Here is a 43,375-nt window from a genome sequence, read left to right on the forward strand (position 1 = left end):
ACCTCCCGAATTGATTTCTAAGAAGATTATCGCACGGATGACCTATGAACAGAATGTGGGTTTTATTTGACGCTTACGAAATACTGTAGTGACGAAGAGTCGCAGTGTTCATATTTACCCCTTCTTTCTTCATTTAGAGCCTGATAGAGATCATGGGAATCTCATACCGGTCTCTTTTGGAAAAATATTACCATTAATCGGTAATTAATTCAATATTTCGCCATATTCTGTATTCATTGAATATTCCTCATTAAGGAGGACGATTAAATACCTATTTTTTATGAGGTCAATTCGTAAAAAGATCTTTTTCTGGGGATTTAGTAATAATGTTGAGATTCTTTACGTATAAACCGGCTGCAAAGGGCCAGGAGGTATTTTTAGAGGTACGATTATTTTGAAACTTTTGGACTACTGCCGTGATCCGTAGCGAAAAGAATGACTACATGATGCCATCCTCTCAAGACCGGACTTGCTGTATAAAAGATAAAGTGATTGTAGTATAACGCCTTGATAAAACAAGGTAACGTTGTTCAAGTCTCGTCTTATAGTTAGATCTGCTGATCACTTTATATTCACTTGAAACATATTCGGCAGATGGGAATAGAGCGTGTTCAAAACCCTATTTTTCACAAAAAATAAAAATACACCTTTAGCAGAATATGGTAAAACGGAAGTATCAACACAACCAAAAATACCAATTTGCAATGGAAACCTCTGCAAATCCATGAGGAGAATAGTTTAATTTGAATTTGAATTATCCATATATGACGGATAACAGCAGTGAGAATAAACAGACAAACTGGAAAATGCCCTCCACCAATTCGGTGAAGGGATGAAGAAGAGTGGTTGATAGCCGATTTTCCTGCTGACACCGAAGCAATGAAGAGGGCAATAATATATCAGTGTTGATAAAGGGACATTCAATCAACAGAACGGCAGGCAGAACAATTCATCTAGGCAAATAAACTAATGAAATTGCCATCGGGGTCTTGAACGATCGCGTACCGTTGTCCCCAAACGGCAGCCCAGGGCTTGCGGTGTCCAATATATCAGTGGTCCATTATTTTTTTATACAAAATCAACTTCTTCGCCGCTTTTACACAGAAAAGCGAGTTCAATACGATGCCCTGCCGGCTCGCTTCCAGCCGCCATAAACTTCTTTAGCGAGTTCCTGTGTATCAAAGGCCAGCCGGACACCGTTTTGATCAACCTCAACGTGTATTTCCTTATCGGCATCCTCCGCGATGTCAAAGCCCAAAATGCGGTAAAAATCTAAAGCTCTTTTCATATCTTTTACAACGATTCCTACCATGTCTAATTTAATTCCCATACCTTCCATCTCCTATCATTGAAAATTTAAGAAGTCCATAACAAAAAACATCATAGTATTACGATTGTTTCCCCGCGACAAACGAACTCCCCATAAACTTCGGTATTCCAGGAGTGTATGGCATGCCGCTGAAAGAAGTTTAATCATAAATTTTCTAAAAAACCTGTAAAGACGAGCCGCATGATATTGGTTAGCACGCGCGCGCAAGCAAAATTTTTGTGAGAAAACATCGTATTTTTTATTCTGAAATAGTAAACAATAATAAAAATCTGTTTTACGATTGAGAATGACAATTTAGTTTCCGTTGTTCTTTGATAAAATATATTATAATTTTTTCACAAAAGGAGAATGATTATGAGCAAGGTAGCTATAGTTACTGGTTCTGCAGGCGGATTAGGAAGAGGTATAGCAGAGAGACTATGCAAGGATGGCTTTAGTGTTGTATTACATGATATAAATGAAGCATTACTAAATGAAACTGTTTCAGAATTCAAAGAAAAAAACTTTAATGTTTTCGGTGTTAAGGGGGATGTATCAAAACGTGAGGACCAATTCAATTTAGTTAAAGAGGCAGTAGATAAATTTGGTCATTTAGATGTTTTTGTTAATAATGCAGGTGTTGAGGCAGTTTCCCCATTCTTGGAAATTACAGAAGAACAGCTAAATAAATTATTCAAAATTAACGTTAATGGTGTTGTTTTTGGCACTCAAGCAGCCGCTGACCAATTTATTAAGCAAGAAACTAAAGGAAAAATCATTAATGCATGTAGTATAGCAGGCCACGAATCATATGAAATGCTTGGTACATATTCTGCGACTAAACATGCTGTTAAATCTTTCACACATTCAGCTGCTAAAGAATTAGCTAAATATAAAATTAGAGTAAATGCATATTGTCCTGGTGTTGCGAAAACAAAAATGTGGGATAGAATCGATGAGGAAATGGTTAAATATAACGATGATTTAAAACCAGGGGAAGCTTTTGAAAAATTCTCTTCTGAAATTGCTCTTAAAAGATATCAAACACCTGAAGATGTTGCTAATTTAGTATCATTCTTAGCTTCAGATGATTCAGATTATATTACTGGCCAAACTATAATAACTGATGGTGGTCTTGTTTATAGATAAATTAGATTATACTAAGGTCCAGCCAAGAAAAGAATCCATTTTGAAAAAAGATTGATCAAAGTGGATTCTTTTCTTTTTGAATGAACTTTTGTTTTATAAAAAAGTTTGATCACTTTCAAGGTGCCTAAAGTTGATTTTCGACTATAAATTTGTTTCTGATAGTGGGAGCCATGAATATTCATAAACGCTTTATTGTACAGTTTTTTTATCCAACTGATCCTTGTCTTCATCCTATTTTTCTTTATTTTATTGTCGTATGGTCAGCACAAATAAATACTCCCTGTCCGTTTATCACTAGCTCGTTTTATAGAATCTTTTATTTTTGGCCAGCGATGTTATGGGTTGTCGAAGCCGGTTATCCTTAAAAGGATAAAACAGCAGATATCTATATTCATCTGTAACTAAAAAATACCACAATCAGCACTTGACGTTTGCTGCGTGATTTGTATAGAATAAAGAGTACTTAAAACGGAAGGGTGAAAAGAGCACATGATTTTATAATCCTATTTCAAGAAAAAACATTGTTATGAACTATCTGCCGGATCTGTATGAATTGCGGATTCTGATTTGGGCATAAATGGTTTATAACGGTGCTTTTCTGAATAGGATTAGCCATGTGCTTTTATAGTTAAAAAGGGCGGAGTTTCTTTTTTGCTATATGGTGCCATTGCCTCCTATTCAGAGATGGATGGGAGGTTTTTTGTTTTTAGCTAAAAACTTTTCCATGCCAAGATGTTTGGAAAAAAATATATAGAAAAAGGAGTTCGGCATGCGTGGCAAGTAAGTATGAATTTTTATCAGAAGATCCAAATGTGAAAGTAATGCCTATTATGCTTTCATTAATCATTGGTGCCTTTTTTGCCATTTTAAATGAAACGCTATTAAATATTGCACTCACCACTTTAATGGATGAGTTTGGTGTATCCTTGCCGACAGTGCAGTGGATGGCGACCGGATTTATGTTGGTGATGGGAATTGTCATTCCTGTATCAGCTTTGTTGATGCAATGGTTTACGACGCGGCAAATGTTTTTGGGAACAATGATTGTATTCACAATTGGGACGGTCGTTTGTGCCGCCGCGCCTACTTTTAGTATTCTGTTGGTTGGCCGGTTATTTCAGGCCGTTGGGACCGGGCTTTTGACACCGATCATTTTTAATACATTTCTATTGCTGTATCCGCCTCACAGGCGTGGAGCGGTGATGGGAATTGTCGGCCTGGTGATCATGTTTGCGCCGGCGATTGGGCCTACGTTATCCGGGATTATTGTAGAATATTTGGGTTGGCGCTATTTATTTATTGCGGTCATTCCATTTTCTGTGTTTTCCATTGCGTTTGCTTATAAGTATTTAATGAACGTTTCGGAAGTTACAAAACCGAAAGTGGATGTATTGTCTATTGTGTATTCAACAGTCGGCGTGAGCGGTATTGTATTTGGTTTCAGCTCGGCAGGCGAGAGTGATGCCGGATTCCTTGCCCCGATTGTTTATCTGCCGATTGTTGTTGGGGCGGCAGCATTAATCTTGTTTTCTTTCCGGCAGTTGAAGCTTGATGAACCGCTGCTTGATCTGAGAGTATTTCGGTTTCCCATGTACACACTCGGGGTCATCCTGTTTTTGATTATTCTTATGGCGATGTTTTCTTCAGAAATTATATTGCCTATCTTTATGCAGGGGCCGTTGGCGTTGACGGCGGCGACCGCGGGTTTGGTTTTATTGCCGGGCAGTCTGTTAAGCGGGCTTTTGTCACCGGCCATGGGGCATCTATTTGATAAAATGGGACCGCGCAATCTGCTTATTCCCGGTACCATTTTATTATGTGCGACGATGTATATATTAAGTAAAATGGATCTGCAGACACCGATCTGGTTAATCGTTGTTTGTTATATGCTGCTCATGGTTTCGATATCAGCCATCATGATGCCTGCCGAAACAAATGGCCTTAACCAATTGCCAAAAAGATTGTACCCCCATGGGACGGCGATCATGACCACCTTGCAGCCGATTGCAGGTGCGATAGGTGTATCGGTATTTATTAGTCTCATGAATGCCAGGCAAGCTCATTTTCTGGAAAAAGCAGAGAACCCAACCCATCCGGCCACGATCAAAGCATCATTGGTGGCAGGTATTGAATTTGTCTATCTCATCGCTCTTGGCCTGTCGATTATCGCTTTGATCATGTCATTTTTTGTATACAAGGCAACCCCCAAAGAGGTGAAGGCTCTTGTATCGGAGGATTCGGAGTAGAGGGAGGAACTTGCAAACGGGCTGCTGAAATGAAAATCAAAAATGTAAACTGAACATTGAAGGGGGCGTCTTTGGGCGCCTCTTTTTGTAAAAAGCATAAAAATATGCGGGAGTGTCGATGTAAACGAAGGCCTGGGTTGAGGTAACAAAATGTGGATCGCGATATTTGTAAATAAGAGCGATGTTTAAAACAAAGTCCGGCGTTTACAGCAAAGATGCGAAGTTTCACCCTTTGGATATGCATGTCCGAAGGGTCTTTTTGTGGTAGAACCGATAGTTAGGATTTGGATTTTAAGTTAAAAACAAAAAATTGAATAGAAAAGCTCATTAAGAACCAGGCACTTGCGGAAACTTTCATCATAATATAGGTGATATACCGTTTTGCGGTTGTTGAGGAGGATATCATGAAACCTTTGCTTCCTATTGAAAAATATTATGGTCATTTAGAACTGGTTTATCCATTTTATGGGGCTATGCCTACAGGGGTTAGTGTGTCAGAAACCGGTCGTATTTTTATTTGCTTTCCGAAATGGGGAGACGACGTTGCATTTACGGTGGCGGAAATAGTTGGGGGTAAATTGCTGCCTTACCCCAGTTTAGAAACCAATGTGGTGGACCCGGGAAATATGACAATGTCTTTCATCAGTGTTCAAAGTATTGTGGCTGATGGAAGGGGAACGCTTTGGGTATTGGATACAGCGGCACCCAATTTTTCTGAACCGATTAAAGGGGGAGCAAAATTAGTCGCTGTTGATTTAAAAACCGATACAATCAGAAAAGTATATACCTTTCCAGAAGATGTGGTCCTTCCAACAACGTATCTGAATGATGTCCGTTTTGACTTTCGTGTTGGAAAAGCAGGTTATGCCTATATTACGGATTCTTCTTCCAAAGGACCAGGAGCTATTATCGTCGTGGATTTAGAAAGTGGCACCGCGTTTAGACGGTTAAATGGAGCAAAACCAACTTCACCCGATCCTTATTTTTTACCGAAAGTAGAAGGTGCCATATTGATGAATCGAAACAAGGATGGCTCAACTTCTCCCTATAGAGGGGCGTCTGATGGTATTGCGATTTCCCCCGATGGAAAGATTTTATTTTTTTGTCCACTCACCAGCCGTCATCTGTTCTCGATTTCAACAGCAGCCCTGCGGGACAGAACGATACCGGATATAGATTTACTTTATCATGTGGCGTATTGGGGAGAAAAAGGTGCGTCTGATGGAATGATCACCGATGCAAAAGGAAACGTTTATGCCGGAGATTATGAAAACAACAGCATTCGAAAAATATTGCCGAATGGCATCATGGAAACCATCGCACATGATCCGAGAATTTTATGGCCGGATACTTTTTCAATTGGTCCCGATCGATACTTATATGTCATTGTAAACCAATTACATCGGCAGGCAAGATTTCATTATGGAAAAGACCTGAGACAAAAACCTTATAGTCTACTGCGTATGAAAATCGATGAATTACCTGCTCCTACTTTTTCGTAATAATAACCGATCATTTTATTACAAAGTATTACCTTTTGTTGGGATCCGGAGCAAAAACAATGATGACTGTTCTTCGGATTGTTTTTAACCATATCGCATTATGTTGGAGTGGATTGCGCTTTCTCACGTTCATTTAACAAAGATGTATCATAGTCGACGGTTTTACCAATGGTACCGGCTTGCCGCAATAAAAGTCCATTAACATTAATGATTAGGCCGAATACCCTAAAAATAAAAAGAGGTGGTAAGATGGATTCAAAGCCTTCCTATGGAACAGAAATAAAATGCGAAGAGGTTTCAATTGCCTTTCCACCCCAACACCAGGCCAGACAGCCGGGATTGGAATATTTAATGATTCCCCGACCGATCTATGACAATCCTCACTATATTGGAACGGGAAAAATGAAGGACCGGGTGGCCATCATCAGCGGTGGCGACAGCGGGATTGGCAGAGCGGTGGCGGTAGCTTTTGCGAAGGAAGGAGCGGATTTGGTACTTGCCTATTTTGACGAGCATGCAGATGCGATGGAAACAAAGCAGGCCATTGAGCAATTGGGCCAACGATGTCTTTTGGTTCCGGGCGATTTGCGCAGTAAAGCTCACTGTAAGGATGTGATCTCCCGTACGCTCGATACGTTTGGTAAAATAGATGTTCTTGTCAATAATTTAGCAGTTCAATTTATTCAAAATCGTTTTTTGGATATAAGCGACGAACAGTGGCATACAACATTTGACACAAATATCCATCCTTTTTTTTATATGACAAAGGCGGCGCTGCCTCATATGACTGCAGGAGGCAGTATCATTAATACAGCTTCTATTAATGCCTATGTTGGCCGGAAGGATTTGATCGATTATACGGCGACGAAAGGAGCGATTGTGAGCTTTACACGGGCCCTTGCAAACAACATCGTCGACCAGGGAATTCGGGTGAACGCTGTTGCTCCCGGCCCGATTTGGACGCCGCTGATTCCTGCGACCTTTTCACCTGAAATGGTTAAAACATTTGGGAACGAAGTGCCAATGAAACGGGCCGGCCAGCCATACGAACTGGCCCCTGTCTATGTGTTGCTTGCTTCAAGTGACGGTTCTTATATCACGGGACAGACCATTCATGTTAACGGTGGAGGTTTTGTTGCTTCTTGAGACTCTGCGGCTAAAGCCGCAAGCCCTGCACTTGTGGTATGACGGGCGGGATTCTTGCCATGGCTCAGTGTTCGCCATTCATCTCTGCTTTGAACAGGCTGCAAGATGAGGTATCTCATTATCCCTTCCACGACAAATCATCCATGGCAAACATGCGACATATATCCACGGAAGGATCGGCTTGGTCCAGCCCAACGATAATATAGAGCAAAAAGATTCGTGGGCCGCGATAATGCTATTTTTGGTATCAGTCTTTTCTATAGAAATAGGAGGATTTTACCAATAACCCGGAACAAAAGATCATATTCCATGTTGGGGGAGGCGTCAATATCCATTGAGATATTGGCGTTTTTTATTCTGATATCACTTTGTTAAATTTTATTTAATATATTATTAAAATACTTCAAATATACTTAACAAACCTGTCAGGTTATAATTTTTTATATCATTATTTCATACATACAGGAGGTTTCAATGAACAACAAGGAAGCGGTCATAAACAAACGATCTCATAAAAGATTTCCTTTTTATCGATTTAAAGGAACGCATTATGAAATTGGCCTGCAGCATGGTGAAGCATGCAGGGATTTGATTGAACGTCATCTAGAACTCGCGCTTGAAAGGCTGCAAAAGCAACATGATATATCTTTACCGGACATTTTGGAAGAAACGCTTCAATATAGAAAGTTTGTGCAGGAATATTCTCCTTTCCTGGATGATGAAATTGCCGGGATCGCCAAAGGAGCCAATATTTCCCTTGAAGAAGCCTATCTACTCCAAGTAAGGGCGGAAATTAATCGCTATTTTAAAGCGGAGAATGAGTGTACGACGTTTGCGGTGGCCCCCGAGTCAACAAAGGACGGATCGACGATCATTGGCCAAAATGCGGATCTTCCGGCATTTTATTCCTCGGTGGCGATTGTAAATGAAGTTGAACCGGAAGGAGGGAAAGCGACGCTCATGCTGACGCCCGCGGGTCAGGTATCCTATATTGGCATTAATCATGCGGGGATGGGTGTGTTTGCCAATTTCCTGGAATGCGAGGGATGGAGAAAAGGGTATCCGCGTTATATGTTTTCGAGACTGGCTTTGACGCATGCTTCCGTGGAAGAAGCCGTTCAAACCATTCGAAATCTTCCGCGTGCTTCCTCCCGCAATTTAATCATGTCCGATCAAAACGGGGTGATCTCCAACCTGGAAACAACGGTTACGAAAGACGCTCTTCTGAAGCCGGAAAACGGAATGCTGGCTCATGCCAATCATTATCTATCAGACAAATTAAGCAACGAAGAGCGGTCGAAAGGATTTCTTTTGAATAACTCCAAAATCAGGCAACAGCGGATGGAGGAATTATTAAAAGAGAAGCAAGGCGAGATTACCGTGGAGGCCATGAAAGAGATCCTGCGGGACCGGGAAAATTATCCGAACTGTTTATGCCAAGTTCCCGGGGATGAGAGCATGCAGGCACCTGGGGACAGCGGCGGTGATATCGTTACGTTTGCATCGGTCATCGCGGAACCTGAAATGGGCAGAATGTGGATTGCCATGGGACCGCCGAATGAATATGAGTATCATCTTTATTCATTTACACGTTAATCAAGGATAAACAATTTGAGGGTGGTGATGTTTACAGCTTCAGGCTAATACACTGCCGCCCATTCGAGAAAAAATGTATTCGTTTGCAGCCAGACTAAAAAAGGGGATGAAATCATGAGAGTTGGAAAATTGTTATGGGTAATATGTATTTTATCAATATTTGCCTTTGTAGCCGGATGTAAATCGGATGATACAAAATCAACGGCCGGCTCCGATAAAGGTGGAGAATTGATTGTAGCATACCCGAGTCAGCCGCCATCATTGGATACGCATACCAATACGACGACTGCTACATCAAATATAGCCAAAAATATTTTTGAGACTTTAGTTACGATGGATGCCAATTACGGAGTGCAGCCAATGCTTGCGGACTCCTGGGAATTAAAAGAGGATGGCCGCGTGATAGAGTTTAAACTGCGAGAGGGCGTCAAATTTCATAACGGTGAGCCGATGACGGCAAATGACGTCGTTGTTTCCATGAACCGGTGGCTGGAAAACTCGAGTTCCGCAGCAGAAACGTTTGAGGAAGCGTCTTTTTCCGAGATTGATGATCATACGGTTAAACTGGAAATGTCCAAGCCGACTTCAACCGCTTTGGTTGTGCTGGCTTATTCCGGAGGTGAGTTGGCAAGCATCATGCCGGCTTCTGTCATTGAAAACATGGAGGGAGACAAGTTAACGGAATATATCGGTACCGGTCCTTTCAAATTTGAATCCTGGGAGCAGGATCAACAAATTCATTTGACAAAATATGAAGAATATGCGAGCCGCGAAGAACCGGCAGATGGCCTGGCCGGGAAAAAAGAAGCGCTTGTGGATGATTTGTATTTTAAATTTGTGGCTGATTCTTCCACTCGGCTTGCCGGGATCCAGTCCGGAGAATATGATGTGGCCCACACCATCCCATATGACAGTACCGATCAACTGAAAAATAATCCAAACGTCAAATTATACTCTTCGCCGAATACGATCCTGAATATTTATTTCAACAAAAAGAAAGGATTATTTTCAAATCAGTCCGCAAGGGATGCGCTTGCAACAGGCATTGATAAAGAAGCCATTTTAAAAGCATCTTTTGGCGACCCGGAAAATTATGAAAAAACCCACCATATGATGATGTACCATCAGGAAGGCCAGTGGAACAGTGATATCGGGAAAGATGAATATAACATACATGATGTCAATAAAGCGAAAGAACTGTTTAAAGAAGCAGGCTATAACGGGGAAACACTTACGATCATGGCTACCAGGGATTATGAATATGTGTACAGCTCTGCGGTTGTTTTGCAGGAACAATTAAAGCAAATGGGAATAAATGCAGAAATAGAAGTATACGATTGGCCAACATTTGTAGATAAACGCGAAGATCCGGACAATTATGATATTACGGTCATTCCCAATACCGCGAAGCCGGAACCATCTTCTCTGGCATTTATGAGGTCCGATTTTACCGGTTGGACAGACAGTGATGAATTGGAGACGTTATTGGAGGACTTCCGCAGGGCGCCTTCGTTGGAAGAAGCACAAAAGAAATATAACGATTTACAAGCCTGGTTTATTGATTATAAGCCGGTTGTTAAGATCGGTGATGTCAATTCCATTTATGCGTCAAGGGATAATATATCGGAAATCGCATATGTAGATGGCGCCATTTATTGGAATGTCAAGAAATCTAATTAATGGTTTTTAAAAAAACTATATAATCAAAGAGGGCCCCGATTGCCGCCGATGAATATGTGGAAAAGATCGGGGTAACTTTTTGAAAGTTTGGGGGGACAGACTTTGTGGTCATATATATTCAAACGAATTTTATCTCTCATACCAATCCTTTTCATCGTGTCCCTAGTGATATTTTTTATTATTCATTTAACACCTGGTGATCCCGTTTCCTATATGCTGGGCGATGAAGCAACAGAAGAACAGATTGAAAACGCCCGCGAAGAGCTCGGTTTAAATCTGCCTTTATATCAACAATATTTTCATTGGATTATCAATGTCCTGAAGGGGGACTTTGGTGTCTCATTTCATATGAACACGACCGTTTTGGATGCCATCATGAGTCATGTCGGCCCTACATTGTCCCTTGCTGTTTTTGCCCAGATTATTGCCTTATTCATAGCAATCCCGCTAGGAATCATTGCTGCAATTAAAAGGGGAACGGCTGTAGATCAGGCGGTGATGGGATTGTCGTTATTGGGAATGGCCGTTCCCAGTTTTCTTTTGGCGCTATTTCTGGTGTTGTTGATTGGCGTTCATTTGCAATGGCTGCCAGTTGCGGGATATCAACCATTGGCCAGCGGGCTTTGGAATCATTTGCAGTATTTAATCCTGCCAGCTATTTCTTTGGGTTCCATTCAAGCCGCCCTTATTGCCAGAATGACGCGCTCCTCCATGCTGGAGGTATTGAATAATAACTATATTCATATGGCCCGTTCAAAAGGGGTCAGTGAAAGAAAAGTGATATACAGTCATGCACTTCACAATGCGTTTCTCCCTATATTAACGGTCATTGGACAGACATTTGGCGCATTGGTGACCGGAGCAGTAATTACAGAAACCATTTTTAACATACCCGGATTGGGGCAACTGATCATTAACTCAGTGGAAAGAAGAGATTATACGGTCATACAAGGAATCGTTCTTTTTGTTACTTTCATATACGTTATGCTTAATCTGTTAATAGATTTGCTGTATGGTGTCGTGGATCCGCGAGTCCGTCTGGACGAAAAATAATACTTCTTATTATTTCTTTATGTAACAGGGGGCATAAATTTTGAAAGGATCAGAGGCAAAAGAAATTTTAATTGAAACAAGAAAAAAGTTGATCAATGAACAACGGTCTCTTTTAAAAAGGCGCTTTTTTTCAAACAGCTCAATGATGATAGGGTTAATAATCTTAACTTTTTTAATCATTTTATGTTTGGCAGGCCCTGCTATTACCAACTATACGCCCTTTGAAATGGACGTGGATAAAAGATTAAAAGGCCCGGATTCATCCTATCTGCTCGGGACTGATAATTACGGAAGAGATTTAATGACGAGGATCATTTATGGTGCACGTGTTTCAATGGGAGTAGGTTTTATCGTTGCTTCCATTACCTCTATTCTGGGAATCATCATGGGGTTATATGCCAGCTATTACAAGGCATTGGATCATATTCTCATGAGAATAAGCGACGGGTTGATCGCCATCCCGGGGATTTTATTCGCTATTGCATTAATGGCGGCTCTAGGACCTCGAACAGAAAATGTTGTGATCGCCTTGAGTATTGTATTTACACCTTATGTAGCGCGTGTAGTCCGATCAGCGGCTTTAGTTGTGAAAGAGCAAACGTATATAGAGGCAATGAAAGCCCAAGGTGCCAGCTCCACACGTATCATTTGGCTGCATATGGCACCCAATGTATTATCCCCGCTCATTGTGCAGGCCACATTCATTTTTGCAGATACCATTATTACGGAGGCGGGCCTAAGCTTTCTGGGGGCCGGAGTTCCAACACCGAATCCAAGCTGGGGAAACATTTTGTATGATGGCAAACTGGTCATATTCAATGCATGGTGGATGACAGTTTTTCCAGGGATGATGATTATCTTGTCTGTTATCGGACTGAATCTTTTAGGCGATGGGATAAGAGATATCATGGACCCGCATTATAAAAAAATCAGCTTTAAAAAGGCATATAAATTAAAGCTTCAAAGGGGGGAGAAGGATGACTGAAACTCTTTTAAAGCTGGACAATTTAAAAACCCATTTTTATACAGAAAGAGGCATGGTAACTGCGGTTGATGGTATTTCTTTTCAAGTGGACAAAGGAGAAATCATCGGGCTTGTTGGAGAATCCGGCTGCGGAAAAAGCGTGACGATCCAATCCATTCTCAGATTGTTTGATGAAAGAACTGTTGCCTATGAAGGGGCAGTGAATTATAAAGGGAAAAACCTTTTGACATATGACAAAAGAGAAATGCAGCATATCCGGGGCAATGAAATTTCAATGATTTTTCAGGATCCGTTAAGTTCTTTAAATCCTGTTCAAACGATCGGACGGCAAATCTCGGAGCCAATCAGGATTCATCAAAAATTGTCCAAAAAGGCTGCGAAAGAGGAAGCCGTCAAGTTGTTACGGCTGGTGGGAATCCCAAATCCCGAGGCAAGAGTCGATGAGTACCCGCATCAGCTTTCCGGGGGAATGCGCCAAAGAGCGATGATTGCCGTTGCCCTGGCTTGCAAGCCTTCATTATTGCTGGCTGATGAACCGACTACGGCATTGGACGTGACGATTCAATCCCAAATTTTGAATTTAATGAAGGATTTGAATGAAGAACTGGATATGGGTGTGATTTTTATTACCCATGACCTCGGTGTGGTCGCGGAACTGTGTTCGAGGGTCATTGTCATGTATTTGGGTGAGATCGTAGAAGAAGCCAGCATCCGGGAGTTGTTTACCCGGCCTTTGCACCCTTATACGCAGGGTTTGATCAAATCCATTCCAGCAATGGACGGTGACCGTTCCGAAGAGTTATATGTCATTAAAGGTACCGTTCCGTCGTTGACTCAAGTTCCAAAGGGGTGCCGCTTTGCCAACCGGTGCTTGTATGCAAATGAACAATGTTTTGCAGCTCCTCCGCCAACATATGTTGAAACCGATTCTCAGAAAGTGAAATGCTGGCGCTATAAGGAAATCCAGGAAAGCAAGGAGGCAGATCCTCGTGAAATTGCAGGCGCGAAATGAAAGTAAAAAGAATAAACTGCTGGAAGTGAAACATTTAAAAAAACACTTTCCTGTCAAACGGGGATTGTTACACATTGGAAAGAAACCATTATCGGTCAAAGCCGTGAATCACGTTACTTTTCATATTTATGAAGGGGAAACCTACGGGCTTGTTGGTGAATCGGGATGTGGAAAAAGCACGGTTGGACGGTCATTGCTGAGATTGATCGAGCCGAGCGGCGGGCAGGTCCTTTATGAGGGGCAGGATATTTTGACTGCCTCCAAAAAGCATATGCAACATATCCGCCAAGAAGTGCAAATGGTATTTCAAGACCCGTATTCCTCGCTGAATCCCCGGAAAAGGATTGGAAAAATTATCGAAGAGCCATTAATTATTCATAAACTGGGGGCCGCGGATGAGCGCTCCGACATTGTGATGGAAACCCTGAGCAAGGTAGGCCTGCAATTGGAGCATTATTACCGGTATCCGCATGAGTTTTCAGGGGGACAAAGGCAAAGAATCGGGCTTGCCAGGGCACTGGTGTTAAATCCGAAACTCCTGATTATGGATGAGCCTGTTTCAGCTCTTGACGTATCGATTCAATCACAAGTCATTAACTTGCTGAAAAAATTACAACAAGACATGTCATTGGGCTATTTGTTTATCTCTCACGACATGAGCGTGGTTCGCTATATGGCCGATCGAATCGGTGTGATGTATTTGGGTGAATTGGTAGAGGAGGCGCCTACAGATGAACTATTTGCCAGTCCGATGCACCCGTATACGAAAGCTCTGCTCTCGGCAGTCCCTGCCCCAAATATTGGCCGAAAAAAAGAACAAATCATACTGAAGGGAGAATTGCCCTCCCCGATGAATCCGCCGACAGGCTGCAAATTTCATACGAGATGTCCCTTTGCGGAAAAAGAGTGTAAACAAACCGTTCCCAATAAGCAAAAAATATCCGATAATCATTATGTTGCCTGTCATTTATATCAACCATAGTGCCGGAAGAGAAACCGCTTCGTCATAAAGGCGGCGAGGACTGAAAGTATTCAATGAGTTTTTTGACAATCACGAGTTCTTTGGATTCATTGCTGCACATGAGCCATGTGTTGATGGTCATGGGAGTCCCATCTTTATACATGATGTTTTGCTGAAAAAATTCATCTTGATCATTCAGGAATATACTTGGAATGATCGCGTAGCCGTATCCAACCTTGGCCAAAGCTTTAACCGTTTCATAGTCATCGATTTCCGTATGGATCAGTGGAGGGGCATCAAAATGCTCAAACCACCATGCCTCAATTCTCTTGTTAAAATTGGATGGGTACTTATAGTGGATCCGGGGAACTTGCGGCAAATCTTTGAACTCGATTTTGTCTTTGGAGATCATGCAAATATTCTCGGTCTCAATCAGATATTTGTACCCTGGCCAGTTGAATTCACCGCGCACGATACCAAGGTGGATTTTTTCAGTCGCAAGCAACTGAAAGATTTCCTTGGTTAATCCTGCATTCAGGTGGATTTTTACCTGGGGGTACATATTAAGAAAATATTTCAAAATTTCAGGAAGGCGATACCTTGCATAAATCGTTGAAGCGCCGATTCTCAATGTTGCATTGATATCCAGGAGGTAGTCCTTCAACATTTGTAATTCTGTTATTTTTTTATTGGCATATTGGACCAAGTGTTCACCTTCCGGCGTGAAATATATTTGTTTGCCATTTTTTCTTAAAAGGGGAACCCCAAACTCCTGCTCCAATTGTTGAATTCGATACGTCAGGGCAGGCGGTGTAATAAACAATCTTTTGGCAGCCCGCCCCAGGTTCATCTCTTCTGATACATATTTTAATAAATAGTAATCTTTTTCATCCATGCATATCACTCTTTTTTGTCGGGAACCAAATATTTCGGTTCACTTCTATTTATAGAATACTTTATCATTTCGCTTTCTCATTTCAAAGTCCCAGCCCCCGTATTACCGTGATGTATCCGAAAGCAAAAAGCTGCATACTGGCTTTATTTTGTTGAGCCAAGGCCAAAGTGTTCGAAAACCGTTGCCCAGCACCGGAAATCATCACAACAAATACGATTAACATAAAAAGCTGTGAAAACCAGTAGAAAAAAATGCCAAGATAATGACCGCAAAAATATATAAAAACGTCTTTTGAATCAAACCGCCCCAGTGTAGCGGAACGTTTAAAACGGCTTCAAGAAAAGGGGATCATTGAAGGTTTTTATGCCAGGGTTCCTCCTGCAGCAGTGGGAAGAAAGTTATTGGTGATGATTGAATTATGTGACATACGGTCATCCCTGAATGAAATTGAACGAGTCATTGCCAGCGTGCCAGATGTGATCGAGTGTCATCGGGCGACAGGGCATGTCCATTACTATATAAAAGCCGCTTTAAATGGAATGGATGAACTGACGCGATTAATTGAAAGTTTAGTCCCATATGGCAATACCAGAACCTCTATCCTTTTGAGCACGCCCGTAGAAAGACGCGTTATATTACCCAGTGAAGAGTATGATGATTCAACTATGGAATAAAAGTGAAAAGGGCTGTAAAAAGTCAATTTAGAGTGACTTTTTACAGCCCCTTCTTTGTTTACCATTCGGGCATTATGGCTCATGACGAGGATTTGTTTGATTGTTGTGACTTGATCTATGGTCAAAGGGGAGGAACCGTTTTAGCTATGGTACTGTTTTATACACCTAAGGGTGGCGAGGAAATACCGGTAGGAACACTTTATTAAAATCGATTAACGAATATAAAAAGCATGTCAGTTGCAGTATTTAAACATGAAAAAACAAAGGAGTGAAATTAAATGCCGAAGGAGTCGCAGCCGATGGATGGAGGAAAATGCTGTTCATAAGGAGATTTTTTAAGAAAAAACGGGCTGGAACAAGAGTATTGAACTTCTGAATTGGAGTTCTTTTTTTAACGAAATTAAAAATTATAACATATTTATGTAATATAGCAAGATTTAAGATAAAAAAGGAACAATAGAAACTAAGCATAAAAGAAAATATATAAATAATTAGACAAATGAAATAATTTATATATAATTTGTATTAAAGGCAGGTGTGAATAAAGTATGAGTACCATGGAACTAATTACGAAAATTCAAGGGAAGGAATTTACGCAGTTTGGGAAAAAGATTCTTGTGACACAAATGAAGTTTTCATTATTGGAATCATTGTTTGAGGTAGATGAAGAGGTTCAGAGAAAAATTGATCCGGGTCGCAGGACTAAAATCAGAAATTTTATCCTTGATTCCCTGAATAGTGGACAGCCTTTTCACTTTTCACCTTTCGTGTTTTCAGCCAGAAAGGGAATCAATACAGTAGAAGACGGTTTTGAGTTTGTACCCGGATGCAAAATTTACATACTTGACGGGCAGCACAGAATTTCAGCTATTTCAAGTGCGCTTGGTGTTCTGAAAACCGAAAAAGAAGGAAAAGAGGAAATGGGGCAATACGAAGAAGCGGAAAAAGTTCGAAAAAAGATTGATTTCCTCAGGGGATACCCGATTTCTATGCAGATATACCTGGATTTGGGGAAAGAAGAGGAGAAACAGATGTTTACTGATCTAAATACAGAAAGAAGAGAAGCTCACGTCGGGCTGATTATGCAATATGATTACCGGGACAAATATACGGAGTGGACCCGGCAAGTAGCTGGTCGGCTGATAGAAGAGATGGAAATTGAACAAAAACGGTCTCGGCTGACGAACCAAAATTCGGCCATTACGTCTTTAACGATCATGAAAAGGTGTCTCATTGCCCTATTTGAAGGCATTTTATCAGTTAAAAAAGGCGATCCGTATCCTCGAGGATGCGATCCGAATAAAGTCCCGGATATTGCAGAATCGTTCTTTCGTACATGGATCCAGCTTTTTCCGAAGAAGATGGCGGACAGAAACAAATATGTTTCCGGGCTATCCGGCATTCAAATCGCATTGGCCTATACCGTCTTTATTCTTGTCAGAAAATATTCCATTCCCCATCAAGAGGCAATCAAAATGCTTTTAATATTAAAGAAATACTGCAGTTGGGAGCACACGGACCCGTTATTTTTGCATATGTACAACCCCGAGACCGGCAAAATCACGAACCATTCGTCCGTGACAGCCATACAAAAAAGCGCAAAGGCTTTTTTTCTTAAAATTTCCAGTGAGAGGGACAAGGAAAGATGATTACGGACATTGTTTTTAGCAAGCAGCAATCGATTCATTCTTACTCTATTGAAACTCTTGAGAAGATGTTTATGGAAGGAAAATTGAAGTTAAGGGAGATCAACATACCTCAAGTCAGGCAGATTCGCAATTATATATTGGACAATGCACTGGAAGAGCGCATTTATTTTCCACCGATTGTTGCCTATAAAAAAGAAGGCGTTCAGTCAGACACATTGTATATCATTGACGGAAATCAAAGAATGATGGCATTTACGCAGTTGTATGAATTTGCTTTTAAAAAGCTGGGAAGCGATGATCCAAAAGATGCGGAAAAAGCGAGGAAAGTACTTGATTTTATATGTGATACGGAAATTGCTGTGCAAGTGTTCGAAGGATTATCGGAAAAAGAAGCAAACCAGATGTATGTTGATTTTAATACAAAAGGGAAAAAAGTGGCATTATCGAAGCGAATTGCGTTTGATTCCAGGAGTGACATTAATCAAATTACGAATAAGGTGCTACAGGGCAATACAATGCTTCGGTCAGCAGGAATCGAGATGGAAAAAAGGGCAATTATCCGGCCGGCGAATAAAAATTTTCTATCCTTGTCCCAACTGAGGCAGGTTGTCACTGTATTTTTGACGGGAAAAATGACAGTTGATCAAAACAAAAACATCGAGCTGTCATTGGACGTGGATCAGTATTTGGAGCTGATACGTACGTGGTTCAATGAGTTGTTTGCATTATATTCTGCCAAATCCATCGGTGATTATGAAAAATCGATGCTGGCAAGTTTTCCGCTGGTAATGGCGGTCGTTTTGTATGCGCTTTCGGATATGGAGAATATGAGCTTCGAAGAAAGAAAGGCAACCATCATTTCCAGAATGAAAGGTTTGAAGGGGGTGGATTGGAGTAGAGACAATCCGGTATGGACGAATTTTGAAGGCTCTATAAGAGGAGCGTTCAAGTATTTTTACCTTGATAACAATAAAAAGAATATCGAAAAAATGGCGAAATGGTTGGAGCAGCAAGGGAGGTGATGCTGATGTGATCATACGTACATAAGGAAACCCTTGGATCATAATGTCACTGCAGACCTAATCCAAGGGTTTTACGGCTGGAGTATACCAACCTAAGGTTAGTATACTCCTTTTTTAGTTATGGGATAAGATTTAATAAAAAAGGAGGAGATAGCTTTGAAAAGAGTACACGAATATATTGTTCATAAGGAAACAATGGCTATTCTAAATCAATATGATGAGCATGGAAAGCTGTGTTCATTGGTGATGGAAGAGGGAGAAATTTACCAAGTGTGTACAAGCCCGCTTACAGTGATCAAACAAAGCATCCAGTATTACGGGGGCAGTCTGAATGGGGCGATTCTCGGAGCCAAAGAAGCATTGGGGAGGATCAGCATGCCGCCGGTGATGATCAATGCCAGTCAAGGGATTTGCTGGTTTCCAAGCAAATCGATCACTCACGAGGATTGCATCTGGTTTGCAGTTGACCACATTAAAGACTATGAACCTCTTGCTGGCAAAACATTACAAGTCCACTTTCACAATGGAGATTCTATCATCATCGAGAGTACATACGATCGATTTGAAAAGAAAGTGAACAGGGCGTATAAATTGAAAAACATTATGGAAAGGAGAACAACTGGCAAAGGGTTATGGCTGTATATCCCCAAAAACGAATTTAACATCATAAGAGATGCAGCAAGGAAGCACTACAAATTAGTCAAACGGAAAAATGATTAGGAATCAAGGGGACAAGAGCCGGAAGGCTGTTGTCCCTTTGAGGTTAAAAATATACTTTTATCCGTGGGAATGAAAGTTTCAAAATTTTACTGCTGAAATCACGGGGCCTACATTATCAATCTCTCAAGCTTTCTTCATAGAATATGGTTTCCAGATTACGAAGGGGCTATAGCAAAATACCAATCGTGTTATTCCTCAAAACTCTTTTTCATACGAACAGGGCAGATCCCCTTCGAACCAAGCCCTGCCAAGATGAATAATTTGATGATGGATGTGTTATTTTTTGTATAATGCAGAAAGACCACTTTGATTAGAATGGAGTGCTTTTGTATGGTCGATGAACCGGAAATGATCTTGAAAGAGATCTTGCAGCTCGTTTATGAAAAAGGACAGGAAGAAGGTGTTTCACTTCACCAGCTGCTGCAAGATGCAAGTGAATTGCTGTGTCAGTCTCAAGACTGTTCACTTTGTTCCTATGAAACCAATAGTTTATAATATCGACATACATTTAAATCAACAGCAAAAGCCAAAGTCATGAAAAGGGAAAGGCGTGAGCAAATGAAAATCATCGTTGTAGGTGCAGGTATTGTGGGAGCAAGCACGGCCTATCATTTAGCGAGGGAAGGCGTGGAAGTTGTGGTGGTGGATCAGCAGCATGAAGGCCAGGCGACTGCAGCGGGGGCCGGGATCATCTGCCCCTGGATATCAAGCGGAGAGGAAGAGCATCCGGATTGGTATGCGCTTGCCAAAGCGGGGGCCTGTTATTATCCTTCACTTATATCCATGCTGGAACAAGACGGTGAAACGAACGTCAGCTATCGTTTAGTGGGAGCCATGGCCGTGAACAGCGATGAAGAAGAACTGGATGCCATCGAGCAAAAGGTAAGAGAACGGCAATCGGAAACACCGGAAGTGGGTGAAATCCGCCGTTTGTCCGCTGATGAAGCACAAGCTCTTTTTCCGCCTTTAAAAAGCGGCCTCGGAGCTGTTTATGTTTCCGGATCAGCACGGGTAGACGGGAAATTATTAAGAGATGCCATGAAAAGAGGGGCCGAAAGGCACGGTGTCCTGTACAAGGCAGGGGAAGCCGGCCTTGAAGTAAAAGATGGAAAAGTTGCCGGTGTGCGTGTAAATGATCAATTGATTTCCGCCGATGCGGTTGTTGTAACAGCAGGAGCGTGGATTTCCAAGTTGCTGGAGCCTTTGGGGATTGATCTATCCGTTGAACCGCAGCGGGGACAAATCATCCATTTGGAAGTTCCAGGTCAAGACACTTCTGATTGGCCTGTCATTCTCCCGCAAAATGATCACTATCTTGTTTCGTTCGATGATTCCAGGGTGGTCGTCGGAGCCACAAGGGAAACCGGATCGGGCTTTGACTATCGCTTGACAGCAGCGGGTGTAAAAGAAGTACTAGATGAGGCATTGTCAGTTGCCCCCGGGCTTTCAAACAGTACTTTAAAAGAAGTCAGGATCGGGTTTAGGCCATTTGCCAAGGACTTGCTGCCTTTGATCGGATGCGTTCCTTCTATTGAAGGGCTGGTTATCGCCAACGGTTTGGGCGCTTCGGGATTAACAATGGGTCCGTATGTCGGCTCGGCAGCGGCTAATCTTGTATTGGGCAAAGAATTGGACATGGATCTTACTCCCTTTGATCCGTTGAGAAAAGCCACAGTTTAAAATGGATGCATAAAAAACAGCAGTTATCTCTATTGGGGCAACTGCTGTTTTTGAGTACCTTGCAGTATGACAAAAAGTGTATGTATTTTAGCTTCCCGCTTTTTTAAAATTATTCCTGATAAACTCTTTTTCTTCATTTTCAGACATAATGCCATATGCTTTGCCAATCGTACCCCCTTGATAAACCCAGAAATAGTTATGGTCTTCGTCAGCTTGCGAGAAGTCCCCTTTCTTCCATCTTTCCAGTATTGCAAGCAGCTCTTCTTTTCTTTCAAAATTGCTTTTTGAAACGACTTCATATACATCGTTGATCGTTTCAGGGATCATGGGAATGGCTCCCCATTTTTCCTCGGCTCTCACTTTCTGGTGGGTCATTTTGTGCATCACATCAATCACTTCATCTTGCGTTGCATTTTCATCAAGATCCACCTTATAGCTGATTCCATCGATTTCCTGGGTTTGTTCCATAAATTCTTCTGTTGTCACGCCTGCCGCTTTAGCTTTTTCCTTCATCTCAAGGTTTTCATTTTCATGTTTATTCACTAAATACTGGTATCCTCCATATAAAGAAAGCAGCAATACACTGGCAGAAACAGCAACAATGATCAATACCTTTTTCAAAATGAATTCCTCCCGATTCAAATCTATCATTTTAAAGATGCCTCATATTTGAATGAAATCGGCTTTGAATTCTTATTAAAACATTAACATCTTTTTGAATATTTTCATAGTAATCATTTATATTTTATAGCTGGTTAAAAACACTTTTCCTTTACGAGACTCCATAGCATCAATGGCCTCTTTAATATTCGATATGTCATGTTGCGAATGTACTTTTGCCAATCGTATTTTCCGATCGTTTAAAAGCTTGATCAACAAATCAAAGGTTTGCTGCCATTTTTCTGTGGACACATTTTTATTCCAGTTTCTTAAATGAAACATATTTGCCTTCACTTTGGCCTCATTGACGATTTTTTGCCAGTTGACTTGAATCCCGGATAAAAGGCCAATCGTTAAAAATTGACCATTTGGACGAACGCAACATGCCAGTTCCGTTCCGGCCGGGCCACCGATGGAATCGATCGCAGCATCTGCACCCATCCCATTTGTCAATTCCAGCACTGTTTCACGCAGCGGGTCTTTAGAAGTATCGAAGACATGGGACGCCCCCAGTTCGATTAAATCTTCTGTATGTTGATGGTTTCTCGTAATCGCAATCAATTGGAAACCCAATATGTTTGATAGCTGGGCAAAAATACGGCCAATTGCAGAACCGCAGGCATTTACAAGTAAAATATCATCCGGTTTGAGATGTAAAATCTCGGTGCAAGTCACCCAGGTTGTGACAGGATTGATATACAGCTGTGAGGCCGTAAAATCATCGATTGAGCCAGGGACTGGAACTACAAATTCCACAGATGTCTTGACGAACTCCTGCCATGTACCCTCTCCCCTTAAAGGCAGCACGCGCTTGCCAATGAGATCTTGGGAAACGAATGGGCCGACATCTTCTACAATGCCAACTCCCTCGTAGCCGGGTATATCCGGCAGCGAAATCCGATGGGCATATGCCCCTCTAATCGGGATTAAGTCAGAAGGATTGATGGGCCGCACCAGCATGCGAACCAGTACTTCATGATCTTTGGGCGGTTCAACGGTTTTATATTCAATTTTTAACACGTCTTTCGGGCTGCCGAATTCATCGTATTTGATACACTTTGCATTCACTGTTATTTTTCTCCTTCATGCAAAAAGAATTGATTTGATTATATCATGATGATCAAAACTATTTCTTGCAGGATTCCACTATTAAAAAATGAATAGGGAATTACGGGAGGATAACCGGTTAGTAGAAAGAAGGGAGTGAGTATTCTGAAGTTATTTTTTATACACAGTGTATAAAAACGAAAATTTCTTTCATACTTTCAGATAATTACCAATTCCGCAATTTTATCTTATGATTTAAGTTACATTAGAACAAAAAGGGGGTAAAAGTGTGTTAGCAAGTATTGCAGACCGTTTTTCAAAAGTTGTACAACGGTATTTGCCGGATGCATTTGTAATCGCAGTCCTCATGACTGTACTCGTTTTTGCCATGGCCTTGGCAATGAATCCAACGGAACCCGGCATGATTTTTTCGGCCTGGGGAGATGGGTTTTGGACTTATTTGGCATTTACCATGCAAATGGTACTCCTGTTAATGACAGGAATGACGCTGGCATCCGTTCCTTTTGTTAATAGAGGGCTTGCTAGTCTGGCAAGATTGGCAAACAAACCTTGGAAAGCTTATTTATTGACTTTTCTTGTTTCTGCCGGTGCCTACTACATTAATTGGGGTTTGGCCGTTGTAGTTGGAGCCATCATTGCGAGGGAAATCGGAAAAAGAAATGAAAATGCCCATTTTCCGCTGCTGGTAGCTTGTGCCTATTCGGCAACTGTTCTTTTTCCCGGGGGAATCTCCAGTTCAATTGGATTGACCATTGCAACAGAAGGCCATTTTTTGGAAGAAGTGATGGGGGTAGTTCCAACTTCAGAGACGCTGTTTCATCCATCTACCATTATTATCTTTTTATCTCTGGTTTTGACAATGTCGCTTTTTATCATTTTAATGTCTCCGAAGAAAAATATTATCAGCTATCAATTGAAGGACGGGGCGGAGCAATCATATGCACGGAATGAAACTGACACAAGTAAATTAACGCCAGCCCTGAAGCTGGAATACACTCCTGTTTTGGGAATACTGATTGGAACAATTGGTATTATCTATACAATCATTTCATTTGCAGGCGGACGAGACTTAGACTTGGATATTATTAATCTTTTCTTTTTATCACTGGGCTTATTATTTCACCGTTCATTGGGTCAATATGCAAAAGCCTTTATTGATGTTTCAAAATCGATTTCTCCCATTGTCCTGCAATTCCCTTTCTATGCAGGCATTATTGCGGTGTTGACAAGCTCCGGATTGGGCCAATTAATCATTGATGGAATGATTTCTGTTGCCACGCCGGAGACGTTCAATGTTTTCACTTACTGGGTGGCCGGTTTTGTAAACATATTTGCACCGTCCGGCGGCGGACAATGGGCATTGCAAGGTCCTTTACAGATCCCTGCAGCAATTAAACTTGGTGTAGACCCTTCCAAAACAGCGATGGCGGTTGCATGGGGAGACGGCTGGACAAACTTGATTCAGCCATTTTGGGCATTGCCGATCTTATCTGTCGTCGGCCTCCATATTCGCGATATTATGGGCTATTGTATCTTGTTAAGCACCTTAGTGGGTGTCGTGACGAGTATTTTGATTTACTTTTTATATTAAAAAATTCATTGACATTGGGCAGTCCGGTTTCTATTCAAACTTAAGAACCAAGTAATATGTAAGTATCTAAAATGGGAGGTTCAGCCAAAGGCTGAACCTTTCTTATGAAGTACCTTGATACTAATTTTTAGAAACCAGTCCATTTTATACGAAGAATAAGCAGAAGAAATTCTCGAGTTTGGTGCGAATACTCACGAGAAAAAGGAAATACTATCAAAATTGTCCGTAATAGTCACGAGAAAAAGGAAATACTATCAAAATTGTCCGAAATACTCTCGAGAAAAAGCAGATACTATCGAAATTTACAGGAATACTATCAAGAATAAGGAGACACTCTCGAGTTGAATACTATCAAAAAATAAGAAAATACTCTCGAGTTTGGTACGAATACTATCGAGAATAAAATACACTCAATTTTGCAGCACTACTACCAACTTTTACGTGATACTCCTACGACCACTTCCTTAATTTTTCCAATGATAATTCATATTTTCGATTTCGGAATGTTCCATTAAATGGAAAACCCAGCGAACCAAGCAGCCTTGTAGCGGCGGAAACGGAATCAAATTGAAGAAAATTACGGAATTGGCGATTCGTAATGGTATCCCCAACCAAAAGGTAATAATCAATTAACGCCTGAACGTGTGCCATTTTATCAGCACGTCCGCATTTCCGGCATTTCCATGTTCCAAACGCCCTTACCATAGACAAGCAGTTGCAATGATCGCAATAAACACCTGAATGGATGTCGCTTTTTTTTACCTGATACTCACGCAAAATATCAGGTTTTAAAGGGGTATCAAGCTTAAGGAGGAGGCGGGTAATGTTTTGAAGGTCGGCATTCGATATGAGAGGTTTTTGATTATTTTTCCAAAACAATTCAGACTTTTGACGAATGGCCGAGGGGCGAATGATTTTTTGGCCCGCAATGTGTTCATATCTGGAATCAAATTTAATGATGGATGAAGGGTTCGTTACGACTACAAATGAGGAGCTCGGAAGGGGGATGCGGATGTGATTTTGAATGAAATTAGTCAAATGATATTGCTGGTTTTCCACTTGCACGACGGGATTGGGGTAGGATTCGGTCCGTCCCTCATATGTCTGTAGCATCTGCTGCTCTTCGAAAATTAAGGTGCCGGAGTGATTCTTTGCCTCATAAATGATGAAATAACGGTTCGATAACAAGAGCAAATCGATCTGGAAAAAAGCGTTATTAGAAAGGGGAAGCCGAAGGTCATGGAAAATATAGTGTCCTTTCTGCGGTAACTGCGCTATATAATAGTCCAGCGACAATTCCCCGTAGTAACCTGCCCTCCTAAATCTTAGCTCTTCCCCAATCTTGCTTCTGCCGGGATGATTCGGGTGGAGCCTCCTTAAAAGTGCCGCCAATATAAGGATTTTCAAAGGAATCGTTCTACATTTTTTGATCATAAATCCACCTCATTTCGATTGATATAACGTTTAATTCGACAATATTTCTTAAATTCCTTCATCTGCTGATAAAAATACTATCCACTTTGGAGGAAATACTCCCGCCTTTAGAAGGAATACTCTCTTCATTATAAAAATACTCCCATCTTTGGAGGAATACTCCCGACTTAAAAAAAATACTCCCACCTTTGGGAGGAATACTCTCTAAATTTAAAAATTACTCTCGACTATGGGAGGAATACTCTCTACTTTCAAAAGATACTCCCGACTTTTGACGAAATACTTACGAAAAAATAAAAACACTCCCGACTTTTAATGAAATACTCTCAAAAAATAAAAATACTTTTACTCTAGAGAATAAGACAAATTCTTATCTGCTTTTTATACAGCAAGTATAAAAAGATTTCGTACATTATGATGAATTGGATAATGAAATCGCTAACATCTTATTGTTAATATATAACTATGTCTAAAGGGTGCTTGATCCCAATCATTTATCAATGCGCTGTCGTTGGATGACAAAGGACAAAGAAACTGAAAAAAGGATGTATGTACGAATGGGTCAATTTATGGATAGTTTCACATCGACATTTAGCGGCTTTATGCAGGCTGCTTTTGTTACTCTGCAAATCACTGTCGTTTCATTACTACTGGCGAGCGTGATTGGATTATTTGTAGCGCTTATGAAAATATCGAATAAGAAGTTTTTGGCGTGGCTTGCCAATATTTACATCGGTATTATTCGTGGAACACCGCTGATCGTTCAAATCATGTGGCTATATTTCGGGATTACGCAAATTGTGGTTTTATCAGCGTTTTGGGCAGGAGCCATTGCACTGGCGATTCACAGCGGGGCATACATTGCCGAGATCTTCAGAGGGGCCATCCAGTCTATTGACAAGGGACAAATGGAAGCAGCGGAATCGCTTGGCATGACGAAAAAGCAAGCAATGAGAAGAATTATTTTTCCTCAAGCGTTCAAACGATCCATTCCTTCGTTGGGGAACCAATTTATTATCGGTTTAAAAGACTCTTCGCTTGTCGCTTTCATCGGGATTACAGAGATCTTCAACCTTTCTATGAGCCAGGCCGCCACCACTTTCAGACAATTGGAATTTTATACCATTGCAGGAATTTATTATTTAATTTTAATCGTTATTTTTACACTGATTACCAACAAAATTGAAAAACACCTGGACACGGGGAGAGTATAAGATGATTAAAGTGAAAAATTTGCATAAGTACTTCAAGGATTTACACGTCCTCAAAGGGATCGATCTTGAAATTAATAACAAGGAAGTCGTTGTGATTCTCGGGGCAAGCGGATCGGGAAAAAGTACGCTCCTGCGGTGCTTGAATTATCTGGAAGTCAAAGACGAGGGTGAAATTTGGTTTGAGGACATCAAAGTCGACCCTGCCAATATCAAGTTAAATAAAATAAGGGAAGACATCGGGATGGTTTTTCAACATTTTAATCTCTTTCCCCATAAAACGGTGATTGAAAACATCATTGAAGCACCGGTCGTTGTCCGTAAAATGGACAAGGAAAAAGCTGCTGAGCAGGGGATGGCGCTGTTGAAAAAAGTCGGTTTGGAGGACAAGGCTCATGTGTATCCCGAGAAGCTGTCCGGGGGACAGAAACAAAGGGTGGCGATTGCGCGGTCACTGGCCATGAATCCCCGGGTGCTGCTTTTTGACGAACCAACGTCGGCACTCGATCCCGAATTGGTTGGAGAAGTATTAAACGTCATGAAAGAATTGGCGCAAGAGGGGATGACGATGGTCGTTGTCACGCATGAAATGGGCTTTGCGCGTGAAGTTGCAGATCGAATCGTGTTTTTGGATCAGGGAGTGATCGCAGAGGAAAGCACTCCCGAAGAATTTTTTACAAATCCAAAAAGCGAGAAAGCCAGGCAGTTTTTAGGAAAAGTTTTATAACATACATTTTAGGGGGTAACAGATGTGAAAAAGTCAATTTTAATAATGATGATGGGGATTCTTTTGGCAGGATTAGCTGCCTGCGGTTCAAAGGAAAGCGGCGAAAAAGCAGCTAGCGGCGCCGAAAATGGGAAAAAAGAGGATTTTGTTTTTGCATCAAGCGGACTTTATCCGCCTTTTAACTACACGGACAATAATAAGTTGGTAGGTTTTGACGTTGAAATTGGTACAGCGATTGCCGAAGAAATGGGCATGAATCCCAAGCCTGTAACCAATCCTTGGCAAACCATCATCGCCGCATTGCAGGCAGACAAATTTGACGCGATTATCGGAAGCATGGCGATTACAGATGAAAGATTAAAAGAAGTTCATTTTACAGACCCTTACTATGAGTCAGGTGCCCAAATTTTTGTCAGTGAAGACAATGATTCCATTAAAAGTGCGGACGATTTAAAAGATAAAACGATTGGCGTGGTCGTTTCCAGTACTTTTGAAGAAAATGCAAAAGAATATACAGACGATGTAAAAACGTACGACAGTGACGTTACCGCGCTGCAAGATTTGCTGGTAAAGGGGCGTCTCGATGCTGTTATCACGGATCAACTTGTTGGAATGTACGCCGTCAATCAAAACAACTTGAAAATCAAACAAGTGGGCGAACCGATTTATTTGGATCAAATGGGAATTGCCATTAAAAAAGATGATGAAGGATTATTGAAAAAAGTAAATGAAGCGTTAAAAACGATTAAGGAAAATGGAACATACGGCAAAATTAGTGAAAAATACTTCGGTGAAGATATTTCCAAGGAATAGCAAAAAGGACAATACGTACCTGTCATGACGGTATGTATTGTCCTTTTCTTTTTAATGTCTTATAAATATTTTGAAATGTCTGAAATGACATAGTGTTTTTAAAAATAACATGCGTTCCTTAAATTTCCATTATTGTTTGTCCTTATCCAATATGTTCACCAGTTTATATGCCATGACACCGAGCTGCAATTTCATCAGATCCTCCGTCGATTTGATATCAAGCCCTGTTCTGATTTCAATTTGATTCAGCCTGTATCTTAACGTATGGCGGTGAATATACAGTTCTTCTGCCGCTTTTTGGATGCTTTGGTTATTTTTAAAATAACTGTCCAGTGTCCCGATTAAATCGATTTCTTTGTCTTTTTCACTGAGTAATCCGCTGATATGATCTTCATAAATGGACGTTAAATTGATCCCGTTTCTCCTCATTTCCAAAAGCAAATCATACATTCCCAAATCGTTATAATGAACAATATGGGCTTCCGTACTGATTAAGTCACTTAATTTTACGGCATATTGTGCTTCCCGTGCGCTTTTTCCCAAATCATCCACGCGATTGTAGTCCTTGCCAATCCCGATGACCAATTCAATGTTTGGAAAATAGTAAGTCCAATTTTTTATTAAGTCGTTGGCCAGGGAAACACAATGTTTATATTTATTTTCTTTCGTTTCACCCGTTACATTCGTTAAAAAGATGATCGAATGTAATTTTGTCTGGATCATGTATTGCTTCTTTTTCTGAATAAGGATTTGTTCAGTTAAATGGTAAAGCCTGTCCGTTATGTTGTCATCAATGTTTTCCGGATGCTTGAATGCCAGGTGAAAAACGGACTGCTGCAACGAAAGATCATAATTCAGCTTTAATCCATGGTCAATCATGTCTCTTTCATTGATATAATTTTGGCTGAAAATGTCATCCAAAAAATTGCTTTGAATGCGCAATTGTGTTTCTTCGATCGCTTGCTTTTTCAAAAATTCCATTGCATAGATCGGTGCGGCTTGCTCAATCGCTATATCATCAAGCTCCTGCCAGTGATCTTCCGGTTTCATCATGACGATCCAGCCGTAGCACGATTGTTTGGCGATAATTGGGTAAATTGTGAAAATATGGTTTTCAAACGTCACGTTTACGGTTGCTTCTTTTTCCAAACTGGCCAATAAATGTTTCGAAATATCAATCTGTCGGCCATTCACGGAACAAGTCGTTTTGCCGGTTGTGAAATTCCCCGTTTTATTTGCGTAAATTACGTCGTAAAACTCATTGTATATGACAAGGTTGGCCGCTGTTAATTGGGCCAGCCGCTGTGTGACATCGGTTAAACTTCGATCATTTAAGATCAAATTCGTTAATTCCCGGTGAATATTTTCCGATTGCTCGAGCAGGTACATTTGGTTGTTGACGATCTGTTCCAAAATGGCTTTTGTGATTTCCGAGAAGTTGATATCCGTCGGAATTTCAATCAGCGGCAAATCATTTTTGTTGGCCAGCTCAATAAAACTGGCTGGTATTTCCTTCATGTAAAAGCTTGTATAGATGGCGATTCCCGACAGTAATTTTGATTTGAACAGCCTGTGGAATGCCTCCATGCGCTCCTCGTTTTCTGCTAATCCGAAGCCCGTCGTAATTAAAAATTCCCCGTGCTGGAGCCTGCCGATATCCTCCAATACTTCAACGATGGTGACCCATTTAATGTTGTTTTCAATCCCTTTATGCCCTGCTACTAATCTTGTCTTTTTCATGATGGGCAGCTGCAGTGCTTTATGAATGCTGATCGCTATTTTAGACAACCCCTACTATTAGTTTTATACACAAAGTACAATGAAGTGCGGTGTTTTTTACATTTTGGTCGAATAGATAGTCCATATGGCGTTAGCTATAATTTTATTATACATATATTATCATTTTTGCGAAGGAAACGTTTTCTATGATGCATATATGTGAATTTGAGCTGATGATTGAGGTGGAAATCATATGGAAAGAACCTATTTAATAAAGCCGGTTTTAGATCGCGAATACCCTATCATTACGCATGGTAAAGGGATTTATTTATATGATGACCGAGGAAAGCAATATTTGGATGGTTCTTCGGGAGCTGTTACAGCCAGTATTGGACACGGTGTACAAGAAATTATTGACGCCATGGCGGAACAATCGAAAAAAGTATCATTTGTTTACCGTTCACAATTTTCTACAGAAGCGGCGGAACAGTTGGCAAAAAAAATGAGTGAGATATCACCAGGGGATCTAAATTGGTCTTTTTTTGTCAACAGCGGTTCTGAAGCGACTGAAACGGCGATGAAAATCGCCATTCAATATTGGCAGGAGCAAGGAATCAAAACAAAAAATAAAATTATCTCGAGGTGGATGAGCTATCACGGCATTACGATGGGGGCCCTTTCCATGTCCGGCCATATTCAGCGGCGGGAACGTTTTGAACCAATGCTGGAAAACTATCCATCTGTTTCACCCCCTTACTATTACCGGGATGCCAATGGCCGAACGGTAGAGGAATGTGATGATGCTTATGCGGAAGAACTGGAAAAAGCAATATTGCGGGTCGGTAAAGAGCATGTCGCTGCATTTATCGCCGAGCCGATGATCGGCGCTGCAGGCGGTGCTTTGACACCTTCTGATCAATATTTCCGGAAAATCAAGGCTGTTTGTGATGAGTATGACATTTTATTGATTGCGGATGAAGTCATGACGGGGGTGGGCAGAACCGGAAAAATGTTCGGCATGGAGCATTTTGGTGTCACGGCCGATATTATGGCGACCGGCAAAGGGATGGGTGCGGGCTATACGCCGATCGCTGCCGCGGTTGTGAGTGAAAAAGTAATGGAGCCGATTTCAAACGGTTCAAAAAGCATCATGAGCGGACATACATTTAGTGCCAACCCGCAATCTGCAGCAACCGCGTTGGCAGTCTTGCAATATATCGAAAAGCACAATGTGGTGCAAAATTCTGCGCGTATGGGTGCCTACTTAAAAGAGCGAATGAAAGAATTGGCGCAAACAAGTGAAATCATCGGCGATGTCCGCGGAAAAGGTTTATTTATCGGTATCGAGTTTGTGCAAGACAAGGAAACGAAAACATCTTTTGCCCGAGAATCCGATCTTGTCAATCGCATTGTACAGGCCAATTTTGAAGAGGGCCTCCTCGTCTATCCTGCCAACGCCGGTGTAGACGGGCTGACCGGCGATGCGATCATCTTGTCACCCCCTCTTACGATTACGAAAGAAGAAGTGGATGAACTCGTCAGGCGATTTGCAGCCGCCCTCGGGAAGGTGGAAAGGGACCTGCATGGTAAGTAACTCCGGAAAGTCGTGAGTAAGTCCGTCAAATTCGTGAGTAAGCCCGTCAAAGTTGAGAGTAATTCGGAAAGTCGAGAGTAATTCCGAAAAAGTTGAGAGTAATTCGGAAAGTCGGGAGTAATTCCGAAAAAGTTGAGAGTAATTCCGTCAAAGTCGTGAGTAACTCGTCAAAGTCGGGAGTAATTCCGAAAAAGTTGAGAGTAATTCGGAAATTCGCGAGTAAGTCTGTCAAAGTTGAGAGTAATTCCGTCAAATTCGCGAGTAAGTCGGAAAGTCGTGAGTAAGTCGGAAGGTCGAGAGTAATTCCGTCAAAGTCGTGAATAAGTCCGTAAAGTCGTGAGTAACTCCGTCAAAGTTGTGAGTAAGTCGGAAGGTCGAGAGTAATTCCGTCAAAGTCGTGAATAAGTCCGCCAAAGTCGCGAGTAATTCCGTCAAAGTTGAGAGTAAGTCGGAAAGTCGAGAGTAATTCCGTCAAAGTCGTGAATAAGTCCGTAAAGTCGTGAGTAACTCCGCCAAAGTTGTGAGTAAATCGGAAAGGTCGAGAGTAACTCCGTCAAAGTCGTGAATAAGTCCGTAAAGTCGAGAGTAAGTCGGAAAGTCGCGAGTAACTCTGCCATAGTCGTGAGTAACTCGTCAAAGTCGCGAGTAAGTCCGTAAAGTCGAGAGTAATTCGAAAAAATCGCGAGTAACTTAAAAAAGTCGATACTATTCCCGAAAAGTCGTGAGTATTTCCGAAAAGCATGTAGTATTCCCGACTAAGCAGGATTCACACGGACTCCATCCGGAAGGCAATACAAAGTCCGGGCCCGTAAAGTGATCCTTTAAGCCAAATATGATCGGAACAAGATTTATCAATATATTTTTTAGAAAATAAATACGAGGAGCGTTGATGATGACAAAGGTACAATCCGTACAAGATGCGGTGAAACATATAAAAAGCGGTTCCTCTCTGATGGTCGGAGGCTTTGGAGGAATCGGCAATCCGCCGACTTTAATCAAAGCTATTTTGGAAAGCGGTATTGATGGGCTGGCTTTAATCTGCAATGATGCAGGGTTTCCGCATGTAGGGATCGGACAGCTGATTACGGAAGGAAGAGCGAAGCAGCTGGTTGCATCACATATTGGCTCTAATCCGAATGCCGGAAAATTGATGCATGAGAATAAATTGGAGATTGAGTTTTCTCCCCAAGGGACGCTGGTTGAACGGATCCGTGCCGGGGGCGTCGGTTTGGGGGGCATTTTAACCGATATCGGTATAGATGGACTTGTCGCGGAAGGGAAAGAAAAAGTGGAGGTGAACGGACAGACATTTTTGCTTGAAACACCGTTAACCGCGGATGTAGCGATTGTCTATGCAAGAAAAGCGGACACATTTGGCAATTTGATTTTTGATAAAAGTGCGAGAAATACAAACCCGTTGGTAGCGATGGCCGGAACGATTACGATTGCGGAAGCGGATGAAATTGTTCCTGCCGGCGAGCTGGATCCGGAGGAAATCGTTACACCTGGGGCGTTTGTTGATATCGTGGTAAAAAGTGAAGGGGTGAATTGGACATGGGCATGGGAATAAGCGTGCGCGAAGCGATTGCAAAGCGGGCTGCGGAAGAAATCAAAGACGGGATGGTTGTGAATCTCGGCATCGGCATCCCTACCTTGGTTGCCAACTATATTCCTTCCAATATAAACGTTATGTTTCATGCGGAAAACGGCGTTTTGGGTACGGGGCCGGCTCCGTTAAAAGGGGAGGAAGATCCCAACTTATGCAATGCCGGCGGGATTCCAATGACCATCGTACCGGGCGCATCTTATTTCGATAGTACAATAGCATTTGGCATTATCCGCCGCGGGTTGTTGGATATTACGATTTTAGGGGCGTTTGAAGTAAGTGAAAACGGCGATTTGGCGAATTGGATCGTTCCTGGAAAAATTGTGTCCGGCATGGGCGGCGCAGTCGATTTGGCACAAAAGGCCAAAAAAGTGATTGTGTTAATGAACCATACGGATAAACATGGCAATCCGAAAATTGTCCCCAAATGTACGCTGCCGCTTACTGCCGAAAAATGTGTCGATCTGATTATTACAGACATGGCCGTTATCGAGGTGACGAAACAAGGATTGCAGTTAATAGAAGTGAAGGATCCATATACAGTGGAAGATGTGATGAATGCTACAGGGGCGGCGCTTCAGGTTGCAGATTTTGTAAAATAGCGGAATAATGGAGGGATGTCACACCATGCAGGATGCAGTGATCGTAGCAGGTGTCAGAACAGCAGTTGGTGCTTTTGGCAAGTCGCTAAAAAATGTGGAGGCCGTTGAGCTCGGCAGGCAAGTTTTAGAAAAATTAATGGAGAAAACGAATTTCCCCAAAAGCGGTGTTGAAGAAGTGATCTTTGGCCACGGGTATGTACACGGCGGCGGGTTGAATTCCGCGCGGATCGCGTCCCAAAAAGCAGGCTTTCCTGAAGAAACGCCGGCATATATCGTCATCAAAGCATGCGGCTCAAGCTTAAAGGCCATTACAAATGCAACGGCTTCCATTCAGACGGAACAAAACGAAGTGATCGTGGCCGGGGGAACGGAAAGTATGAGCAACGTTCCTTATATTGTAAAAAACCGCTGGGGCTCCAAGTTTGGCAACATCCTCATGGAAGATGCGCTGATGGCAGACGGGCTTGTTTGCTCATTGGGACATGAACATATGGGGGTCACAGCCGAACGGCTGGCAGACCAATATCAAATCTCCCGTGAGGAACAGGATGAATTTGCCTATAACAGCCATGCAAAGGCTGCCAAAGCGATTCGTGAAAATACATTTTCCGATGAAATCGTTCCCGTTGAAATCCACACAAAAAAAGGCATTGACTATTTTTCCATAGATGAAAGTGTAAGAGAATCCATTGAGATGGAAAAACTGGCTTCATTAAAGCCAGTCTTTAAAAAGGACGGTTTCGTTACAGCTGGAAATGCCTGCCCCATGAATGACGGGGCTGCAGCACTCTTGATGATGTCCCGTAAACGTGCGGAGCAGGAAAAACTGCAGCCGCTTGTAAAAGTAAAAGCTTATGCCAGTGCCGGTGTGAACCATTCTGTGATGGGAATCGGCCCTGTTCCGGCGACGAAAAAAGCGTTGGAAAAAGCGGGATTGACACTTGATGATATTGGCTTAATCGAGTTGAATGAAGCTTTTGCCGCCCAGGCGCTCGCCGTCATCAAAGAATTGGGCCTGGATGAAAGCCGTGTAAATGTCAATGGCGGTGCGATTGCCCTTGGGCATCCGGTAGGTGCGACCGGCGCCAAATTAAGCGTTACGCTTATCCATGAAATGATCCGCTCAAAAACGAAGTACGGCATGGTCACCATGTGTATGGCCGGAGGTATGGGCATTACGGTTATTTACGAAAATATGACAATATAGACTACCATTAAGGAAATTTTTAAAGGAGGGAAAGGCGTGACGATCAAACAGCATATCAATCAATGGATCGATGAAAACAGGGAGGCCCATATTGAGTTTTTGCAAAAACTGGTTCAATTGGCGAGCACGCAAGGAAATGAAAAAGAAGTCCAGGAAAATGTGGCCCGTTTTTTAAAAGATCTTGATTTGGAGGTCGATGTTTGGGCTTTGGATGGTGAGAGATTAAAAAAACATCCATATTTTTATTCAAATCGGGAAACATTTGAAAACAGCCCCAATGTGGTGGGTGTTTTAAAAGGAACAGGCGGGGGAAAATCGATCATTTTAAATGGCCATGTAGATGTTGTCCCTGAAGGAGACCATGAACAATGGGATCACGATCCGTACAGCGGAAAAATTGTCGACGGAAAAATGTACGGGCGCGGTGCCACGGATATGAAGGGCGGCAACGCATCATTAATGATTGCCCTTGATGCCATCAAATCATTGGGTATCCGTTTGAAAGGCGACGTGATTTTTCAGAGTGTTGTGGAAGAAGAAAGCGGCGGCGCAGGAACGTTGGATGCGGTTTTAAAAGGATACAAAGCGGATGCTGCGATCATTCCGGAGCCTACCAACATGAAAATTTTTCCGAAACAGCAAGGCTCCAAATGGTTCCGCCTTATCGTGACAGGCAGAACAGCACACGGCGGCACAAGGTATCATGGCGTCAGTGCAATTGATAAAACGTTCGTCGTGACTGAACATGTAAAGGAATTGGAAAAGATCCGAAACGACCGGATTACAGATCCCTTATATGATAACATTCCCATCCCTGTTCCCATCAACATCGGCGCCATTAAAGGCGGCGATTGGCCTTCTTCCGTTCCGGACATTGTTCAAATGGAGGGGAGAATCGGAATCGCGCCCAACGAAACGATGGAACAAGTTCAGGCGGAAATGGAGGAATGGATGAGAAAGCTGGCGGAGAAGGATGAGTGGTTTAAACAACATCCCGTTGAAGTCGAATGGTTTGGCGCAAGATGGGTCCCCGGGGAAATTGCAACCGACCACCCGCTCATGAATTTATTGATCAGCAATTTCAAAGAAGTAACGAACGAAGAACCGGTCATCGAAGCGGCGCCCTGGGGAACGGATGGCGGACTGCTATCGCAGGTTGGCAATACGCCAAGCGTTGTATTTGGACCCGGCATCACCGGCCTTGCCCATTTTCCAAACGAAGCGATTGAAATCGAAAAAATCTTTGATGCGGCTAAAATTATAGCGGCCACAATTGTGGATTGGTGTGAAATAAATTAATAGAATGTGATTCCACTTTTGAAAGCCCGGATGGATCATCAGAGGGTTTTTGCCCTAAAAAGTCAATATGTAGATATTGATTCGTATATTGAGGTAATCAACTGTTTAAAGGGGCTGTCCAAAAAGGGCAAATCCTTTAAAATTAAAAAATCAAAAATGCTGTTATATCAACATTTTTGAACAGAGAAAGGGGTGTCCAAAAGTAGAAAAATCGACTTATCGGACAGCCCCTTTTCATAAAAATTCAGGCAGGACGTTCATTTTTCCGTTTTTTCAGAATGTCCGGCCTTGCCCATTTCTTTGGACAATGATCAACTTTTGAATAACTTCTTTTTATAAAGATAACACTTTACATATCTTAGCAATGATCTAAAAATGGGGTGAAGTCACATGCGTTCTAATAGTAAGCATACCGGACAGGAATCAAGTGGAAAAAACGGAGGCTCTTATGTCTTGCGTGCCAAGCCGACTGCGGCTGGTGAACCGCAAAATCATTCAGTACCAGAAGGAAAACAGCTCGAAGAGATAAGACCATATCCCGATATGACAGAAAACTTGTCCGGGTATTTAGAGAATCCTGGTATGAAACGATTTGATGAAAGTGCGCATAAAACGAAGCCAAATGAAAAGAGAAAACAATGAATGTGATCCGGGAGGCCGAACCGTGAAAACGATCGAATATTGCGCAAATACGATTCGGGAACCTGGAAATATGATCCAGTTTTGCACAAATACAATCCGGAGACCACGAAAACCGATCGAGTTTTGTACAAATACGAAAGCCTCAAAAACCGATCGAGTTTTGTGCACTACAATCGTGGAACCATAGAATATGATTAAATTCTATTCAAGACGGAAAAGAGCAAGCCCCTTCGGACTTGCTCCCTACGCCGGGCATCAGAGCGGCAGCCGCTCATACACTTCATTCAGTTCCTTTACACGTTTTTCATCCTGCGCCTGTCTGGCGTATTTCAATTCTTCTTCTAGGACGGAATCCAAATAGTCCGTCTCTTCTTCTCCCAATTCATCCACAAATTCTTTTTCATTTTTGTAATGGTGATTTGAAAGTTTTTTGTATATTTGCCGGCCGAATTCCTCGTCGGCATAGTTGGACATTGTTTCACGCAAGTAGCCTAATGTGTGATCGATGAGATTCACCTTCTTCATTAAATCTTTGTGTTGCTTTTTTTGCTCCGTTCTTCCAACTGGGTTTTTGGTGCCTGATTTGCTTTGTCCTCCGAATAACCTTGCGGGTTTACGCTCGTTATGGCTCTTCTTTCATTTTTGATCGGATCTCTTCGGTCCATGGTGCCACCTCCATGTATTTATTGTTAAATGAATTTCTTTTTTTATTCCCGGCTAATGTGATGTTTATTTTTTTGAAAGGGTTGGGAAAGATAACGGTATTGTAAAAGCCTCTAAAAAAAATATCATTCGATGTAATCGGTCTCATACTTTTTAGTTTGATATAATGATTTTTGATTGACAACATAGAATTTTTTACAACAAAGGAGAGGTTTTTTTGTCTGATTCTAGTTCTAATGGAAAGTCCGCACTCGTCCGGACACAGTTAACTCTAACAGAAGGAGTTTCTTTAATTGTAGGTGCTAATATCGGAGCAGGTATTTTGAGTTTGGCATACGGAACCCGGCATGCAGGTTGGCCTGTTCTATTGTTTTGGGTGATCGTTGCAGGCGTTCTTACAACCATATCGATGCTTTATGTTGCGGAAACGACGCTTCGCACGAAGCAGAATTTGCAGCTGAGCGGTTTGGCGGAAAAGTATGTCGGGAATTTGGGATCATGGCTCATCTTTTTATCGGTTGCCGTAAATGCATTGGGTGCGTTAATTGCCTATATGTCCGGAAGCGGGCAAATATTGGCTGAATTATTTGGGATGCCTCCTATATTAGGAAGCTTTTTGTTTTTTATTCCTGCTGTAGCGGTTATTTGGCTTGGACTAAAAGCAGCTGGGGTGGCAGAGAAGTTTATTACGTTTGGTATGCTCTTTTTGGTTATTCTTTTAATTTTGGCATCGATTATCGGTCCAGGTTTAAAAGCCGAGTATTTGACTTATACGAATCCGAAGTTTGCCATCCCGGTGTTTAGCTTGACGGTCTTTTCCTTCTTGGCTCAATACATCGTTCCGGAATTGTCCCGCGGTTACTCGAAAGAGACCATTAAAAGTTTGCCTCGTGCCATCGTCATTGGCATGGCGATTACCGGAATCTTATTGGCGCTCGTTCCGATGGCAGCACTTGGTTTGACTGGTCCGGAAAAAGTGACCGAAGTGGTTACGATTGCCTGGGCAGAAGCTTTGGGAAGTTGGGCATTCTTTACAGCGAACGGGTTTGCGCTGCTCGCGATGTTGACATCATACTGGGCGTTGGGACAAAGTTATTTTACGAACATTATTGACCGCTTCAAAGTGCCTTCCGAAACGAATAAAAAATATCGCGCCATTGTTTTGTCGATCGTTGCCATTCCGCCGTTTATCCTGGCGTACAGCGGTTTTGTCGGTTTTGTTGATGCTTTATCGATCGCAGGTGCCTTTGCCGGAATCATGATGGCGATTGTACCGGTTATGATGATTAACAAGGCGAGAAAAGTGGGCGATAAGGAACCAGAGTGGACATGTGGCAAGCTTGCCCACCCTCTTATTCAAACGCTGATTATCGTTTTATACACCGGTGCCGGTGTTTACACGCTTTTGGGGATCTTTAACGTCCTTCCGAAAGGCTGGTAGGATTGGGATGAGGTTTATAGGTAAAAATAGAACAATCACTCATTTCGCTGCAGACATGGAGCCAATTGTGCATGTTGAATCCGGAGCGACGATCACCGTGGAAACTCACGATTGCTATGGAGGACAAATCGACAATGAGAGTATACTGCGCCCCGACATCAATTTGGACACGATGAACCAGGCAACCGGCCCGATTTTCGTAAAGGGCTTGGGAAAGGGTGATGTTCTTCAAATTGAAATCAAGGACATCGAGCTTGATCCTTACGGAGTAATGGTCACATCCAAAGGTTTGGGTGTTTTGGGTGAACAAATCAAGGAGCCGACGACCCGGATATTGCCGGTAAACGAGGGACAGGTCTGGTTTAAGGAAGGTTTTGTTTTTCCTGTGCGGCCCATGATCGGGGTCATCGGAGTGGCTCCGGCCTCCGGCCGTATTCATTGCGCCGTACCCGGAGAGCATGGCGGCAATTTGGACACGAAGGACATAACAATTGGGCGTAAAGTTTATTTTCCGGTTTTTCAAGACGGCGGCTTAATTGCCCTGGGCGATCTTCACGCATCCATGGGAGACGGTGAATTGGATGGAACCGGTGTTGAAATTGGCGGCAGGACAACATTAACGGTAAGAACCGTAAAAGGCAGAACACTTGAAGCGCCTGTCGTTGAAACCGCGGATTCTTTTCTGTTCTTGGCTTCGGCAAAGACTTTGGACGAGGCGATTCGAAAGGGATCGGAACGCGTTGTCGGGCACTTGGAACAGGAACTGTCGCTCGAATTCCAGGAAGCTTACAGGCTTCTGAGCATGCTTTGTGATGTGCGGATCAGCCAGATCGTCAACCCGCTTGTGACGGTGAGAGTTGCCGTGCCGAAAGAATTGCTGCCGAGATTGTTTATGAAATGAGTTTGTCCCTGGGGGACAGGCTCTTTTTTGATGGAATATATGCTATAGCCATGCATTCTATTTTCCAGATTATGTTAATACCAAGTAACAAATACTGTCCAAGAACTGGTTTTACTGTTCGATAAGGAAGATTTATGATCCAAAACGGGGTATTTACGCTCCGCCAACAAAAATTGGGGAACAGGGATAGAGCCTCTATCCCTTGACCGCCTTTTTTATGCCATCAAGGACTATATCGGGATGCAGGATCGGAATCATATGGCCAAAATTCAGAACCATTTTTCCGGCAGTGTTTTCCGAATATTTAGATAACCATTTTTAAACGGGTAATTCTTGAAATCTTATTTTAAATATTACCTGAAGGAAAGAAACTCATAATGACAGATAGATTGAGTACTTATCATGACAAAAGGTTCATTTTTTCCATAGCTCTTGCTTTTTTTATTCCAGATTTGTATACTTTTAAGCAAATCTAATAGTAATAACTAGGGGTGCCCAATGAGTTGGGCTGAGAGAAGAAACACGATGAAGTTTCTTGACCCTTTGGACCTGATCTGGTTAATGCCAGCGTAGGGAAGTTAGTCGGTAGTTTTGTGATACAATATATTCAAGCCGGGTCCAGTCTTTTTTTGTGGACCCGGCTTTTTGATGTATCTGCCGCTAAGCTGTGTATTCAGATCTCGTCCTTTCAATTATTTTGTAGAGGAGAGATTTTTTTATGTCCATGTCATTCACAAATGAAAAAAATGGTGCAGTCATGTTTCAATTTCCTGGAAGCAAAAAAGTGTATGTAGAGGGGTCAAGGCCCGATATCAGGGTTCCCATGCGGGAAATTATGTTGAGTGAGACGAAGACGGAGGTCAAAGTGGAAGCGAATTCTCCCGTTCGAGTATATGATACAAGCGGTCCATATACGGATCCTGATGTTACCGTAGACATTGCCAAAGGATTGCCTCCGCTTAGAAGCAAGTGGATTCAAGAACGAGGAGATGTAGAAGAATATGAAGGCCGGGAAATGAAACCGGAAGACAATGGCTTTAAATCCAATCATGATCCGCGTGCCGATCGTCATATTTTTCCCGGGTTAAAGTGTAAACCACTCCGCGCCAAAAAAGGCACAAACGTTACCCAACTCCATTACGCCAAAAAAGGGATGGTTACACCTGAAATGGAATTTATTGCAATTCGTGAGAATATGAAACCAGAATTTGTCCGGGATGAAGTGGCAAGCGGCAGAGCGATCATTCCTGCAAACATTAATCACCCAGAGGCTGAGCCTATGATTATTGGGAGAAATTTTCATGTCAAAATCAATGCGAATATTGGGAATTCCGCGGTAACGTCCTCCATCGAGGAAGAAGTCGAGAAGATGACTTGGGCAACACGTTGGGGCGCTGATACAATCATGGATCTATCAACAGGGAAAAATATCCATACAACCCGTGAATGGATTATTAGAAACTCTCCGGTTCCGATTGGGACAGTTCCCATTTACCAGGCGTTGGAAAAGGTAAATGGAGTTGCGGAGGATCTTACATGGGAAGTATATCGCGATACTTTGCTGGAGCAGGCGGAGCAGGGGGTCGATTATTTTACCATTCATGCCGGCGTTCTGTTGCGATATGTTCCTTTGACAGCCAATCGTGTTACAGGAATCGTCTCCCGGGGCGGGTCTATTATGGCTCAATGGTGTCTGTATCACCATAAAGAAAATTTTCTTTATACTCATTTTGAAGAAATATGTGACATCATGAAGACTTATGATATCGCCTTTTCGTTAGGGGATGGCTTGCGTCCGGGTTCCATTGCGGATGCAAATGATCAAGCGCAGTTTGCGGAGTTGGAGACGCTTGGTGAACTGACGAAAATCGCCTGGAAGCATGATGTCCAAGTGATGGTGGAAGGGCCGGGGCATGTGCCGATGCATCTTATTAAGGAAAATATGGACAGGCAAATGGAAGCCTGCCAAGAAGCTCCCTTTTACACGTTAGGCCCACTGACAACCGATATTGCTCCTGGGTATGATCACATTACCTCTGCTATTGGTGCTGCAATGATTGGTTGGTATGGCACCTCCATGCTTTGCTATGTCACTCCAAAAGAACATTTGGGACTTCCGAATAAAGATGATGTTCGGGAAGGGGTCATCACTTATAAAATCGCCGCACATGCGGCAGATTTGGCGAAAGGCCATCCGGGTGCGCAGATGAGAGATGACGCACTTTCCAAAGCCCGATTCGAATTTCGCTGGGAAGACCAATTCAACTTATCATTGGATCCTGAACGGGCAATGGAATATCATGACGAGACTCTTCCGGCTGATGCGGCCAAAACTGCGCATTTCTGCTCCATGTGCGGACCCAAATTTTGCAGCATGAGAATTTCTCATGACATTCGTAAATATGCGGAAAAAAACAACTTAAACACGCAGGAAGCATTTGAAAAAGGAATGCAGGAAAAAGCGGCTGAATTCCAAAAGTCCGGAAGCAGCATATACCAATAGTTATCTCCGGGGGTTTTCGTATGAATGTACAAAAAATAATTGAGGAAATTAAGCAGTTGGAAAGGCAAATAGAGGTATTGCAGATACAGATAAGTGAAATTCAACAATCATGCGACCACCATTTTATTGGCAATGAATATTATGAGACTTGCAGCAAATGCAATAAGGTGAATGTATTATACTATTAACAGGTTTACTGGTAAAAACCCACGCAGAGCTTTCTCTGTCGTGGGTTTTTATGAATTTTTTATTCGATATGTTTCCCTCATATGGACACTTACATTCATATTTTTGTATATGAAAGATAGCAAAGAAAGACAATTTCAACCAACTTTCAACAGCTTTGAGGAGTAAATTTATGTTTTTTAGTCCTTAAAACAGAAAATGCACTTATCCACAGATGTAAAAATTTACC

The 43,375-nt window shown here is 42.1% G+C and carries 38 protein-coding genes and 1 riboswitch; of the genes, 30 read left to right on the forward strand and 8 right to left on the reverse strand.

Features of this window, described 5'->3' with window-relative positions; translation table 11 throughout:
* Nucleotides 1-1,114: 1,114 nt before the first annotated feature.
* Nucleotides 1,115-1,330 carry a VOC family protein gene (locus AB1L08_RS09875; RefSeq protein ID WP_413064486.1) on the reverse strand — a complete coding sequence of 72 codons (216 nt, stop codon included), beginning with the start codon at nt 1,328-1,330 and terminating at the stop codon, nt 1,115-1,117.
* A gap of 354 nt (nt 1,331-1,684) precedes the next feature.
* Between AB1L08_RS09875 and AB1L08_RS09880 the strand changes: the two genes are divergently transcribed.
* The 10 genes from AB1L08_RS09880 (at nt 1,685) to AB1L08_RS09925 (ending at nt 14,660) form a co-directional block, all read left to right on the forward strand.
* Entirely contained in the window at nt 1,685-2,458 is a 774-nt protein-coding gene (locus AB1L08_RS09880) for an acetoin reductase (protein WP_413064487.1), read from the forward strand.
* An 821-nt stretch (nt 2,459-3,279) separates the two neighbouring features.
* The gene (locus AB1L08_RS09885) at nt 3,280-4,704 is read left to right on the forward strand and encodes an MDR family MFS transporter (protein WP_413064521.1); all 1,425 of its coding nucleotides are present in this window, start codon (nt 3,280-3,282) and stop codon (nt 4,702-4,704) included.
* A gap of 404 nt (nt 4,705-5,108) precedes the next feature.
* Nucleotides 5,109-6,206: an L-dopachrome tautomerase-related protein gene (locus AB1L08_RS09890; RefSeq protein WP_413064488.1), complete on the forward strand. Its 1,098-nt coding sequence runs from the start codon at nt 5,109-5,111 to the stop codon at nt 6,204-6,206.
* A gap of 249 nt (nt 6,207-6,455) precedes the next feature.
* Nucleotides 6,456-7,352, forward strand: a complete 897-nt coding sequence (locus tag AB1L08_RS09895) for an SDR family oxidoreductase (protein ID WP_413064489.1) — start codon at nt 6,456-6,458, stop codon at nt 7,350-7,352.
* A gap of 474 nt (nt 7,353-7,826) precedes the next feature.
* The gene (locus AB1L08_RS09900; RefSeq protein ID WP_413064490.1) at nt 7,827-8,948 is read left to right on the forward strand and encodes a C45 family autoproteolytic acyltransferase/hydrolase; all 1,122 of its coding nucleotides are present in this window, start codon (nt 7,827-7,829) and stop codon (nt 8,946-8,948) included.
* Between the two features lie 114 nt (nt 8,949-9,062).
* The gene (locus tag AB1L08_RS09905) at nt 9,063-10,628 is read left to right on the forward strand and encodes an ABC transporter substrate-binding protein (protein WP_413064491.1); all 1,566 of its coding nucleotides are present in this window, start codon (nt 9,063-9,065) and stop codon (nt 10,626-10,628) included.
* A 102-nt stretch (nt 10,629-10,730) separates the two neighbouring features.
* Nucleotides 10,731-11,681 carry an ABC transporter permease gene (locus AB1L08_RS09910; protein ID WP_413064492.1) on the forward strand — a complete coding sequence of 317 codons (951 nt, stop codon included), beginning with the start codon at nt 10,731-10,733 and terminating at the stop codon, nt 11,679-11,681.
* A gap of 40 nt (nt 11,682-11,721) precedes the next feature.
* Nucleotides 11,722-12,666, forward strand: coding sequence for an ABC transporter permease (locus tag AB1L08_RS09915; RefSeq protein ID WP_413064493.1), 945 nt, complete (start codon nt 11,722-11,724; stop codon nt 12,664-12,666).
* Entirely contained in the window at nt 12,659-13,678 is a 1,020-nt protein-coding gene (locus AB1L08_RS09920) for an ABC transporter ATP-binding protein (protein WP_413064494.1), read from the forward strand. Before AB1L08_RS09915 ends, AB1L08_RS09920 begins: the two co-directional genes overlap by 8 nt.
* Complete coding sequence (locus AB1L08_RS09925) at nt 13,656-14,660, forward strand: ABC transporter ATP-binding protein (protein WP_413064495.1); 1,005 nt, start codon at nt 13,656-13,658, stop codon at nt 14,658-14,660. Before AB1L08_RS09920 ends, AB1L08_RS09925 begins: the two co-directional genes overlap by 23 nt.
* 22 nt (nt 14,661-14,682) lie before the next feature.
* Here the strand turns inward: AB1L08_RS09925 and AB1L08_RS09930 are convergent, their stop codons facing one another.
* Nucleotides 14,683-15,534, reverse strand: coding sequence for a LysR family transcriptional regulator (locus AB1L08_RS09930; protein ID WP_413064496.1), 852 nt, complete (start codon nt 15,532-15,534; stop codon nt 14,683-14,685).
* A gap of 386 nt (nt 15,535-15,920) precedes the next feature.
* On the opposite strand from AB1L08_RS09930, the gene AB1L08_RS09935 reads away from it, so the two are divergent.
* The 6 genes from AB1L08_RS09935 (at nt 15,921) to AB1L08_RS09960 (ending at nt 21,279) form a co-directional block, all read left to right on the forward strand.
* A complete protein-coding gene (locus AB1L08_RS09935; protein WP_413064497.1) occupies nt 15,921-16,208 on the forward strand; it encodes an Lrp/AsnC ligand binding domain-containing protein in 288 nt (95 codons plus the stop codon).
* A 548-nt stretch (nt 16,209-16,756) separates the two neighbouring features.
* Nucleotides 16,757-17,857: a DNA sulfur modification protein DndB gene (locus AB1L08_RS09940; RefSeq protein WP_413064498.1), complete on the forward strand. Its 1,101-nt coding sequence runs from the start codon at nt 16,757-16,759 to the stop codon at nt 17,855-17,857.
* Entirely contained in the window at nt 17,854-18,879 is a 1,026-nt protein-coding gene (locus AB1L08_RS09945) for a DNA sulfur modification protein DndB (RefSeq protein ID WP_413064499.1), read from the forward strand. Before AB1L08_RS09940 ends, AB1L08_RS09945 begins: the two co-directional genes overlap by 4 nt.
* A 156-nt stretch (nt 18,880-19,035) precedes the next feature.
* Nucleotides 19,036-19,599, forward strand: a complete 564-nt coding sequence (locus tag AB1L08_RS09950) for a competence protein ComK (RefSeq protein WP_413064500.1) — start codon at nt 19,036-19,038, stop codon at nt 19,597-19,599.
* Between the two features lie 330 nt (nt 19,600-19,929).
* Nucleotides 19,930-20,094, forward strand: a complete 165-nt coding sequence (locus tag AB1L08_RS09955) for a hypothetical protein (RefSeq protein WP_413064501.1) — start codon at nt 19,930-19,932, stop codon at nt 20,092-20,094.
* A 63-nt stretch (nt 20,095-20,157) separates the two neighbouring features.
* The gene (locus tag AB1L08_RS09960) at nt 20,158-21,279 is read left to right on the forward strand and encodes an NAD(P)/FAD-dependent oxidoreductase (RefSeq protein ID WP_413064502.1); all 1,122 of its coding nucleotides are present in this window, start codon (nt 20,158-20,160) and stop codon (nt 21,277-21,279) included.
* An 87-nt stretch (nt 21,280-21,366) separates the two neighbouring features.
* On the opposite strand, the gene AB1L08_RS09965 is transcribed toward AB1L08_RS09960, so the two are convergent.
* The gene (locus AB1L08_RS09965) at nt 21,367-21,900 is read right to left on the reverse strand and encodes a DUF6241 domain-containing protein (RefSeq protein WP_413064503.1); all 534 of its coding nucleotides are present in this window, start codon (nt 21,898-21,900) and stop codon (nt 21,367-21,369) included.
* Nucleotides 21,901-22,017: 117 nt separating this feature from the next.
* Nucleotides 22,018-23,007, reverse strand: a complete 990-nt coding sequence (locus AB1L08_RS09970; RefSeq protein WP_413064504.1) for a zinc-dependent alcohol dehydrogenase family protein — start codon at nt 23,005-23,007, stop codon at nt 22,018-22,020.
* A 268-nt stretch (nt 23,008-23,275) separates the two neighbouring features.
* Between AB1L08_RS09970 and AB1L08_RS09975 the strand changes: the two genes are divergently transcribed.
* Nucleotides 23,276-24,598 carry a short-chain fatty acid transporter gene (locus tag AB1L08_RS09975; RefSeq protein ID WP_413064505.1) on the forward strand — a complete coding sequence of 441 codons (1,323 nt, stop codon included), beginning with the start codon at nt 23,276-23,278 and terminating at the stop codon, nt 24,596-24,598.
* A gap of 450 nt (nt 24,599-25,048) precedes the next feature.
* On the opposite strand, the gene AB1L08_RS09980 is transcribed toward AB1L08_RS09975, so the two are convergent.
* A complete protein-coding gene (locus AB1L08_RS09980; protein WP_413064506.1) occupies nt 25,049-26,032 on the reverse strand; it encodes a nuclease-related domain-containing protein in 984 nt (327 codons plus the stop codon).
* Nucleotides 26,033-26,589: 557 nt separating this feature from the next.
* Between AB1L08_RS09980 and AB1L08_RS09985 the strand changes: the two genes are divergently transcribed.
* The 3 genes from AB1L08_RS09985 to AB1L08_RS09995 are packed head-to-tail and all read left to right on the forward strand — an operon-like array spanning nt 26,590 to nt 28,783.
* Nucleotides 26,590-27,246 carry an amino acid ABC transporter permease gene (locus AB1L08_RS09985; RefSeq protein ID WP_413064507.1) on the forward strand — a complete coding sequence of 219 codons (657 nt, stop codon included), beginning with the start codon at nt 26,590-26,592 and terminating at the stop codon, nt 27,244-27,246.
* 1 nt (nt 27,247) lies between these two features.
* On the forward strand, nt 27,248-27,970 hold the full coding sequence (locus AB1L08_RS09990) for an amino acid ABC transporter ATP-binding protein (protein ID WP_413064508.1): 723 nt from the start codon (nt 27,248-27,250) through the stop codon (nt 27,968-27,970).
* Nucleotides 27,971-27,994: 24 nt separating this feature from the next.
* Nucleotides 27,995-28,783, forward strand: a complete 789-nt coding sequence (locus AB1L08_RS09995; RefSeq protein WP_413064509.1) for an ABC transporter substrate-binding protein — start codon at nt 27,995-27,997, stop codon at nt 28,781-28,783.
* 129 nt (nt 28,784-28,912) lie between these two features.
* Here the strand turns inward: AB1L08_RS09995 and AB1L08_RS10000 are convergent, their stop codons facing one another.
* On the reverse strand, nt 28,913-30,571 hold the full coding sequence (locus AB1L08_RS10000) for a PucR family transcriptional regulator (RefSeq protein ID WP_413064510.1): 1,659 nt from the start codon (nt 30,569-30,571) through the stop codon (nt 28,913-28,915).
* Between the two features lie 184 nt (nt 30,572-30,755).
* Here AB1L08_RS10000 and AB1L08_RS10005 point away from each other — a divergent pair, with 184 nt between their 5' ends.
* The 6 genes from AB1L08_RS10005 to AB1L08_RS10030 all read left to right on the forward strand — a co-directional run bounded on the left by AB1L08_RS10005 (nt 30,756) and on the right by AB1L08_RS10030 (nt 37,452).
* Nucleotides 30,756-32,096, forward strand: coding sequence for an aspartate aminotransferase family protein (locus AB1L08_RS10005; protein ID WP_413064511.1), 1,341 nt, complete (start codon nt 30,756-30,758; stop codon nt 32,094-32,096).
* A gap of 892 nt (nt 32,097-32,988) precedes the next feature.
* Nucleotides 32,989-33,666, forward strand: a complete 678-nt coding sequence (locus tag AB1L08_RS10010; protein WP_413064512.1) for a CoA transferase subunit A — start codon at nt 32,989-32,991, stop codon at nt 33,664-33,666.
* Nucleotides 33,651-34,304 (forward strand): 3-oxoacid CoA-transferase subunit B, encoded by a 654-nt coding sequence (locus AB1L08_RS10015; protein ID WP_413064513.1) that lies wholly within the window; start codon nt 33,651-33,653, stop codon nt 34,302-34,304. The genes AB1L08_RS10010 and AB1L08_RS10015 overlap by 16 nt, the downstream gene beginning before the upstream one ends.
* A gap of 25 nt (nt 34,305-34,329) precedes the next feature.
* On the forward strand, nt 34,330-35,511 hold the full coding sequence (locus tag AB1L08_RS10020) for a thiolase family protein (RefSeq protein WP_413064514.1): 1,182 nt from the start codon (nt 34,330-34,332) through the stop codon (nt 35,509-35,511).
* Nucleotides 35,512-35,547: 36 nt separating this feature from the next.
* Nucleotides 35,548-36,810: a peptidase gene (locus AB1L08_RS10025; RefSeq protein ID WP_413064515.1), complete on the forward strand. Its 1,263-nt coding sequence runs from the start codon at nt 35,548-35,550 to the stop codon at nt 36,808-36,810.
* 390 nt (nt 36,811-37,200) lie between these two features.
* The gene (locus AB1L08_RS10030) at nt 37,201-37,452 is read left to right on the forward strand and encodes a hypothetical protein (protein WP_413064516.1); all 252 of its coding nucleotides are present in this window, start codon (nt 37,201-37,203) and stop codon (nt 37,450-37,452) included.
* Nucleotides 37,453-37,707: 255 nt separating this feature from the next.
* On the opposite strand, the gene AB1L08_RS10035 is transcribed toward AB1L08_RS10030, so the two are convergent.
* Complete coding sequence (locus AB1L08_RS10035; RefSeq protein ID WP_413064522.1) at nt 37,708-37,959, reverse strand: sporulation protein; 252 nt, start codon at nt 37,957-37,959, stop codon at nt 37,708-37,710.
* A 17-nt stretch (nt 37,960-37,976) separates the two neighbouring features.
* On the reverse strand, nt 37,977-38,117 hold the full coding sequence (gene sspL / locus AB1L08_RS10040; protein WP_413064517.1) for a small, acid-soluble spore protein L: 141 nt from the start codon (nt 38,115-38,117) through the stop codon (nt 37,977-37,979).
* Between the two features lie 215 nt (nt 38,118-38,332).
* Here sspL and AB1L08_RS10045 point away from each other — a divergent pair, with 215 nt between their 5' ends.
* The 4 genes from AB1L08_RS10045 (at nt 38,333) to AB1L08_RS10060 (ending at nt 43,148) form a co-directional block, all read left to right on the forward strand.
* The gene (locus tag AB1L08_RS10045; protein WP_413064518.1) at nt 38,333-39,556 is read left to right on the forward strand and encodes an aromatic amino acid transport family protein; all 1,224 of its coding nucleotides are present in this window, start codon (nt 38,333-38,335) and stop codon (nt 39,554-39,556) included.
* A 7-nt stretch (nt 39,557-39,563) separates the two neighbouring features.
* Nucleotides 39,564-40,457: an acetamidase/formamidase family protein gene (locus AB1L08_RS10050; protein ID WP_413064519.1), complete on the forward strand. Its 894-nt coding sequence runs from the start codon at nt 39,564-39,566 to the stop codon at nt 40,455-40,457.
* Between the two features lie 477 nt (nt 40,458-40,934).
* Nucleotides 40,935-41,050, forward strand: a riboswitch (TPP riboswitch).
* Nucleotides 41,051-41,181: 131 nt separating this feature from the next.
* Nucleotides 41,182-42,960 (forward strand): phosphomethylpyrimidine synthase ThiC, encoded by a 1,779-nt coding sequence (gene thiC / locus AB1L08_RS10055; RefSeq protein WP_413064523.1) that lies wholly within the window; start codon nt 41,182-41,184, stop codon nt 42,958-42,960.
* 20 nt (nt 42,961-42,980) lie between these two features.
* Entirely contained in the window at nt 42,981-43,148 is a 168-nt protein-coding gene (locus tag AB1L08_RS10060; RefSeq protein ID WP_413064520.1) for a serine protease, read from the forward strand.
* Nucleotides 43,149-43,375 lie beyond the last annotated feature (227 nt).

Source organism: Siminovitchia jepli (assembly GCF_047228825.1).
In the GTDB taxonomy this organism is placed as follows: domain Bacteria; phylum Bacillota; class Bacilli; order Bacillales; family Bacillaceae_C; genus Siminovitchia.

What these genes read in the sequence shown, in the direction of transcription:
- AB1L08_RS09875 (WP_413064486.1), bottom strand. Translation starts at nt 1,330, where the DNA reads ATGGGAATTAAATTAGACATGGTAGGAATCGTTGTAAAAGATATGAAA.
- AB1L08_RS09880 (WP_413064487.1), top strand. Translation starts at nt 1,685, where the DNA reads ATGAGCAAGGTAGCTATAGTTACTGGTTCTGCAGGCGGATTAGGAAGA.
- AB1L08_RS09885 (WP_413064521.1), top strand. Translation starts at nt 3,280, where the DNA reads ATGCCTATTATGCTTTCATTAATCATTGGTGCCTTTTTTGCCATTTTA.
- AB1L08_RS09890 (WP_413064488.1), top strand. Translation starts at nt 5,109, where the DNA reads ATGAAACCTTTGCTTCCTATTGAAAAATATTATGGTCATTTAGAACTG.
- AB1L08_RS09895 (WP_413064489.1), top strand. Translation starts at nt 6,456, where the DNA reads ATGGATTCAAAGCCTTCCTATGGAACAGAAATAAAATGCGAAGAGGTT.
- AB1L08_RS09900 (WP_413064490.1), top strand. Translation starts at nt 7,827, where the DNA reads ATGAACAACAAGGAAGCGGTCATAAACAAACGATCTCATAAAAGATTT.
- AB1L08_RS09905 (WP_413064491.1), top strand. Translation starts at nt 9,063, where the DNA reads ATGAGAGTTGGAAAATTGTTATGGGTAATATGTATTTTATCAATATTT.
- AB1L08_RS09920 (WP_413064494.1), top strand. Translation starts at nt 12,659, where the DNA reads ATGACTGAAACTCTTTTAAAGCTGGACAATTTAAAAACCCATTTTTAT.
- AB1L08_RS09930 (WP_413064496.1), bottom strand. Translation starts at nt 15,534, where the DNA reads ATGGATGAAAAAGATTACTATTTATTAAAATATGTATCAGAAGAGATG.
- AB1L08_RS09940 (WP_413064498.1), top strand. Translation starts at nt 16,757, where the DNA reads ATGAGTACCATGGAACTAATTACGAAAATTCAAGGGAAGGAATTTACG.
- AB1L08_RS09945 (WP_413064499.1), top strand. Translation starts at nt 17,854, where the DNA reads ATGATTACGGACATTGTTTTTAGCAAGCAGCAATCGATTCATTCTTAC.
- AB1L08_RS09955 (WP_413064501.1), top strand. Translation starts at nt 19,930, where the DNA reads ATGGTCGATGAACCGGAAATGATCTTGAAAGAGATCTTGCAGCTCGTT.
- AB1L08_RS09960 (WP_413064502.1), top strand. Translation starts at nt 20,158, where the DNA reads ATGAAAATCATCGTTGTAGGTGCAGGTATTGTGGGAGCAAGCACGGCC.
- AB1L08_RS09980 (WP_413064506.1), bottom strand. Translation starts at nt 26,032, where the DNA reads ATGATCAAAAAATGTAGAACGATTCCTTTGAAAATCCTTATATTGGCG.
- AB1L08_RS09985 (WP_413064507.1), top strand. Translation starts at nt 26,590, where the DNA reads ATGGGTCAATTTATGGATAGTTTCACATCGACATTTAGCGGCTTTATG.
- AB1L08_RS09990 (WP_413064508.1), top strand. Translation starts at nt 27,248, where the DNA reads ATGATTAAAGTGAAAAATTTGCATAAGTACTTCAAGGATTTACACGTC.
- AB1L08_RS10005 (WP_413064511.1), top strand. Translation starts at nt 30,756, where the DNA reads ATGGAAAGAACCTATTTAATAAAGCCGGTTTTAGATCGCGAATACCCT.
- AB1L08_RS10010 (WP_413064512.1), top strand. Translation starts at nt 32,989, where the DNA reads ATGACAAAGGTACAATCCGTACAAGATGCGGTGAAACATATAAAAAGC.
- AB1L08_RS10015 (WP_413064513.1), top strand. Translation starts at nt 33,651, where the DNA reads ATGGGCATGGGAATAAGCGTGCGCGAAGCGATTGCAAAGCGGGCTGCG.
- AB1L08_RS10020 (WP_413064514.1), top strand. Translation starts at nt 34,330, where the DNA reads ATGCAGGATGCAGTGATCGTAGCAGGTGTCAGAACAGCAGTTGGTGCT.
- AB1L08_RS10030 (WP_413064516.1), top strand. Translation starts at nt 37,201, where the DNA reads ATGCGTTCTAATAGTAAGCATACCGGACAGGAATCAAGTGGAAAAAAC.
- sspL (WP_413064517.1), bottom strand. Translation starts at nt 38,117, where the DNA reads ATGGACCGAAGAGATCCGATCAAAAATGAAAGAAGAGCCATAACGAGC.
- AB1L08_RS10050 (WP_413064519.1), top strand. Translation starts at nt 39,564, where the DNA reads ATGAGGTTTATAGGTAAAAATAGAACAATCACTCATTTCGCTGCAGAC.
- thiC (WP_413064523.1), top strand. Translation starts at nt 41,182, where the DNA reads ATGTCATTCACAAATGAAAAAAATGGTGCAGTCATGTTTCAATTTCCT.
- AB1L08_RS10060 (WP_413064520.1), top strand. Translation starts at nt 42,981, where the DNA reads ATGAATGTACAAAAAATAATTGAGGAAATTAAGCAGTTGGAAAGGCAA.